Annotated in this window: 55 protein-coding genes and 1 tRNA gene (2 of these 56 only partly in view); 20 read left to right on the top strand and 36 right to left on the bottom strand. The window is 60.5% G+C overall.

Features of this window, described 5'->3' with window-relative positions; genetic code table 11:
- Positions 1–85 carry the start of an arsenate reductase/protein-tyrosine-phosphatase family protein gene (locus SH292x_RS11545; protein ID WP_442485767.1) on the bottom strand. 620 nt of this gene lie to the left of the window's left edge, so 85 of the gene's 705 nt are visible here — the first part of the coding sequence; the start codon lies at positions 83–85; its stop codon lies off the left edge, out of view.
- Positions 86–387: 302 nt separating this feature from the next.
- Between SH292x_RS11545 and SH292x_RS11540 the strand changes: the two genes are divergently transcribed.
- Positions 388–1,905, top strand: a complete 1,518-nt coding sequence (locus tag SH292x_RS11540; RefSeq protein ID WP_442485766.1) for a sialate O-acetylesterase — start codon at positions 388–390, stop codon at positions 1,903–1,905.
- A 68-nt stretch (positions 1,906–1,973) separates the two neighbouring features.
- Here SH292x_RS11540 and SH292x_RS11535 read toward each other — a convergent pair whose 3' ends face one another.
- The 5 genes from SH292x_RS11535 to SH292x_RS11515 all read right to left on the bottom strand — a co-directional run bounded on the left by SH292x_RS11535 (position 1,974) and on the right by SH292x_RS11515 (position 7,495).
- Positions 1,974–2,336, bottom strand: coding sequence for an STAS domain-containing protein (locus tag SH292x_RS11535; RefSeq protein WP_442485765.1), 363 nt, complete (start codon positions 2,334–2,336; stop codon positions 1,974–1,976).
- A 109-nt stretch (positions 2,337–2,445) separates the two neighbouring features.
- Complete coding sequence (locus tag SH292x_RS11530) at positions 2,446–3,900, bottom strand: DUF1501 domain-containing protein (protein WP_442485764.1); 1,455 nt, start codon at positions 3,898–3,900, stop codon at positions 2,446–2,448.
- A 15-nt stretch (positions 3,901–3,915) separates the two neighbouring features.
- Positions 3,916–5,868 carry a PSD1 and planctomycete cytochrome C domain-containing protein gene (locus SH292x_RS11525; RefSeq protein WP_442485763.1) on the bottom strand — a complete coding sequence of 651 codons (1,953 nt, stop codon included), beginning with the start codon at positions 5,866–5,868 and terminating at the stop codon, positions 3,916–3,918.
- Between the two features lie 167 nt (positions 5,869–6,035).
- On the bottom strand, positions 6,036–7,259 hold the full coding sequence (locus tag SH292x_RS11520) for a substrate-binding domain-containing protein (RefSeq protein WP_442485762.1): 1,224 nt from the start codon (positions 7,257–7,259) through the stop codon (positions 6,036–6,038).
- A gap of 164 nt (positions 7,260–7,423) precedes the next feature.
- Positions 7,424–7,495 (bottom strand) — tRNA-Cys (locus SH292x_RS11515).
- Positions 7,496–7,807: 312 nt separating this feature from the next.
- Here SH292x_RS11515 and SH292x_RS11510 point away from each other — a divergent pair.
- Positions 7,808–8,158 (top strand): hypothetical protein, encoded by a 351-nt coding sequence (locus tag SH292x_RS11510; RefSeq protein WP_442485761.1) that lies wholly within the window; start codon positions 7,808–7,810, stop codon positions 8,156–8,158.
- 89 nt (positions 8,159–8,247) lie between these two features.
- On the opposite strand, the gene SH292x_RS11505 is transcribed toward SH292x_RS11510, so the two are convergent.
- Positions 8,248–8,400 (bottom strand): hypothetical protein, encoded by a 153-nt coding sequence (locus tag SH292x_RS11505; protein WP_442485760.1) that lies wholly within the window; start codon positions 8,398–8,400, stop codon positions 8,248–8,250.
- Positions 8,401–8,851: 451 nt separating this feature from the next.
- Between SH292x_RS11505 and SH292x_RS11500 the strand changes: the two genes are divergently transcribed.
- Positions 8,852–9,211: a hypothetical protein gene (locus SH292x_RS11500; protein ID WP_442485759.1), complete on the top strand. Its 360-nt coding sequence runs from the start codon at positions 8,852–8,854 to the stop codon at positions 9,209–9,211.
- 429 nt (positions 9,212–9,640) lie between these two features.
- On the opposite strand, the gene SH292x_RS11495 is transcribed toward SH292x_RS11500, so the two are convergent.
- Positions 9,641–10,426 (bottom strand): superoxide dismutase, encoded by a 786-nt coding sequence (locus SH292x_RS11495; protein WP_442485758.1) that lies wholly within the window; start codon positions 10,424–10,426, stop codon positions 9,641–9,643.
- A gap of 423 nt (positions 10,427–10,849) precedes the next feature.
- Between SH292x_RS11495 and SH292x_RS11490 the strand changes: the two genes are divergently transcribed.
- Positions 10,850–11,602: an ion transporter gene (locus tag SH292x_RS11490; protein ID WP_442485757.1), complete on the top strand. Its 753-nt coding sequence runs from the start codon at positions 10,850–10,852 to the stop codon at positions 11,600–11,602.
- Positions 11,603–11,898: 296 nt separating this feature from the next.
- A complete protein-coding gene (locus SH292x_RS11485) occupies positions 11,899–13,767 on the top strand; it encodes a redoxin family protein (protein ID WP_442485756.1) in 1,869 nt (622 codons plus the stop codon).
- A gap of 121 nt (positions 13,768–13,888) precedes the next feature.
- Here the strand turns inward: SH292x_RS11485 and SH292x_RS11480 are convergent, their stop codons facing one another.
- Entirely contained in the window at positions 13,889–16,924 is a 3,036-nt protein-coding gene (locus SH292x_RS11480; protein ID WP_442485755.1) for a VWA domain-containing protein, read from the bottom strand.
- Positions 16,925–17,072: 148 nt separating this feature from the next.
- Here SH292x_RS11480 and SH292x_RS11475 point away from each other — a divergent pair, with 148 nt between their 5' ends.
- Positions 17,073–17,816 carry an SDR family oxidoreductase gene (locus SH292x_RS11475; protein WP_442485754.1) on the top strand — a complete coding sequence of 248 codons (744 nt, stop codon included), beginning with the start codon at positions 17,073–17,075 and terminating at the stop codon, positions 17,814–17,816.
- Between the two features lie 7 nt (positions 17,817–17,823).
- On the opposite strand, the gene SH292x_RS11470 is transcribed toward SH292x_RS11475, so the two are convergent.
- Positions 17,824–19,050: an App1 family protein gene (locus tag SH292x_RS11470; RefSeq protein ID WP_442485753.1), complete on the bottom strand. Its 1,227-nt coding sequence runs from the start codon at positions 19,048–19,050 to the stop codon at positions 17,824–17,826.
- A 209-nt stretch (positions 19,051–19,259) separates the two neighbouring features.
- On the opposite strand from SH292x_RS11470, the gene SH292x_RS11465 reads away from it, so the two are divergent.
- Together SH292x_RS11465 and SH292x_RS11460 are read left to right on the top strand one after the other, a co-directional pair.
- A complete protein-coding gene (locus SH292x_RS11465) occupies positions 19,260–20,153 on the top strand; it encodes an SDR family oxidoreductase (protein ID WP_442485752.1) in 894 nt (297 codons plus the stop codon).
- Positions 20,146–20,790, top strand: a complete 645-nt coding sequence (locus tag SH292x_RS11460; RefSeq protein ID WP_442485751.1) for a hypothetical protein — start codon at positions 20,146–20,148, stop codon at positions 20,788–20,790. The genes SH292x_RS11465 and SH292x_RS11460 overlap by 8 nt, the downstream gene beginning before the upstream one ends.
- On the opposite strand, the gene SH292x_RS11455 is transcribed toward SH292x_RS11460, so the two are convergent.
- From SH292x_RS11455 to SH292x_RS11425, 7 genes are all read right to left on the bottom strand, one after another.
- On the bottom strand, positions 20,787–21,575 hold the full coding sequence (locus SH292x_RS11455; RefSeq protein WP_442485750.1) for a DUF1295 domain-containing protein: 789 nt from the start codon (positions 21,573–21,575) through the stop codon (positions 20,787–20,789). The two genes, SH292x_RS11460 and SH292x_RS11455, sit on opposite strands and share 4 nt — an antisense overlap.
- A 3-nt stretch (positions 21,576–21,578) precedes the next feature.
- Positions 21,579–22,610 carry an SAM-dependent methyltransferase gene (locus SH292x_RS11450; RefSeq protein ID WP_442485749.1) on the bottom strand — a complete coding sequence of 344 codons (1,032 nt, stop codon included), beginning with the start codon at positions 22,608–22,610 and terminating at the stop codon, positions 21,579–21,581.
- 4 nt (positions 22,611–22,614) lie between these two features.
- Positions 22,615–23,886: a class I SAM-dependent methyltransferase gene (locus tag SH292x_RS11445; RefSeq protein WP_442485748.1), complete on the bottom strand. Its 1,272-nt coding sequence runs from the start codon at positions 23,884–23,886 to the stop codon at positions 22,615–22,617.
- Positions 23,823–24,596, bottom strand: a complete 774-nt coding sequence (locus SH292x_RS11440) for a DUF1365 domain-containing protein (protein ID WP_442485747.1) — start codon at positions 24,594–24,596, stop codon at positions 23,823–23,825. The genes SH292x_RS11445 and SH292x_RS11440 overlap by 64 nt, the downstream gene beginning before the upstream one ends.
- Positions 24,593–25,906 carry an NAD(P)/FAD-dependent oxidoreductase gene (locus SH292x_RS11435; RefSeq protein ID WP_442485746.1) on the bottom strand — a complete coding sequence of 438 codons (1,314 nt, stop codon included), beginning with the start codon at positions 25,904–25,906 and terminating at the stop codon, positions 24,593–24,595. The genes SH292x_RS11440 and SH292x_RS11435 overlap by 4 nt, the downstream gene beginning before the upstream one ends.
- 101 nt (positions 25,907–26,007) lie before the next feature.
- Positions 26,008–27,369, bottom strand: coding sequence for a hypothetical protein (locus SH292x_RS11430; protein WP_442485745.1), 1,362 nt, complete (start codon positions 27,367–27,369; stop codon positions 26,008–26,010).
- 52 nt (positions 27,370–27,421) lie between these two features.
- Entirely contained in the window at positions 27,422–28,861 is a 1,440-nt protein-coding gene (locus SH292x_RS11425) for an aldehyde dehydrogenase family protein (RefSeq protein WP_442485744.1), read from the bottom strand.
- A 251-nt stretch (positions 28,862–29,112) separates the two neighbouring features.
- Between SH292x_RS11425 and SH292x_RS11420 the strand changes: the two genes are divergently transcribed.
- Positions 29,113–29,682 (top strand): hypothetical protein, encoded by a 570-nt coding sequence (locus SH292x_RS11420; RefSeq protein WP_442485743.1) that lies wholly within the window; start codon positions 29,113–29,115, stop codon positions 29,680–29,682.
- A gap of 102 nt (positions 29,683–29,784) precedes the next feature.
- Complete coding sequence (locus tag SH292x_RS11415; RefSeq protein WP_442485742.1) at positions 29,785–31,251, top strand: magnesium chelatase; 1,467 nt, start codon at positions 29,785–29,787, stop codon at positions 31,249–31,251.
- Positions 31,252–31,279: 28 nt separating this feature from the next.
- Here SH292x_RS11415 and SH292x_RS11410 read toward each other — a convergent pair whose 3' ends face one another.
- The gene (locus SH292x_RS11410) at positions 31,280–31,936 is read right to left on the bottom strand and encodes a dioxygenase family protein (protein WP_442485741.1); all 657 of its coding nucleotides are present in this window, start codon (positions 31,934–31,936) and stop codon (positions 31,280–31,282) included.
- A 128-nt stretch (positions 31,937–32,064) separates the two neighbouring features.
- On the opposite strand from SH292x_RS11410, the gene SH292x_RS11405 reads away from it, so the two are divergent.
- Positions 32,065–32,667 (top strand): nitroreductase family protein, encoded by a 603-nt coding sequence (locus SH292x_RS11405; protein WP_442485740.1) that lies wholly within the window; start codon positions 32,065–32,067, stop codon positions 32,665–32,667.
- Between the two features lie 16 nt (positions 32,668–32,683).
- On the opposite strand, the gene SH292x_RS11400 is transcribed toward SH292x_RS11405, so the two are convergent.
- The 3 genes from SH292x_RS11400 to SH292x_RS11390 are packed head-to-tail and all read right to left on the bottom strand — an operon-like array spanning position 32,684 to position 34,644.
- The gene (locus tag SH292x_RS11400; RefSeq protein ID WP_442485739.1) at positions 32,684–33,733 is read right to left on the bottom strand and encodes a type II secretion system F family protein; all 1,050 of its coding nucleotides are present in this window, start codon (positions 33,731–33,733) and stop codon (positions 32,684–32,686) included.
- Between the two features lie 33 nt (positions 33,734–33,766).
- Positions 33,767–34,312 carry a thermonuclease family protein gene (locus SH292x_RS11395; protein WP_442485738.1) on the bottom strand — a complete coding sequence of 182 codons (546 nt, stop codon included), beginning with the start codon at positions 34,310–34,312 and terminating at the stop codon, positions 33,767–33,769.
- Positions 34,313–34,344: 32 nt separating this feature from the next.
- Positions 34,345–34,644, bottom strand: a complete 300-nt coding sequence (locus tag SH292x_RS11390) for a hypothetical protein (protein ID WP_442485737.1) — start codon at positions 34,642–34,644, stop codon at positions 34,345–34,347.
- Positions 34,645–34,813: 169 nt separating this feature from the next.
- Here SH292x_RS11390 and SH292x_RS11385 point away from each other — a divergent pair, with 169 nt between their 5' ends.
- Positions 34,814–34,960, top strand: a complete 147-nt coding sequence (locus SH292x_RS11385) for a hypothetical protein (RefSeq protein ID WP_442485736.1) — start codon at positions 34,814–34,816, stop codon at positions 34,958–34,960.
- Between the two features lie 271 nt (positions 34,961–35,231).
- Positions 35,232–35,855, top strand: a complete 624-nt coding sequence (locus SH292x_RS11380) for an HNH endonuclease (protein ID WP_442485735.1) — start codon at positions 35,232–35,234, stop codon at positions 35,853–35,855.
- Between the two features lie 225 nt (positions 35,856–36,080).
- Here the strand turns inward: SH292x_RS11380 and SH292x_RS11375 are convergent, their stop codons facing one another.
- A complete protein-coding gene (locus SH292x_RS11375; RefSeq protein ID WP_442485734.1) occupies positions 36,081–36,359 on the bottom strand; it encodes a ferredoxin family protein in 279 nt (92 codons plus the stop codon).
- Positions 36,360–36,779: 420 nt separating this feature from the next.
- Here SH292x_RS11375 and SH292x_RS11370 point away from each other — a divergent pair, with 420 nt between their 5' ends.
- Positions 36,780–37,352, top strand: coding sequence for an RNA polymerase sigma factor (locus tag SH292x_RS11370; RefSeq protein WP_442485733.1), 573 nt, complete (start codon positions 36,780–36,782; stop codon positions 37,350–37,352).
- An 8-nt stretch (positions 37,353–37,360) separates the two neighbouring features.
- Here the strand turns inward: SH292x_RS11370 and SH292x_RS11365 are convergent, their stop codons facing one another.
- The gene (locus SH292x_RS11365; RefSeq protein ID WP_442485732.1) at positions 37,361–37,924 is read right to left on the bottom strand and encodes a DNA-3-methyladenine glycosylase I; all 564 of its coding nucleotides are present in this window, start codon (positions 37,922–37,924) and stop codon (positions 37,361–37,363) included.
- Between the two features lie 161 nt (positions 37,925–38,085).
- Between SH292x_RS11365 and mnmG the strand changes: the two genes are divergently transcribed.
- The 4 genes from mnmG (at position 38,086) to SH292x_RS11345 (ending at position 41,106) form a co-directional block, all read left to right on the top strand.
- Positions 38,086–39,912, top strand: a complete 1,827-nt coding sequence (mnmG, locus tag SH292x_RS11360) for a tRNA uridine-5-carboxymethylaminomethyl(34) synthesis enzyme MnmG (RefSeq protein ID WP_442485731.1) — start codon at positions 38,086–38,088, stop codon at positions 39,910–39,912.
- 91 nt (positions 39,913–40,003) lie between these two features.
- Positions 40,004–40,234 (top strand): DUF433 domain-containing protein, encoded by a 231-nt coding sequence (locus tag SH292x_RS11355; protein ID WP_442485730.1) that lies wholly within the window; start codon positions 40,004–40,006, stop codon positions 40,232–40,234.
- Positions 40,197–40,598 carry a DUF5615 family PIN-like protein gene (locus SH292x_RS11350; protein WP_442485729.1) on the top strand — a complete coding sequence of 134 codons (402 nt, stop codon included), beginning with the start codon at positions 40,197–40,199 and terminating at the stop codon, positions 40,596–40,598. The genes SH292x_RS11355 and SH292x_RS11350 overlap by 38 nt, the downstream gene beginning before the upstream one ends.
- Positions 40,599–40,614: 16 nt before the next feature.
- Entirely contained in the window at positions 40,615–41,106 is a 492-nt protein-coding gene (locus SH292x_RS11345; RefSeq protein ID WP_442485728.1) for a hypothetical protein, read from the top strand.
- Here SH292x_RS11345 and SH292x_RS11340 read toward each other — a convergent pair.
- The 10 genes from SH292x_RS11340 to SH292x_RS11295 form a co-directional block, all read right to left on the bottom strand.
- Positions 41,090–42,778 (bottom strand): GH39 family glycosyl hydrolase, encoded by a 1,689-nt coding sequence (locus tag SH292x_RS11340; RefSeq protein WP_442485727.1) that lies wholly within the window; start codon positions 42,776–42,778, stop codon positions 41,090–41,092. The two genes, SH292x_RS11345 and SH292x_RS11340, sit on opposite strands and share 17 nt — an antisense overlap.
- Before the next feature lie 113 nt (positions 42,779–42,891).
- Positions 42,892–43,062, bottom strand: a complete 171-nt coding sequence (gene ccoS, locus SH292x_RS11335) for a cbb3-type cytochrome oxidase assembly protein CcoS (RefSeq protein WP_442485726.1) — start codon at positions 43,060–43,062, stop codon at positions 42,892–42,894.
- Positions 43,062–45,518, bottom strand: a complete 2,457-nt coding sequence (locus tag SH292x_RS11330) for a heavy metal translocating P-type ATPase (protein ID WP_442485725.1) — start codon at positions 45,516–45,518, stop codon at positions 43,062–43,064. Before SH292x_RS11330 ends, ccoS begins: the two co-directional genes overlap by 1 nt.
- Positions 45,515–46,300, bottom strand: coding sequence for a sulfite exporter TauE/SafE family protein (locus SH292x_RS11325; protein ID WP_442485724.1), 786 nt, complete (start codon positions 46,298–46,300; stop codon positions 45,515–45,517). Before SH292x_RS11325 ends, SH292x_RS11330 begins: the two co-directional genes overlap by 4 nt.
- Complete coding sequence (locus SH292x_RS11320; RefSeq protein ID WP_442485723.1) at positions 46,297–46,509, bottom strand: hypothetical protein; 213 nt, start codon at positions 46,507–46,509, stop codon at positions 46,297–46,299. Before SH292x_RS11320 ends, SH292x_RS11325 begins: the two co-directional genes overlap by 4 nt.
- A 1-nt stretch (position 46,510) precedes the next feature.
- Entirely contained in the window at positions 46,511–47,893 is a 1,383-nt protein-coding gene (gene ccoG / locus SH292x_RS11315; RefSeq protein ID WP_442485722.1) for a cytochrome c oxidase accessory protein CcoG, read from the bottom strand.
- Between the two features lie 10 nt (positions 47,894–47,903).
- Entirely contained in the window at positions 47,904–48,536 is a 633-nt protein-coding gene (locus SH292x_RS11310; protein ID WP_442485721.1) for a cbb3-type cytochrome c oxidase N-terminal domain-containing protein, read from the bottom strand.
- Positions 48,537–48,580: 44 nt separating this feature from the next.
- A complete protein-coding gene (locus SH292x_RS11305; protein ID WP_442485720.1) occupies positions 48,581–48,760 on the bottom strand; it encodes a cbb3-type cytochrome c oxidase subunit 3 in 180 nt (59 codons plus the stop codon).
- Positions 48,757–51,123, bottom strand: a complete 2,367-nt coding sequence (ccoN, locus tag SH292x_RS11300; RefSeq protein WP_442485719.1) for a cytochrome-c oxidase, cbb3-type subunit I — start codon at positions 51,121–51,123, stop codon at positions 48,757–48,759. The genes SH292x_RS11305 and ccoN overlap by 4 nt, the downstream gene beginning before the upstream one ends.
- 59 nt (positions 51,124–51,182) lie before the next feature.
- Positions 51,183–51,632, bottom strand: coding sequence for an Rrf2 family transcriptional regulator (locus SH292x_RS11295; protein ID WP_442485718.1), 450 nt, complete (start codon positions 51,630–51,632; stop codon positions 51,183–51,185).
- A gap of 387 nt (positions 51,633–52,019) precedes the next feature.
- Between SH292x_RS11295 and SH292x_RS11290 the strand changes: the two genes are divergently transcribed.
- Together SH292x_RS11290 and SH292x_RS11285 are read left to right on the top strand one after the other, a co-directional pair.
- Complete coding sequence (locus SH292x_RS11290) at positions 52,020–53,108, top strand: hypothetical protein (protein ID WP_442485717.1); 1,089 nt, start codon at positions 52,020–52,022, stop codon at positions 53,106–53,108.
- A 209-nt stretch (positions 53,109–53,317) separates the two neighbouring features.
- The gene (locus SH292x_RS11285; protein WP_442485716.1) at positions 53,318–53,743 is read left to right on the top strand and encodes a YbaN family protein; all 426 of its coding nucleotides are present in this window, start codon (positions 53,318–53,320) and stop codon (positions 53,741–53,743) included.
- Here SH292x_RS11285 and SH292x_RS11280 read toward each other — a convergent pair.
- The 3 genes from SH292x_RS11280 to SH292x_RS11270 all read right to left on the bottom strand — a co-directional run.
- Complete coding sequence (locus SH292x_RS11280; protein ID WP_442485715.1) at positions 53,740–54,825, bottom strand: phosphotransferase enzyme family protein; 1,086 nt, start codon at positions 54,823–54,825, stop codon at positions 53,740–53,742. The genes SH292x_RS11285 and SH292x_RS11280 overlap by 4 nt on opposite strands.
- A 7-nt stretch (positions 54,826–54,832) precedes the next feature.
- The gene (locus SH292x_RS11275; RefSeq protein ID WP_442485714.1) at positions 54,833–55,738 is read right to left on the bottom strand and encodes an NTP transferase domain-containing protein; all 906 of its coding nucleotides are present in this window, start codon (positions 55,736–55,738) and stop codon (positions 54,833–54,835) included.
- Positions 55,739–55,834: 96 nt separating this feature from the next.
- Positions 55,835–56,358: the 3' portion of an EamA family transporter gene (locus tag SH292x_RS11270; protein WP_442485713.1), read on the bottom strand. Its footprint extends 370 nt past the window's final position; only the last 524 of its 894 coding nucleotides appear in the window; the start codon falls outside the window, past its right edge; its stop codon occupies positions 55,835–55,837.

Below are 56,358 nucleotides of genomic sequence, written 5' to 3'. Positions count from 1 at the left end.
TCGCCGTCTCAAATTGTGGCATTCCCGCCCCGAAGGCGGTGGTGCAAATTAGGCCGACGACCATGGCCAACGCAATCTGGTACATGCAAACGCTTTCCAGGAACTTGTAGTGGGCGTGATTTTTCAAAGGTTCTAGCAAGTATAGCCACTTTGCGGCACGCCGCTCAACCGCCAGGCGTGGCCTAATCCACTCCACTAATTCATCGTCAAATGTTCCAATTGCGCAACGTTTATTGTGCGGCGCTCGTGCCCCCCTTATATTCGTCGGCTGACGTTCAGCTCAACTCCTAACGACGCTGTGCGTGTTTTCCCAACTTGTGTACCGACAACCGTGAGGTGTGTGCGATGATCAGGCGGCAATCATTCTGGTGGACGGGCGTAGTTTTGATGGCTCTGTGCAGCGCAGCCCAGGCCGAACTCCGCCTTCCCTCGGTGTTTACCAATCACATGGTGCTACAGCGCGACATGCCGGTCCCCGTGTGGGGCTGGGCGGACGCGGGCGACGAAGTGGCGGTCGTCTTCGATGGCCAAACCAAGAAGGCGAAGGCCGACGAAAACGGCAAGTGGCGCGTAACGCTCGACCCGCTCTCGATCGGCGAGCCTCGCTCGCTGGTCGTCGAATCGGGTAGCGAGCGCCTCGAGGTTACCGACGTGCTCGTCGGCGAAGTCTGGATTTGCTCGGGCCAGTCCAACATGGAATGGCCCATCGCCGCGTCGAGCGATGGCGATCTCGAAGTCCTCGGCAAAGGCAATCCCAACATTCGCTTCTTAACCGTCGCGATGGCCGGCGAGCAAAAGCCGCTCGACGACTTTGATGGCGCGTGGGAACTCTGCACGCCCGAAACGCTCCGCAACTTCTCGGCCGTTGGGTATCACTTCGGCAATCGGATTCAACAAGCGACCCGCGCACCCGTTGGCTTGATCGACAACGCGTGGGGTGGCTCGGCTTGCGAGGCATGGATTCCACTGGAAAAGATGGCCGACAACGAACTTTACGCCGCGACACTCAAGCACTGGGAGAACGAGGCCGCCAAGGCCGACGAACCAGCGCTCCGCGCCGAGTTCGCCAAGGTTCATGCCGAATGGAAACAGCGGATGCAAGCCGCGGTCGCCGCGGGCGAAGCGATTCCCGGTTGGCCACGGCCTGGGCATCATCTGCTCACGCAGAGTCGCCCAGCGAATCTCTACAATTCGATGGTCATGCCCATCATGCCGTACGCCGTTCGCGGGGCGATCTGGTACCAAGGCGAATCGAACGCCGGTCGTGCCGAGCAGTACCGCGACATGTTCCCGCTGATGGTCGAGACCTGGCGCGAAGCTTGGGGGCAGGGCGATTTTCCGTTTTACTGGGTTCAGCTCGCCGACTTCATGGACGAGCAGCCCAATCCCGGCGAAAGCGCATGGGCCGAACTCCGCGAGGCCCAGACCATGTCGCTGGATCGCCTGCCAAACTCGGGGGAAGCCGTGATCATCGACCGTGGCGAAGGTCGCGACATTCACCCGCGTGACAAACATACGGTCGGCGACCGCTTAGCTCGTCACGCCCTCGCCAATGAGTACGGCATCCAAGTCGCTCACACCAGCCCACGCTACAAATCGTCGGAGGTGAAGGGCAACGAGATCATCATCACCGTCGGCGACTGCGATCGGCTCTACGCGTTTGACACTGCCAACAAGATCACCGGCTTTGCGATCGCTGGCGAAGATAAGAAGTGGGTGTGGGCCGACGCCAAACTCGTAGGAGATCGTCAAATCGCCGTCTCCAGCCCCGAAGTGCCGAACCCCGTAGCGGTTCGCTACGCATGGGCCGACAACCCTGTGTGCAACCTGTTCTCCGATTCCGGCCTGCCGCTGACGCCATTCCGCACCGACGACTGGCCCGGCGTGACGACTGGCAAACGCTAGAGTGCTGAAGCGACTACCACCGCGCGTCCATCCGATGGTGGCCGCGCGGTCTTTTTATGCGCTAGGCATTAACCGAACAGCCCACGCTTCAGAAATGCCTTGCGGGCCGATGGTTCATCCTTCTCGATGTCAAGCACCTTATCGAGTCGCGAGATCTTGAACACCTCGCGAATGTCGGGCGAGATGCCGCTGAGCTTCAGCTTGACTTTAAACTCTTTGCACTTCTTGTTGATCATCACCAGCTTGCCAAGCATGGACGACGACATGAACTGCACCGGCGTGAAGTCGAGGATCACCTTCTCCTCGGTCGACTTGTCGAGTTCGGCCATCACTTCGCGTGTGACCTTTTCAAGGAGCGCTTCGTCGAGGATCCGAGGATCGATGAACTGGATGGTGAGGATGCCGTCTTTGGCGTACGACTGGATGGACATGGGTGGTTTCTTTCGGCGACCGGAACAGGCACTCCGCACATAGAGCTGCGACTGCGGTTATAGCAGCCGCATGAGCCGTTGCCAAACGAAACGCTCCAAAACCGGTGCGTTAGGCGAAAATATCGTTTACCGACTGGCCTTTGCCATCCTCGGTGACGTAAAACGGCCGCCGCTCGATCTCGAACATCGTCTTGGGGCTGATCCCCATCGCCGTCATGATCGTAGCGTGCAGATCCGTTAGCGACACGGGATTCTTTGTGACGATGCAAGGGCGTTCGTCGGCCGTTTCGCCGTACACGAAGCCTTTTTTCACGCCGCCGCCGAACATCACCACCGAACTGGCTCCGGTAAAATGGCGGTGCAGGCCATAGTGTTTCATCTCCCCTAGTACATCAGCGGCCGCCCGCGACTGGTCCTTCGCCGTGCTTCCCGGCTTGCCTTCCATGATCATGTCGCGGCTGAACTCGCTCGCCACGATCACGAGCGTGCGGTCGAGCAAACCGCGATTCTCCAGGTCGATGATCAACTGCGCGATCGGACGGTCGACTTCTTCCTTCATCCGCTTGGCGGTGGTGTGCCCGTTTTCGTGCGTGTCCCAGTGGTAGAACGGAATATACTCGGTGGTCACTTCGACGAACCGAGCCCCCGCCTCTACGAGCCGGCGCGCGAGCAAACACCCGCGACCAAATCGCCCCGTGTCGTACTGCTCAAACTCTCTGCGTGGTGCGAGCGATAAGTCGAACGCCGATTTGTGCTCCGAGTTCAACAGCCGATACGCGGAGTCGATCGAACGAATCATCGACTCCTGCTGATAGTCGCTCGCGTACTCGGCTTGCGGGCTCGCGGCGACAAGCTCCTTGAATTGCTTGTAACGATTCGTAAACCGCCCAGCGGACATCCCCTTGGGGGGACGAACGGCGAGCGTTGCGTCCTCGGGGTAGGGAAGATTGAACGGACCGAACTCCGAGCCAAAGAATCCGCCCGTGGTGAAGGCTTTCACTTCCTCCGCTTCGCCAAATCCTTCGAGCCGCTGCCCGATATTGATGAACGGCGGTATGACGGGGTTGCGCGGGCCGAGCATCCGCGCGATCCACGCCCCGATGTGCGGCGCGGCGACTGTTTGTGGTGGAACATAACCTGTGTGCCAGTGGTACTGATGACGCGAATGCAAAATGTCGCCGAGGTCCGGCAAGACCACCGACCTCATCAGGGTTGCGCGGTCCATCACCTGCGCAACGTTCTCCAGGCCCTGGCAAATCTTCAGCCCATCCACCGAAGTGTCGATCGTCGGAAAGGTGCTCATGACCTTCTCGACCGGCAAACCAATCTCGAACGGCTGGTAGCGTTTGGGGTCGAACGTCTCCGGCCCCGCCATGCCGCCGGCCATCCACAGCAGGATGCAGCTATCGGCCTTCGCCGGAGGCGCAATCACCTGGACGTTGGCGTTCGCCAGCCGTGGCTCGCCCATCATCAGTGTGGCGGTACCGGCAGCAGCGAGCGCTTGCAGGAACTCACGACGCGAACGTGGGACGGCAGGAAGCGAGTTGTACATCGACTTTTCCATGATCCACTGCCTCGACTACCGGATGATTTGGAACTCAGGCAACATCGTCACCGCCCACAACAAGTCCTCGAGTCCTTCGGCCCGCGGGCGACCTTCGAGGATCGACACGGCGATGGTCCGCTCCTTGTCCGTTGGCTTGCGTGAAAGTGCATCGACATAAATGGTCTCGACCACCTCCACGTCGCTCTTGTCTTCCCACTTCGTCGCAAGTTGCGTCGCGCCTTCGTGGAGTGTCGTGACCAGCGTGGGGCTGTTCGACAAATCGAGTGCCTGAAGCGTCGTCAACAGCGGAGGCCGCGATGTCACCACCTGTTCGCGATTCGGACGGCCAAGCGAACGCATCAACAGATCGCTCGCCACCAACACCGAACGGTAACGTTCGTTCGGCGCCCGCTGCTCGCCGTCATGTTTCGTGAGGAACTCGTTCGCCTTGTCGTGCGGTTTCGTTGGTCCGGTGCCTGTGAGCTGCCACACCGCGTCGACGAATTGCTCGGCGGTCATTCGCTTGGCGATGGGGCCGTGATAAGCGAACTCGTTACCCTGCGGTTGCTCGTCGTCCTTCGACGCTTGCGACTGATACGCCTCGCTGGTCGCGATGGTGCGGAGTGTGGACTTGAGATCGTAGCCATTGTCTACCAAGTCAACCGCCAACCAGTCGAGAAGATCTTCGTTCCAGGGCTCGGTCTGCATCGAATCGGTGGGGTGAACGATGCCACGTCCCATGAGTTGGCACCACAGACGATTGACCATGGTCCGCGTGAAACGGCCATTGTCTTTGTGCGTCATTAGCTTCGAAAGTTGCTCCAGCCGTTCGTCCCTCGGTAAGTTGGCGTCGACTTCGCCGATCTCAGGAAACAACCACGCCGCCGAGGCCTGCTTGCCAATCGGTTTGTCGCAGCGGTGAATCTCTAGCGGATGGTCCGAGTAAACGGCCGCCAATGCGTAGGTTTCTTCCAGCGTCCAGCGATCGATGAAACTGTCGTGGCACGATGCGCACTTCAGGTTGATTCCGAGGAATACCTGCGGCACGTTCTGGGCGAACTGAATCTCGTTCGTCTGACTCGCGTTCACCGAACCACGCCATTTGATGCCGTTAATAAACCCACGCGACTCATCGGTGGGATCGATCAACTCGCGGACGAATTGGTCGTACGGCTTGTTCTCCATCAGCGATCGGTACAGCCAAGCACCAATTGGCCGGCGACCGCCGTCCACGTAGCCAGTGCCGTCGTACTCGTTCCGGAGTAGGTCGTTCCAAAAGCTCATCCAGTGCTGGGCATAAGCCACGCGATCTTCGAGCAGTCGATCGACCAACTGCTCGCGTTTGTTGGGCGACGTGTCGGCGACGAACGCTTCGACCTCTTCTGCCGAGGGCAACAATCCTACTAGGTCGAGAGATACCCGGCGATAAAACGCCGCGTCGCCCAGTGGCGCAGGTCGCGGGACCCCCGTCTCTTCGAGATGTGCATCGATGATTCGATCCACTGGATTGGCCCTCCCCGCAACGACCGGCGGTAGTTCCGGCCGACGGGGTAGCAGCGGTGGCTCGTACGAATTCTCGGCGAACGTGAACCCCGGCTCCCACGGCAACCGCTCGTCGATCCAACTACGAACAAGCGATACTTGCTCCGCCGCCACACGCGGCTTGCCGGGCGGTGGCATTTGGATGTCTTCGTCGTCTGTGGTGATCAACTCCATCAGGTAGGAGTCGTCGCTGTCCCCCTCGGTCACGACGCCCGCTTCGAGCAGCAGACCGCGATTGTTGATCGAGAAGCCCCCCTCGGCCCGCGTGCCACTATGACACTCCGCGCAGTGCTGCTTCAGGACCGGGACAATCTGGTGCGCGAAGTCCACTTTCGCCGTGGGTTCCTCCGCTGTTGACCGGGGGCAGCTCAAAAGCGCCCACGTCATGCCCAGGACGAGCAAGTTTCGACGATGATCGTTCAATTCCATGATGCCTGTTGTCATGTACGTATTCAAAGCCCTCGCGCAAGGGACATACGAGGGTCCTTTATTCTATCCGACGAACGCTAATGAGCCGAACGAAAGGGGCCGCTTCGAGTGTCGAATTTTCACGAGATACTTCCGTTTTTCGGAACGGAGTCGCATCGTATCGGGGCGGGAGTTCGGGCCGACTACGGCTGCCGAACTTGTTGAACGGCGATCGAGCGTCCTTCGGAGTCGACTGCAAACTTACGTACGCTCGCGCGGTACTTAGCGGGGGTAGTCCCCAATTTTGCGCGAAAAACCTGAACCATGTAGCTCGCCGAGCTGTACCCCGCGGCGTCGGCCACGTCGGGCACGGGGTAGTCGGTTTGTTCGAGCAGTACCTTGGCCTGTTCGAGTTTCACCCGCTGGATCTCGGCGCTAACCGAGTGACCCAGCAGCTTCTGGAACCTCGTGTCGAGGTCACGGCGAGACAAATTGGACTGTTTGACAACTTCGGCAACGCTCAGCTCCGACCCCTTTGAGCGGCGGATCGCCTCGATAGCGTGGACCACACTAGGATCGTCGATGGCAAACACGTTGGTCGACTCGCGAGCCACCACACGCTGGGCGGCCACACGCAAGCGGGCTGGCTTACGGAGCCGACCGTGCATCATCTTGTCGAGCACCTTCGCGGCTTCGTAGCCCGCCGCCACGGCGTTGAGCGACACGCTACTGAGCGATGGGTGGGCGAGTTCGCAGAACAGCTCGTCGTTGTCGACTCCAATCACCGCCACTTCTTTGGGGACAACGAGCTCCGCAAACTGGCAAGCATCGAGCACCTGCCGGCCGCGAACATCGTTGCACGCCATCACGCCGACGGGTTTGGGGAGTTTCGTGAGCCACTCCGCCAAGTAGGGTCGCTCGGCTTCCCAGCGTTTGCCCATCACCTTCTTCGGAGGCTTGTACACGGCGACATCGTAGCCAGCCTTAGTGACCGACTCGACGAATGCCTTCTCGCGTTCTTCCGACCAAATCTTGTTGTCGACGCCGACGAATGCGTAGGCGGGGAAATTCCGCTCCAGTAGATGCTCCGCTGCCAGATGCGCGGCGGCGGCGCTATCGACCGACAGGTCCGCGAAATGGGAAAGTGGGTGCTTCGGGTCCGACTGGTGGGGTTCCATATCGAGGATCACCGTCGGCAGGTTCGCGGCGAGCAGGGCTTGCTCGAGCTCGGGAGTCGACAAACGCGCGATAACCGCATCACCCGACCAGCTTTCGGGCGATGGGAATTCCTGCACGAAGTCGGCCGGCGTGAGCAGGAAGCTCCATGGACCGTGGATGCTGGAGTATTTCGCCACGCCCATCGCGACCTGCCGTCCGTAACCACGAGCGGTTTCGAGCAGTAGTGCGACGTTGGGAACCTTGGACATATTGGCGGTAGACTTTGGCTGCTGGCGGAAAGAGACATCCCTGCTACCACCCATTATGACTGGGAAATGCCGCAGGGAGCAACTGGCCTTTATCGCCCCGCACCCACCCGACCGATAGAAGCAGCCGGGCACGCCCCGCCAGCGGCGGGACGGGAGAAAGCAAGAGGCGTCGGTGGGAGTCGAACCCACGATGTCGGATTTGCAATCCGATGCCTTAGCCACTTGGCTACGACGCCTTGAAAGTCCTTCGCCAGTCGGGCAAAACCCGTCGGGCGACAGAGACATGTATCGGACGGTGTAACCGTCATCTTTGACAAAAACTACGTAATCTATCTGCATTGGTCAACCCCGTGTTGTTGCGGGGTTTTGCCCAAAGCTTTAGCAGGACAGTCACTTAGCTCGCCCAGCTTCACCCGATTTCGTCTCGCTGGACGGTCGCAGGGGCTCGGCAAGATAGGGCACGCGGTGGCAACGGTCGTCAAGCTATCGCCCACCACGCCACGATGTTGGCGTAGGTGACTGCTTGTTTTCCCCTCGAGGCGCCTGCCATGTTTCCGTTCGTTCATCGGATCGTCGCCGAGCTTGCCCGGCTCGCCAACCGCCAGGGTGACGCTGCCGTTGACTTCGAACAGCAGGTCCGCACGCTCGCCGAGGCGAGTCTGCCAGGGGTGCGAGAGCGGTTGAGTGGCGATGTGAACGCGATGCTGCGTAGCGAAGCCCGGGGCTACGTGCGAGCACGTGCCAGGCGCGTGGTGCGAACCGAGGCCGAGCGGCAGTTCGCAGGTTCCACTCCGAGGTTCGACCAGTTGGTCGAGCGAGCCATCGAGCACCTCACGCAGCGAGTCACCCGCGAGCTGATGACGCAGCCCGCGACGATTCCCGTCCGGCACGTTGCCTAGGAATTCTTCCTCTCGCCAAACACAAGAAGCCCGAGTGACTTGCGTCACCCAGGCTTCTTGGATGTGTTTCACAACTCGTGCAGCAATGCTTAGCTGGCGGGAGTGGTTTCGGGAGTTGACGTGGTGTCGGCTGGGGCATCCGCGGGGGGAGCGGCTGGAGGAGCAGCTGGCTCCTTCTTCTCGCAACCAACGGTCAGGCCGGTAAGGCACAGCATCAGCATCAGCAGGCCAATCTTCTTCATCTTTCGCTTCTCCTAACAGAAGGATGGTTCCCCACATGTGGGGTTTAGTTACTGGGAGGGCTTGAATGCGCTTCGCACCACGACCGGATGGCGGGCTGTTAAGGCTCGCGAGCCGATCGAGGGCGGAACTACCAAGTCTTTCGCCAACCGCCGCGGAATCTTGGAAGGTCCCGCTGAAGGTCAGCGTGTTGTACGTGTTCCCCTCGCCGTTCGCCTCATGGTAGCACCGCGACCACCCGGTGCAAACGCCCGGGGGGGAAGTTTTTAAGCTCCACACTTTGCCTAATCCGCAGGGATTCGCAGCCCTGGTGCGGGTCGTAACGGCTGGCGGCGGAAAAGGGGATTCCCGGAAGCAATCCGCCGAACCAAGCCAGTAGCGAGATGACGTAGACTTCTCTTGGACGAAGTCATGTCGCCCATCCCCCGCCCCCCAGCTACGAGTTCGATGAATATGAGTACCACGACCCGCACGCTTGCCGCCCTGTTGGTCACTCTGGCCGCTTCTTCGGTCATGGCCCAAACGCCCAATAAGCCGCTCCCAGCGGACGCGCCGGCGGTGGATACTTCGAGCTGGTACGGCGAATCGGCTCCGCAGATCACTCCGCAGATGATCATCCAGCAAAAGGCCCAGATGCGTGCCTACCAGCGGATGGCTCGCATGGAGTCGATGGCCTGGTACGGCATGAGCGCCGCACGCCCCACCGCCAACAGCACGCCGTTCATGGGCATTCCTTCGCCCCGTTGGCAAATGCCGGGTGGCAATCCATTTGGCTGGGTTCCTCCGCAACAGGAAGTGATCGTCGTCCGCTAACGATCTTTCGTGCATCGTAGCGGGCTCAGGGTTTTGCCCCACTTGCCTAGGCGAGTAAAGTCGCGAATTGCCCGATATTTGATCGGGTGCGACTTTACTCTGCAGCGTGACAGTCAAAGTGTCGTCCGAAGTCGTGAGTGGTACGTCGCTTACGTTCATCGTCGAGTGGTGGTCGAAAAGGGTAATGTCGCAGGGGGTGCGACAAAACGGTTTTCTGCAATCGCGTCTAGGTGTTTTCATGTAGCCGGACTCGCAAGAGTTCGGGGCGTACACCGAGCGATCGCCGGCACTCCCAGCGAGTGCGGCTACAGGCGATTTGCGGTTCGAAAAGTAGTAGGCAAAAAACAAGCGGTGTGAACGTGAGTTCACACCGCTCATTAGATCAGGTGCGTGAGTACTTTCAAGTCACAATCTGAAAAAATGTTCAGATTATTTTGCCGCGAAGTTTTTCGAGACTTGGTCCCAGTTCACGATGTCCCAAAACGCCCCAATGTACTCGGGCCGGCGGTTTTGGTAGTGCAGGTAATAGGCGTGTTCCCAGACGTCCAGGCCGAGTAGGGGCTTCTTGCCTAGCGATAGCGGCGAGTCCTGGTTGGCACTGGAAATCACTTCCAGTTTATCGCCATCGGCGACGAGCCACGCCCAGCCGCTGCCAAACCGCGTGGTGGCCGCTTGGTTGAACGCTTCCTTGAACTTGTCCATCGAGCCAAAGCTCGCCTCGATCGCCTTGGCGAGGGCCGGCGAGGGCTTGGTGCCGTTGCCGACGGGAGCGAGCAGCGTCCAGAACATGGTGTGGTTGGCGTGACCACCGCCGTTGTTCTGCACCGCGGTGCGAATGTCGGCCGGCACGGCGTCGAGATCGACCAGGATGGCGTCGATCGGCATCTTAGCCAGTTGGGGGTGCCCAGCAACGGCGGCGTTCAGCTTGTCGACGTAACCTTGATGGTGCTTGGTGTAGTGGATCTCCATCGTCTTGGCGTCGATGGCGGGCTCCAAGGCATCGTAGGCGTACGGCAGTTTCGGCAGCTTGAAGGGGCCGGTCGGCGCTGCGGGTGCAGCGGCGGTCTGAGCGGCGACTTCGCCGGCGGCAAGACCGAGCACACTGGCCGACGCGGCAGCAACGGCCGAGTAGGCAATGAACTTACGGCGATCGACGCCATCGGTGCAGGGGGTGGGTGGTGTGTTGGTGTTTTCGCTGGCCTGGTTGTTCGTCATGATTTCTCCTTGGGCACCTGAATCGGGTGGGTGGGGGAAGGGGGATCGCGGAAGCGATGCTCGCTATTGTACCCCGGTAGATGACCTCGTGGGGCGATTTCGGGGTGTGAAAAACAATGCCGCGTGGTTCCGCAAGAAACAGTAGGGTGGGTAGTTCTGCTGGCGAAGTGACGTTAGGCGTTCTTGAAACCTTGCCCGCCGGCAGGTTTACCCACCTTGTTGGCTCGCGGAAAATGGTGGGTGAACCTGTCGGCACCATGGGCGCTGACAAATCTTGGTTCCCTTCGCCGACAGAACCACCCACCCTACCTTTCCAGCGTCCATAGTGGTCTTCATGCAGTGCTGGCAATCGGGTAGCTTGTCGAGGGCCGGCGGGGGTGTGCAGTATGGCCCTGTGCTGTGGACGAATGGAAGGATTCCGCGTTGAGTTCCGAGCCTCCGACTGACGAACCGCGACACAACCATTTGGGTATCCGCGAGCGGCTGCGCCTGGTGGTGGACGATCCTCGATCGCCAGCGGGGCGGGTGTTCGCGGTGCTGGTGCAGGTGATGATCGTGACCTCGCTCTTGGCGCTGGCCTTCGAGACGCTGCCGAACTTGACGCCGCAGTCGCGGCACTTCTTCCGCGTGATTGAGGTGGCGGTCGCCCTGTTCTTCACGGCCGAGTATCTGTTGCGCATTGCGGTCGCACACAAACCATTGCGGTACGTCTTCAGCTTCTATGGCATCATCGACCTGTTGGCGTTCTTGCCATTCTACCTAACGATTGAACTCGACCTGCGGAGCTTGCGAGCGTTCCGTTTGTTTCAACTCTTACGCATCCTGAAGTTCGCGAGGTACAACAAGGCGCTCCGGCGGTTCCATCGCGCGTTGATCATCGCCAAGGAAGAATTGGTGGTGTTCCTGCTATTCGCGGGCATCGTGCTGTACGTCTCGTCGGCAGGCATTTATTACTTCGAGTACCAAGCCCAGCCCGACAAGTTCACCTCGATCTTCCATAGCCTGTGGTGGGCGATCGTCACGCTGACCACCGTGGGTTATGGCGACATTTATCCCATCACGGTCGGCGGGCGAATCTTCACGTTCTTCGTGCTGCTCGCCGGCCTCGGTGTGGTGGCGGTGCCAGCCGGTCTGGTGGCCTCGGCCCTGACGGAAGCCCGGCGGATGGAAGACTGAAACCGCGGGGTGAGAGCGTGGGTAATGTCTTTCCGAGTGAGCCGGGTCGTCCCCGACCCCGGACGGCTCGCGTCTCGCAGTGCATAACCATCGAATTGGCGGAGTTTCCGGGATCGGGGACGACCCGGCTCACACGGGCCTCCCAGTGGCTGGAAACCTCGCTCTGCCTGCACTTGGTGCGCGGTTTTCGGGAGTGGGCGCTCGCAATTCGGATCACGTGCGGCGGCGGTTCGATCTACAATGAGTAGCAGTTGGCCTCGCGCAAGTTTGCTTTGGAAGGGATGGTAGTCTTACCGATGAAGCCTCTCGCCACCCAGCGTTTTTGGACGTGGATACTGCTGTTGGTCGCGCTCGCCATCTTGTCGGCGAGCCAATCGCCGGCTGCGACTCCTTCGATTGGCGAGAAAGTCTCGGGCGCTCGGTTCAAGGACATTCGCTACCTGCAGCGTTCGCTCGACGAGCTCGTGGCGAAAGAGCCGGTAGCAACTAAGGCCATCGTCCTGGTGTTTACGAATACGACCTGCCCCCTGGTGCAGAAGTACCTGCCGCGGCTGAAGGAGCTCGACAAGGAGTTTCGCGAGCGAGGCTTGGTCGTCGTATCGGTGAACACCAGCCCCACGGAATCGGTAATGGACGTGGCGACGCAGGCCGTGGAGTTCGATCTTCCGTTTGCCTGCGTTCAAGATATCGACGGAGCGACTGTCGCCGCGTGCGGCGCGAGTCGGACGCCCGAGGTGGTGGTGCTCGACAGTGAGCTGCGGCTTCGGTACCGCGGAAGGATTGACGATCAGCACCGGATTGGGGGTTCGCTCCCCAACCCGACGAAAACATACTTGCGCGATGCCATTCAAGCAGTGCTCGCGGGCGAGGAAGTCGAAGTCGCCGAAACGCCGGTGGATGGATGTGTAATCACGCCGGCAAAGAAAGAGCCCGCAGAGAGGGAGCTTACGTTTCACGCCGACATCCAGCCGCTGGTGGCCAAGCACTGCCAGGCGTGCCACCAACTGGGGACGACGGCTCCCTTCTCGCTGCTCACTTACGAAGACGTTGCTGGCAACGGCGAGATGATTGCCGAAGTGGTGGACGAGGGCCGGATGCCGCCGTGGTACGCCAGTGGCAAGCATGGCAAGTTCATGAACGAGCGGACGCTCGACCGCGAGACTCGCCAGAAGATCGTCGAGTGGGTCCGCGGCGGCATGATCGAGGGCGAAGCCGCCAGCGGCGAGGAGCAAACGGCCGGCGAGTTCACGGGGAGCGAGCCCGACCCCGAGTGGGGCAATCAGCGGTGGTTCATGGGTAAACCCGACATGATCCTCACGGTGCCCGCCGTGTACGACGTGCCGGCCGATGGGTATCTCGACTATCGCTACGCGGTGCTGCCGATGCCGTTTTTGAACGACACGTGGGTTGCCGTGGCCGAGGTGCAGCCCGACAATCCTCGGGTGGTTCATCACGCGAATCTCGGCTTTGCGACCGTGGGCGAAGACATTCGCCGGGCAAAACTGATCACGGGCTACGTGCCTGGCGTGGGACCGATGGAACTGGAGCATGGCGTGGCGTCGAAGATCCCCGCCGGGTCGGTCTTGGGACTTCAGATTCACCTGGTAACCACCGGCAAGCCCGAAAAGGCCCGCCTACGCGTTGGCCTTCGTTTTCCGCGCTACGAAGTGGAGAAAGAGCTGCGGTACGTCGAGCTCGCCAACACCCGCTTCGCGATTCCGCCCCACGATCCGCACCACCGCGTGACCCGGGAGAAGCCAGTAGATGAGGACGTGACGCTCGTGGGCTTCTTCGTGCACATGCACCTGCGCGGCAAGGCGTCGCAATTCCTGGCCCACACGCCCGATGGGAAGAGCGAGTCGATCTTGATGGTGCCGAACTACAACTTCGACTGGCAGCTGCCGTACTACGTGGAACCCGGCGCGGTAAAGTTCCCGGCGGGGACGCGGTTTGAGTGTGTGTCGCACTTCGACAACTCGGCATTCAACGCCTACAACCCCGATCCTTCCAAGGTCGTCTACGACGGACAGCAAACGGTCGACGAAATGATGTACGGATTCGTGTTCTACACCGAAGACGATGAGCACCTTGGCCTGAAGGTAAATCCCAAGACGGGAGTCGATGCCTCGAAGGGATTGCTGAAAGGCCTATTGGGCGGGAAGTAGTTCGACCCGTGGGGTAAGCAGCCTGCGTGCCAGGGGAACCGTGGCGATTGGGAGATAACTGTGGGAGGGGTCTCCGACCCCGATTTTCGGCCTCGGAGAGGCCTCCCACAAAATCTCAGGATTACTTCCCTCGTGTGGCGTCGCGTTTGGCGCGGAGCAGGCGTTCGGTGTAGCTCTCTTCGGGCGGGGCTTCGACATCCGCGCCGCCGGATAGCTTGGTGCCGCGCGCCGAGGGCTTCGCCGGTGGCGGGGTGAGCCAGTCGGTGGGAGCGGGCTGTTGGGCCGCTTCGGGCGAGAGAGGTTCGACCTCCACGCGGCGCGAGGCGTACTCGTCGCGCATGGTTTGTTTGCGGGTTTGCAGGCGGGTGAGTGTCGCGGGGGTTTCGTCCGTATTGCGACGCCCAAACACACGGGCCATCGCCGCGCTGGTGGCCGCGGACATACTCGCCAAACTCACCCGGATTCGCCGCACGCCGACATCGCCGACGAACAAGCACGCAGCGGCCACCACCAGCCAGGGCCAGATGGAGTCGATGGCCGTGGCGCGGGGCAGGTCGTGGCGGAAGGGGTCGGTCGCGGCGGTCGCGATCTGCTCCGCCGCTTTGTCGAGTGGCTGGGGGTTCGCACCGCCAGCGAGGTGTCCTGGTTCGCCACCCTCGGGAGTGAGCCCGGCGAGGGTCTCCAGTAGCGGCAAATTCGCTTCGCGATCGCGGTACTCGCGCGAGTAGCCGACGCTCACACCCGTTCGCAGCATGGGGCCATCCGATGGCGATACGGCGAGCAAGTAAGTGCCCGCGTCGCGCGAGTCGAACCGGCCGACGTAACGTCCCGGTGCCACTTGATCGATGGTGAGTGGTGTCGACTTCGAGTCGGGGCCCAAAACGCTCGCCATCATGCCGGTGGAGGAGTTGAGGAACTCGTCTTCGTTGTCGAGGGCGTCGATCACCACGGTGGTCACGCCATTTGCGGTGGTGGTGGCGAGCGAGTAGTTTCGCGAGCCATCGGTGGGTCGCATCGCCGAGCGGACCATTTTGGTGAAGAGCGGCTCGTAGCCATCCCAGGAAGTCCATGAGTTGGTCCACCGCTGTCCGGCATCGCTGGTGAATGCCACGACCTTGCCGAGGCCGTAGTTCCAACTGGCGAGGATGGTGCTGTTTTCGGGGTTTGGTGGAACGGGCGATCGCAGGATGACTTCGACCAGCGGGCTCTCTTTGACCGTGGTCATCACGAAACCGCGGATCGGCGGAATCGCTCCTTCGAGCCCGGCGACGATCTGGCTGTCGCCGACGATCTGCGGCGATTGCGGAGGCACGAGGTCGCGAACCAGAGGCCGCGAAACTCGACGAGCCTCGCGCATGAAGATGCGTGGCACGGCCTTCGGGTTGCGAACCGCGTAGAACCGCCCGCCACCCGCGGCGGCGATGTTGGTAAGCAGCGGAACCTGGGCGTCGCCCCCAATGGCGACAGCGCTCACCGTGACCTTGGCGGCGCGGGCACGTCGTACCAACTCGTCGAACGGTTGGGGGGGCGTCTGGCCGTCGGTGAGGACGATGATGTGCTTCACCGCGGCCTGGGCCTTTTCCATGTCCGCCACGACCTGGGCAAACGCGGGGTACATGTCGGTGCCGCCATCGGCGGTAAGCCTAGAGATAGCCGCGGCAACGCGGTCGCCATTGCCGATTTGCTGCAACCGACAGACCGGCACGGGCGTGGAGTCGAACGCCACGACACTTAGCATATCGCGATTGCCCAGCGAGCGTACCGCGGCGATCGCTGCGGCTTTGCTGAGCTGCATCTTCTCGCCCATCATCGACCCCGAACGGTCGATAACCAAACCGAGCGCGCCGACCGGCACCACGCGGGCGTCCTTGATTTGGCAGTCGACCGGCAGGGCCTTTTCGAGTTCGCTATTGGCCCAACCACCCGCGCCGAAGCTGTTCGGCCCGCCAATGACGACTAGGCCGCAGCCGAGCGTCTCGGTGTTTTCCACCAGCATGCGAAGCTGGGCCTCGGTGAAGGCCGACACGTCGTCGGACACGCCACCGCTAGCGAGTGGTACGTCGGCGAGGACCACGCAGTCGAAACGCTGAAGCTCGGCGAGCGACGTGAAGAGCGCGCTGGTCGTGGCGACCTCGACTTCCATGCCGCCGCGACGGAGCACTTCGACCAAGTGGTCGTGGGCACCGGGTTCTTCGGCGTTCTCGATCAACAAAACTTGGCCCGAGCCGACGATCTGCGTAAACGCCGTGGCCATGTTGTTTCGTGCGGTGCCATCGTCGACCGTTTTGCTGGGCGAGAAGTGGGCCTCGTAGGTGAAGAAGCCCGATCGGTCGAGCTTGTCGTCGAAACTGAGCACCGTTTTGCCGGGAGGCAGTTCGACGGCTTGCTCGACGATGGTCTCTTCCTGGCCGAATGCTTTTCGAACCACTCGCACGGTACCAGTCGCCGAGGCGTCGCCCGTGGGGGAGTCGACCGAGAGGACGGTGCGTAGCTCAAACGGCTCGCCATCGCGAACCACGGCGGGGAGCATGACCTTTTCGACGGCCACTTCCGCTCGCGGCGGTAGTGGCACGGGGACCACATCGATGCTGATGCCGGCGTCGGACAGGGCTTTGGCCTCGGCGACCGAGTCGCCCAGGTTTTCGTTGCCATCGGTCACCAGCACCACGCGTCCGGCGGAGTCGCCTGGGAACATACCGCGGGCATGCGACAGCGCGGCGGCGAGGTCCGTGTACTCGGGATCGACCGGGGACTGAATCCTGCCAAGCGATGGGAAAACGTCAAGCGGCGGGATCTCCATCTCGGCCTGACGACCGAACACCATCACGCCGACGCGGTCTTCGGAATCTTCTTGGCGATGGGTTTCGATCGACGCGTTGACGAAGTCGATCATCGCCTCGCGCTGCGTGTCGGGAATGCTATGCGATTGGTCGAGCAGGTAGAGAACCGTCAGGCGGTTGTTGCTGCGGACCGTGTGTGCATCGGCGAGGGCCAGCACGATTAGCGTGAACACGAGAGTTCGCACCGCCAGCGCCATAGCGGCTTGGCCGCGGCTGAGACCACTGAAGCTGGCCCGGCTCATCCACCAGAACACCGGCAATAGGGCGAAGAGCCAGAGGTACTGGGGGTGGTCGAAGTGAAGCCAAACCGTGTTCAAGTGCGCCGCTCCTCGTGATGCATGGGTCGACGGTTGTATTAGAGCAGTCGGCGGGCGAAAAGGCTACCAACACCCGCAGCCCTTGCCTCGAAATGGCGGGCTGGGTTAGAAGAAGATTTTCGAGGCTCGTTGGACACGGAGGCGGCAGATGGCGGTTATTCTGATCACCGGGGCAGGGCGGGGTATCGGCGCGGCCACCGCCAAGATGGCCGCCCGGAGTGGCTACGCGGTTGCCGTGAACTACCGAACTCGCCGCGAAGAAGCAGAAGCCGTGGTCGCCGAAATCCAAGCGGGCGGTGGCAAAGCCGTGGCGATTCAGGCCGACGTTTCCGTCGAAGGGGACGTGGTGAGGTTATTCGATGAGTGCGACAAGAAGCTGGGTGGGCTATCCGCCCTGGTGAATAACGCGGGTGTGCTGGAGACGCAGAGTCGCGTGGAAGGGCTCACGCGCGATCGGCTCGAGCGCATCTTCGCGACCAACGTGTTTGGCACCTTCGCCTGCTGCCGTCAGGCGGTCCAGCGAATGTCGACAAAACACGGCGGTAGCGGTGGGGCGATCGTGAACGTGTCGTCCGTCGCCGCGCGAACTGGCTCGCCGGGCGAGTACGTCGACTATGCGGCGTCGAAGGGGGCGATGGACACGCTGACGATTGGCCTGGCGCACGAGGTGGCACAAGAGGGCATTCGCGTGAACGGCGTCCGTCCAGGTTTCATCTACACCGAAATGCACGCCGATGGCGGCGAGCCGGATCGCGTGCAGCGAGTGAAGCAGTTCGTGCCGCTACGCCGTGGTGGTACGGCCGAGGAAGTGGCGTCGGCCATTCTGTGGCTGCTGTCAGACGCGTCGTCGTTCACCACGGGAGCGTTCATCGAGATTGCCGGCGGAAGGTAAACGCTGCCTAAGTCACGCCCTGCTTGAGCACTTTGTCCTTGAACACTTCGGCACGAATGCCGTCGAGTCGATCGGGGTGGATCCAACCCTTCTCGGCGGCCAGCAGCGCGGCGGCGTGGCTATCGCGAATGCGGTGCATCGGCACGCCGGCTTCGATCGACTTTGCCTGCCACGTGGCTACGTTGGCGTCGTAGCGACTATCGGCGTCGGGGTCGACATCGCGGATGAAGATCGCCTTAATCCGTTCGGGACCATACTCGGCTGCAGCGGTGGCGTAGAGCATGGCGTCGTCTTGCCCCGAGTCGCCGAGGAGCACGAAGGGTAACTCGGGATAGGCCGCCATGATCCGCCGGACTTTATCGAGCTTATGCCCGTGGCCCGAGGAGACGAACTTGTCGCGATCGAAACCGATGTCGCGGAGCAGGATCGGACCAAGCGGAAAGTTGTTGAACAGGAAGATGTCTTCGATCAGGTCGAACAGATTCCAGGGCGAGCTCGAAACGTAGAACACGGGGTTCTGCGGCGACTCGCCCTCGCGATTGCCCACTTGCAGGGCCTGATAAAACGCCGCCGCGCCGTCGAGCGGCACGCGTGTCCGGGCGTTGCCGAACATGGTGACGCGGATCATCTTTAAGAGATGCGTCGCGCCGGTGTGAATCACGGTGTCGTCGACGTCGCTAATAATGCCGAACTCGGCCTCGGTGGGTGGCGACATCAGCTTGGCGGTAGTCGCCGACTCGTCGGGCGAGACGCGGTGGTGGTCGACGATCTTCAAGATCGCCTGGGCCCACATGCCCTGCTCCAGATGCTGCAGGCCGTGCGGAGCTTGGAGGGCGAAGTAGCCTTCGCGATCGGTCACCACTTGATGGGTGTCGTCGCCGAGCTTGATCTCGATGCGGACGTCGGGCACCTCTTTGCTGGCGAATCGGCGGTAGGTGTTCGCGACGTTCCGCCACCGACTGTCCGACTCGCCCGGTTCGGCCGGCGGAGGATTGGTGAGCACCCGCCCGTGCAGCCAAGCGGTGGTGGCGTTGGCGTACCCGATGTACGGCAGGATTTGCGGCACGCCCTCGCGCCCGAGCCGTTTGTTGAGCCGCCGCATACGTGCGTCGAACGCATTGTCGATCGACGCCACGAGCCGAATGGCCCGGGATCCGAGCGAACGTCGTAGTTTTTTGGGCTTCTTGTCCATCTGGCGAAACAGGCGGGGCAGGGTCGCAGTGCCCCCTAGCATACCGCGCGGCGGGGGTATTTTCCTGCCCCCGGCCGGGCGAAGCGTGCCCGGTTGCTTCCGCACTGACCGCGGCGAAATCAGCAGAATGGTCGCCATCGCTACAGTTTTGGGTTGTTTTGAGCCGCCTAGCGCGATGCGGAGTAAGGCACAGGCTTTGCAACGGACGCCTTGTACTAAGTCCCCTAGATTCTCAATTCACGAGTCCGATCATGGCCAATAATTCGTCAAAGGAAGGCAAGTCGAGCACTCGCCAGCAGCGCCCACCGCAGACCCAGTCCAAACAGCCGGGGCGGCGGTCGAAAATGAAGCCCAAGCCCGAGTCGTTTAATGTTTCGATCACGGGAAGCGGACTGCTGGATGGGAAAGTGGCGCTGATCACGGGTGGAGATAGCGGCATTGGTCGCGCGGCGGCGATTGCCTTCGCCCGCGAAGGGGCCGATGTCGCGATTGTCTACCTTGAAGAAACCGAGGACGCGCGGGACACACAGCAGGAAGTGGAGAGCCGCGGGCGGCGCTGCCTGCTGATCAAGGGCGATGTCGGGCGCGAGGCTTTCTGCCTGAAGGCGGTGGAGCAAACCGTCAAGCAACTCGGCCAACTCGACATTCTGGTGAACAATGCGGCGGAGCAGCATCCGCAAGAAGAACTTGAAGCCATTAGCGCTAAACAATTGGAGCAGACGTTTCGCACCAACGTCTTCTCGATGTTCTATCTAGCGAAGGCCGCGCTGCCGCACCTCAAGAAGTCGAGCGGGGCATCGATCATCAACACCACCAGCGTCACGGCCTATCGCGGCAGTCCAGGCTTGCTCGACTACTCAGCAACCAAGGGCGCGGTGGTTAGCTTCACGCGGTCGTTATCGCAGAATCTCGTGAAAGATGGCATCCGGGTGAACGCCGTGGCCCCGGGACCGATCTGGACGCCGCTCATCCCCGCGACGTTCGACAAGAAGAAGGTCTCGAAGTTCGGCGCCGACACACCCATGGGCCGCGCGGGTCAGCCTTGGGAATGTGGCGAGTGCTACGTGTTCCTCGCCTCCGAGCAATCGTCGTACATTACCGGTCAAGTTCTACACCCCAATGGTGGAGAGATTATCAATGGTTAATGCAACTCCTCTGCACGCCTACGCGCGTGAGTCACGCTTTGCCCCCGCTGAGTCGACTCCGGAATCGGAGGCCCACTACGTGCCGCACAATCCGAACGACACGGTGCAGTCGCACGAACCACCGCATGGCGAACCCTGTGCCCAGGAAGTGGATTGCGACGCGCTCGCCACGTATCTCCGAGATCACCTGGCGGGGGGAGCAACGGCAGTGTCGACGCTTCGTGCGCTGGAAAGCAAAGACCTGCCGGCACCTCTGAAAGAAGTGATCGAGTGGGTTATTCCTGACATCGAAGAGGACAAACGAACGCTCGAGCGGATGATTCACTCGCTCGACGTCAAACAAACGTGGTGGCGCAGCGCGGGGGCGTGGTTCGCCGCGAAGTTGAGCAGTTGGAAGTTTTGGCACCGCGTTTCCGGCGATCTTGGGCACCTCGAAGTGCTCGAAATCCTTTCCATTGGAATCCTAGGCAAACGGGCACTCTGGCGTGTGCTGGCAAACCTCCAAGCCGCCACAGCTCAATTTGCCGGCACGGATTTTCACGCGCTGATCGCGCGAGCAGAGCAGCAGTACGACGCCGTTGAACACGCCCGCATGCGCACCGCGAGCGTGGCGTTTCTAATGCACCGCAAGGCCTAAGCCGATTTGGGTGGCCAAGGGATGAACGCGCTCGTTCGACGCTTATACTCCGCATAGTCGGGGCGGCGATCGGCGATGTCGTACTCAAGCAGGCGAACTCCAGAGAACTGGAGCAGTAGCACGGTCATGAGAACAGGACTAATTGCGGTCCAGGCATCGGACCACGTGGCGAGTGAGACCATCCACAGCCCCCACCATACGCAGCAGTCCCCGAAGTAATTCGGGTGCCGCGTATATCGCCAGAACCCGCGGTCGCATACTTTGCCTTTGTTGGCAGGGTTGGCTTTGAACTTCGCGAGCTGCCAGTCGCCGCCGGCCTCGAACACGAGACCAATGGTCCAAACCATCAGGCCCACGAGATGCCAAGCGGATAGCGATTTGAGGAACTCTGAGTGCCCCATGCCGATGGTCACTGGCAGGGCGACGATCCACATGATGACACCTTGCAACGCGAACACCGTGAACAGGCTCACCCAGCAGAACCGCTCGCCGTGTTTCTTGCGCATGGCGGCGTAGCGATGGTCTTCGGGCTTGCCGATGTTTCGCCACGCTAGGTAGCCCGCCAGTCGAAATCCCCAGACGGTAACGAGCACGAGTAACACCGTCGCGCGAAGCCCGTCGGCGGGAGCGGCGAAGTAGGCGATCCACGCCACCAGCACAAATCCCGCCCCCCAGCCGATGTCAACAATGCTGACGTTCTGGATCACGGTGCTCACGAGCCAGAACGTCAGCATGTACACGCTGATGGAAAATGCCGCGAGCAAGAGTAAAGCAGAGATCGACACGCACTAACTCCGCGGTGCAAACAGGTAGTGTCCGACGCCCCATTGCTGGCCATGATCGTAGGCGAAGAGCTCGGCGCACGCCATAAAAAACATCCGCCACCGTTGTAGCTGAATGTCAACGCTATCGGGATGGTCGCCGGTTGCGAGGGCATCCGCGGCGGCGGAGGAGTGGGCGTCGAGATTCGCGAGCCACGCCTCGCAGGTTCTTGCATAATGCGTGCCATCGAGCCACCAGTCGGATTCGACCTGCATGTCGTCTTCGAACTGCCGGAATAAATCGAAGCTTGGCATAACGCCGCCGGTGAAAAAATGCTGCGTCATCCAGTTCGATGACTTGCCGGCGTTCAAATCCACGTCGAAGGGGTAGGCGAACTGGCGATGGCAGAAGATGTGCACGAACAGTCGACCTTCAGCTCGCAACCATCGCCGAATACGGCCGAGCAATACTTGGTAGTTGCGGACATGTTCAAACATCTCGACGGACACAACGCGATCGAACTGGCCAGCCGGTTCGAAGTGGGCGACGTTCGCCGTGACGACTTCAAGGTTCGTGAAGCCCTGCCGCGCCGCCTTGGCCTGAATGTACTCGCGCTGCGTGGATGAATTGGACATCGCGACGATCTGGCTCGCGGGGTAGTGCTCGGCGAGCCACAACGAAAGTGATCCCCAACCGCAACCTAGCTCCAGGATCCGCTGGCCCTCAGCAATTCCCGCCCGTTCGCAGGTGAGACGAAGCATCGCGGCCTCGGATTCGGCGAGCGTGGCGTGAGAGTCGGGCCAGTAACCACAACTGTACTTGAGCCGCGGCCCCAACACCGTTTCGAAGAACGCAGCGGGCACTTCGTAGTGCTGCTGGTTGGCGTTGTCGGTCGCCACCGCCACGGCGTCGACATCCCGGAGTCGCTGGGCGAAGCGCTCGACGGATTCGTTCGACTCGCGCGACAGCTTGAGTCGCGTGCTTAGCAATCGGCGAATGCCGTACCGAATGGCACGATCGGGCAGGTACCGCCGTTCGGCGAGGGTAGTGAGTGTCATGGACTTAAACCTTCATGCATTCCATCTGAACGAGACCGATCTGCCTCTCGCGGAATCCGGCGATGCAGTACGACAAGTAGTAATCCCACATGCGAATGAACCGCTCGTCAAACCCAAGTCGACGGACTTCGTGCAGTTCGTCGAAGAACCTCTCGCGCCAGGCGGCAAGCGTGCGGGCATAGTGGGGCGTGTAGTCGTCGAGGCCAATGACTTGCAGCCGCGTTCCGTCGGCGATCGCCCGGTGCATGGCACCCAGCGAGGGAAGTGCGCCGCCGGGGAAGATGTAACGCTGAATGAAGTCGACCGAGTGGCGGTAGGCTTCGTACCGCTGGTCGGGGATGGTGATGGCTTGTAGGACCATTAAACCGCCCGGTCGCAAGCGATCGCTGCACGCACGGAAAAACGTCGGCAAGTATTCGTGGCCCACCGCTTCGATCATTTCGATACTCACGAGCTTGTCGAACTGACCGGTAAGCTCGCGATAGTCGCGATTGAGAAGCGTGACGCGATTGGTAAGGCCGCGGAGCGCGATCTGCTCCTTCGCGTAGTCTTGCTGTTGGTCGGAAATAGTGGTCGTGGTGACGTGGCAGCCATAATTCGTCGCGGCGTGGATGGCCAGACCCCCCCAGCCGGTGCCGATTTCGAGCAAGTGGTCGCCTGGCTTCAGTTGCAGCTTCTGGCACGCGAGATCGAACTTGTGCCGCTGTGCCTCGGCGAGTGAGGCGGTATCGCTCGGAAACACGGCCGACGAGTAAGCCATCGAATCGTCGAGCCACAGGCGATAGAAATCATTCGACAGGTCGTAGTGGGCGGCGATGTTCTTGCGGCTGCCGGTCATGGTGTTGCGGCGGAGCCAAGCAAAGGCTCGCTCGACCGGAAGGCGAAGTCGCCGAGCCCAGCTGCGATCGATCTCGGCACACGCGCTCGCGTCGCGGGCGAAGAGTTGAAGCAAACCGGGCAAGTCGTCCGCGCTCCACTCCCCCGCCATATAGGCCTCGGCCGCGCCAAGCCCGCCCCCAGCCACAATATGACGGTAGAAGCTCGCTTGGCGGACGTAGAGTTCGGCGTCGGGCACAAGTTCGTCGACCCGTGCGCCGAAGGGGTAGCTCGCTTCGGGCTCGACGATGGAGATGGTCCCGTCGCGCAAGTGCGATAGCCGATCGAACACCCGCTGACGGCACCAGCGGTCGATCCACGTCGCCCCCCGCGATCTCACCGGGCACGCACCGCTGGGCGGGGCGTCGAGGTGGTCTTGGGATGAGGATAGTAAGGACATCGTTTGCTCCAGAGGCGGAGGGCCTCAAAGTAAATGGCGGCTACCACACGTGCCGCGTTGATAGGACTGGTGGCGAGATGCCGCGCGAGCGACCAACTGGTGAGAGGTCGACGCTCGAGCGTCATCGTAGCATCGAAAAACGCTCCCTCTTCTCGGACCGTCGAAAGCTCAACAGCCAGCTGCTGACTGGGCGGCGTAATACGCCAGTGATAATCGTGCTCCATCGACATGAAGGGGGACACGTGCATTTGCTTGTCGTGGCGGTACTCACCCTCGGCCACTTCGTTGCCCGACCAAAGCAGGTAACAGTGCTGCTCGTTCCAAGGCGTGTTATTCACCTCGGCGACCAAGGCGACCAACGACTCGTCCGCGGCGAAGCAGTAGTAGAGATTCAGCGGGCTGAAATAGAACCCGAGCGATCGCGGCTGGGTGAGAAGCCGAATCGACGCGATTCCTAGGTCGCAGCCTGCTTGCTTCAAGACAAACTGCCGCACCGAATCGGCCAACCGGAGATCTCTCGGACCCAGATGATCCGGCCGGTACAGGGTAGCCGCACCGAAACGGCGCTCGGACAAGCCTCGCACCTGCTTGGAGAGAGCCGGAAGTTCATCGAGATCAACGTAAAGCCAGAACAGTCGATAACGAAACCGGTGCTCGACCGGCGTTTGCCGGCGATGCGAGACGGTTCCGTAGTAAAGGCAACTGTTCATGATGCGTGCGCGATGGACGACGAGGAGTGTGCGGACCCGGTGTGCGGCGGGAGCACAAGGGCTTCGAGGTCGATACCAAACTGCTCGGCAACGGCCAGGGCACTTCGCACCCCGTCCTCGTGAAAACCATACCCCCAGAAAGCACCACAATACCACGTTCGATTGTGGCCGCTAATCTCATGCCACCGTGATTGTGCTGCCGACGAGGCCAGCGAGTAGGCGGGGTGGTGGTACTCGAACGTACGATGCACCTTCGCGGGATCGATGGGACCAACCGGGTTGAGCGTTACGAAAACTGGCTGCGTCGTCTTCAAGTTCTGCAGTCGAACCAGATCGTAGGTGACCGACGCCGCCCGGCAGTCTCCAACGGGCACTCGGTAGTTCCAGCTCGCCCAAGCCAGCCGCCGGGTCGGCATCGGCGAGGGGTCGCTATGCAGCACAGCCACGTTGGGCTGATAAGGGAACGCGGTGAGAATCTCTTGCTCTGCATTCGTCGCATCGGAGAGCATCGACAGCGACTGATCGGCGTGGCTCGCGAACACCACGGCGTCGAACTCCTCGGCCGGTCCTAACGTGGGTTGAACGACGACGCCATCGAAGCGGCGACGAACCTCTGCGACTGGCGTCGATAGTCGCACGCGATCCGCAATGGGTTCGAGCAATCGAGCCACATAATTCTTCGCGCCACCCACGATGGTCCGCCATTGCGGCCGATCGCGAATCTGCAGGAGCCCATGATTCTGCATGAAGCCTAGGATGAACTTGGCGGGTAGCGCCTCAACTTCAGCCGGTGCCGCGGACCAAATTGCGGCGAGCATCGGGATCAAGTACCAATCGCGAAACTCGCAACCTAGTTGGTGCACGCGGAGGAAGTTGCCAAGCGTTTGAGCTTCGGATTGGGCTCCGCGAACGAATTGGGTTGCCGCCTTGTTGAACCGCAAGATATCGCGCACCATCCGGTGAAACGCCGGCCGGAGCAAATTGCGACGCTGAGCGAAGAGCGTATTGAGTGAGCTGCCGCAGTATTCCAGGCCCGTTTGCTCGTCGTGGACGCTGAAACTCATGTCGCTGGCGTGCGACTCGACGCCGAGCAATTCGAGCATTCGGCAGAAGTTCGGGTAGGTCCGGCGATTGAACACCATGAACCCGGTGTCGACGCTCACAGGGCCATCGGTCGTTTGGACCTCCACCGTATTGGTGTGCCCCCCCGCGTAATCGCCGGCTTCGAACAGCGTGATTTGGTGCTTTGTCGCCAGCAGCCGTGCCGCCAAATTGCCGCTGATGCCGGCTCCAATAATCGCGATGTTCAAGACTCACCCCGCACCAAACCACAGACCCGCGAGGTGCGCACTCGGGCCCTCGCTGAGGGGTTTTAGGAGGCTGCGGGTCGATCGACAAGCGGCGATAGGAACTATTTCTTCTGGATAAGTTCGTCCAGATCGAGCCGATAGAGCACCTGATTGTAGTTATGCCGGGGGGTAGGCTGGGCATGGTCGGCAAACTCTGCGGTGTAAGTTGCCTCGAACAGCAACACCGGAGAATCAGCCGTGGCCCATTCGTTATGCAGCCTCGGGTTGTAGAACGTGTAGTTCGCGTGGGTAACCACATGAACCGCGTCCTTCCAGGGCCCGAACGGCGTGTTGGCCTCGGCGTACCAGATCTCGCCGAGTGGCGAATCGCCCCCCACCTGCGTAAACACCGTCACCCACTTCTGCCGGTACTCGTTGAAAGCGATGGAACCCCGATGCGGGACGACGGGTTTCGAGCCCTCCGAGGTTGGCACGCTCTGCTGTGGCTCCAGCAGTTGCCACTGCGCGGGGTTACTCCAGGCTTCGAACGTTGCCAGGCACTGGAGCCTTGGAAACGGATCGCCAAACAGCAGCCATTCGGCACCCGACTCGTCGGTCCATCGCACGGGGTGGCCTTCGGGTGCCGGGGGGGCTTTCGGCGTGTCCTTTGACTTTGTCCAGTACGTGCGAAGCTTATCAAACTGCGCGGCGTCTTCGTTCCAGACGCAAAGACCCAATTCGTAGGCTTCGAGGTGGTTGCGGATCTTGGTGTAAGTCGCAACCAATCGGTCTTCGCCGTTGAGGTCGCGAAGGCTCGCGTAGCCATTCAGCCAAGTCGGCCCGTCGCCCGGCATGTCGGCCACTGAGCGCGGCCGACCTTCGCTGTCCTTGAAATAGTCGTAGCGGAGTTGAATCGGCGGGATGGGGTTTTTGAGCGGCCGTTTCGAGGTGGTCGCGCTGAGCATGTCGAACAGCCCGAGCGGGTAACGCGCGAGTGTGGTGTCGCCCCACATCCAATAGGCCTTGCCGCGATGCTCGGTGTACTGAACGCTATCGCAACCGACGATGCCTTGCTCGCGCCAGTCGCCGAACTCGCCGAATCGCTGCGCTTCGCCAAAGATGCCGGCCCCAGTGATCCTTCCGAGCCGTTTTGCGGGAAGCTTTCGCTCGACTTCGATGGTGATCTCGCCCCCTTCGGATGGGGTGACACGGACGCCACGGAAGCCGAAGCCATCGGCCGGGACCGAATAACCATGCCCCTCAACCGTGAGCCACGTCTCAGCGCCCATCAGCTCGGGCAAATCAAACGCCACGACGCCCGCGTTGTCGCTGGCGAATCGAACCTGATGCGTCGTGCGAAGCTCGACCAGCGGCACGGGCCAGCCGTTTGATTTGTCGACGATATTGATGCGGCAAGGTTCGAAGGCTTGGGCGAGGGCCGGTAAGCCGAGCAGTGCTGCAACCAGGAGAATTCGTAAATACATGGACCGCCCGTCAGTCTTGAGTCTAGCTGTGCGAGTAATGGCAGATTGCATTCTACTCTCCCGGCGGCATTCGCATCACTAAGAGCCGAAGTTCGGTCATGTCCCGGATGGCGTAGCGGACCCCCTCGCGGCCGAGGCCACTCTCTTTGACGCCGCCGTAGGGCATGTTGTCGACTCGCCAGGAGGGAACGTCGCCGATCACGACGCCACCGACTTCGAGCTCGTCCCACGCCTTTTGGACTTTCACCCAGTCACGCGTGAAGATACCCGCTTGCAGGCCGAACTGGCTGGCGTTCACCTGGCGGAGGGCGTCGTCGAAATTGCTAAACCGGCTCAGCATGGCGACTGGTCCGAAGGCTTCTTCGGCGCAGAGGTCGAGATGCGTGGGTACGTCTTCGAGCAACGTCGCTTCGAGCATCGCACCATCGCGTTTGCCGCCACACAACAGCCTGCCACCGGCGCGGACGCCTTCTTGAATCCAGCCATCAAGTCGCTCGGCTTCCTTTTCGGAGATCATGGGTCCGATGAACGTCGACTCGTCCTTGGGGTCGCCCATCTTGAGTTTCTTGGTTGCCGCGACGAGCTTCTCCTTGAACGTGTCGTAAACCTTCTCGTGGACGATGATCCGCTGCACTCCGATGCAGCTTTGGCCCGATTGATAGAACGCGCCGACGATGATCCGGTCGACGGCGTCCGTGAGGTTCGCGTCTTCGTCGACCACCACCGCGGCGTTGCCGCCGAGTTCGAGAATCACCGGCTTCTTGCCCGCCTTCTCTTTGAGCTTCCATCCTACGACAGGGGATCCCGTGAACGATAGTAGCTTGAGCCGCTCGTCGGTCGTGAACAGATCGGCTCCCTCGCGGTGGCATGGAAGGATCGAGAACGCGCCGGCGGGAAGATCGGTTTCGGCCAGCACTTCGCCGATGACGATGGCCCCAATGGGCGTGAGGCTCGCCGGCTTCAGTACGAAGGGGCAACCCGCCGCGATTGCTGGCGCGACTTTATGCGCCGCGAGATTCAGCGGAAAGTTAAATGGCGAGATGAACGAGCAGGGCCCGATCGGCACTGGCTTTACCATGCCGCGATAGCCCCGAGCCCGCTCGGAGATCTCGAGATTCAATACTTCGCCGGTAATGCGCACCGATTCCTCGGCCGCGATGCGAAAGGTGTCGATCAGCCGCGAGACTTCACCACGCGAATCCTTGATGGGCTTGCCCGCCTCAATGCACAGTGACATGGCGAGTTCCTCGGCCCGCTCCTTAAAACGCTCGACGCAATGCATGAGCACCGCTTGCCGGGCGTAGGGGGGCATCTCGCGCATGGGATTCGTGGCCTCGACCGCGGCACCGATGGCACGATCGATATCCGCCGGCGACGCCATCGCCACGCGAGTGGCCAGTTCGCCGGTGTATTTGTCGATGACCTCGAGGTCGGCGTTCGGAGACTCCGGCTTATTGGCGAGATAGAAAGGATAGGTCGCTTTCAGTTTCATCGTTCGCTCCTTCGTCGTGATAGCGGCAAGCGTAAACCATCATCGCCCGACAAACGACTGATGGCAATCGAGGCAGGGTCAACAGCGACGGATTGCCTGATTCACCAAGCTGCAAATTACGGGACCATTTCTCGGAAAACCGGGGGCTGAGCTTGAGGATGGCGGGCGGATCGGTGTATGTTACGAAGGTTGCGGCGTGGCTTTGCCGCGAAGTTGTAAGAATTATGAACCAATCGATAAGGATGGTAACCATGTTGGCAGTTCGTTGGATGTTGGCGTGCGTGGCGGTGGCTGGACTTTCGACATTCGGCTGCAACGGATCGAGCTCGACCCCGGCAGGTCATGAAGAAGAAGGTCACGATCACGCTGAAGGTGAGCACTCGCACGCCGATCCCAAGGACCTGCATGAGGCCGTCCACGTGCTAACCGAGATGCGCGACGAGCTGGCGGCCGGTTTCAAAGCGGCCGATGTGAAAGTGGTCGATGGCGTGATTCACGAGATGGGTCCCATGGTGAAGAAGACCAAGGAACTAGTCGATTCGTCGGCATCGGACATCGATCGCTACGCGAAGGGCGATGCTCATAAGGCGCTCGACCAGATCATGGAAGTGCTGCACGACCTGCACCCCTCGCATGCCGCAGATGCCAAGGTCGACCCCGCTAAGTACGACGGACAAGCCGACAGCCTGAACGACGCCCTGAAGAATCTCGACGACATCGCGCACGGTAAGAAGGTCGAAGCTCCGGCGACCGACGCACCTGCCACGGATGCTCCGGCAGTGCCCGCAACGGAACCAAATACGGAAGCAGCCACTGAGTAGTCTGAGTTTCAGGAACTACCGTGCTGCTTGGCGGACTCGCGGCTTGGTCTATAATTTGGCAACCTGCCCCGCCGAAGAATAGACCAAGCCGAAAGTCTTGCGATGCCCGCCGCTCCGTCGTTGCCCCAGCACTTGCCCACCACGCTCGCCCAACTGCATGAGTTCGGCTGGCGTTCGAAGACGGTGAAGCAAGAAATTAGCGACAACTTTACCTCGCGGCTTGCCGCGGGGGATGAGTTATATCCTGGCATCGTTGGCTACGACGATACGGTGCTGCCCGAGATCAACATCGCGCTACTCGCGCAGCACGACATTTTGTTTCTCGGTGAAAAGGGACAAGCAAAGAGTCGACTCATGCGACTCCTGGCAACCTTTCTCGACGACTTCGTGCCGTACCTCGACGACGCACAGATTCCGCTGCACGACGACCCGCTGAGTCCGATCACAAGGCGGGGTAAGCAAATCGTCGCCGAAATGCCCGCCGACGAAGTGTCCATCGCATGGTGGCCTCGCGAAGAGCGGTACGCCGAGCGACTCGCCCCCGGCACCAAGTTCGCCGACATTATCGGCGAAATCGACCCCTCGAAGCTCGCCGGCGGAATTAGCATGGGGGCGGAAGAGGCGCTTCATTTCGGCCTCATTCCACGCATGCATCGCGGCATCTTCGCGATGAACGAGCTTCCCGAGCTCGACGAGTTGGTGCAAGTTGGCTTGTTCAACATTCTCGAAGAACGCGACGTGCAGATTCGCGGGTATCCCGTGAAGTTCGATATTGACGTGATGATTCTGTTCAGCGCGAATCCGGCGACCTACAACCGCAGCGGCAAGGTGATTCCGCAGCTTAAGGACCGCATTGGTTCAGTGATCTACACGCACTACCCAACCGAGCGAGATCTTGGCATCTCGATCATGGATCAGGAAGTGGCACCAAATAATGAGGTTGGTGAAGCAAACACTGATGCGGAATCGACTAGCGCCGGACCAGAGGTTGTGGTCCCGTACTTCATGAAGGAGCTGATCGAAGAGATCAGCCGCGCGGCGAGAAAGAGCAAGTTCGTCGATCACGAGTCGGGCGTCAGTGCGAGATTGTCGATCGCCAATTACCGCACGATGCTCGCGAGTGCCAAGCACCGCGCCCTCGTGCTAGGCGAGTCACCCGCCGTCCCCCGCATCAGCGACCTCGGCCACCTTTATTCCAGCTCGCTGGGCAAACTTGAACTCGACATGATGGGTTCGCACCAGATGAGCGAAAGGCAGGTCCTCGACGCCGTGCTGGCCGAGGCGATTGGCACCGTGTTCAACGAGTACGTCGAAGAACATGGCCTGGCGGAAATCGCTCAGATCTTTTCCGAGGGCGTGAAGATCGAAGTGGGCGACATGCTCCCTTCGAGTCACTACGCGGAACTCTTGAAACGCGTGCCACCGGTATGGGACAAGGCGTTCGAAGTGAATGCCTCACAAAGCGACGCGGTGCGAGCAAGCTGCGTGGAGTTTGTCCTCGCCGGACTCTACGCCACCGATCGTATCAGCCGTAGCCAAACGCACGGGCGGATTGTCTACGAGTTTTGATCGGTTGGCAGTGCTGGGCCACTGGCCGTCAACTTTCGCTCGGCGTCACGCCTAACACCAAGTCGAACTTCGCCTCCAGCTCTCCGAGCTTCGACTCCTTCATCGGCGTAAATTCGCTCGTCACGAGCTTCTGGCGGTCGCCGAGGCTGCGGTAGAGGCCATCGCGGGCGTTTTGCTCGTGGCCGGCGAGGAACAGTTGCGTGGTGAGTTTGCGGCGGCCGTTTTGATTCACGGCGAAGTGGATATGCGGAGTACGACCAGGGTAGGGGACTGGCTTTACCGTGCGGAAGTAGTACTCGCCCGTGCTGCCGGTCAGAAATCGTCCGAAGCCCTGGAAGTTTTTGTCGCGGGTGCCATCGCCACCGCTGCGACTGTGCAGGTAAACGCCGTTACCATCGACCTGCCAAATCTCGACCACGGCGTTCCGCACCGGTTTGCCGACGGCATCGAGGATGCGTCCCGTGAGGTGCGTGATTTCGCCGACGCCTGGAGTCAGTGAGTCGTTCAGGATCAGTAGATCGTTGTCCGTGTCCAGCGGCAATTTGTCGGGATAGAACGGGCCCTCCATCAAGGGAGGAGTCTCTGCCAGCATCTCGGCGAACAGCCCAGGCGTCGTAAACGCGGCGGCCGCGAACGCCGAGCTGCGGAGAAAATTGCGACGCGCGACGGAGATGGAGCCGGCCATGACTTACCCTGTGGGAGTTGGTTGCCTACGATACTTGGTGTTCGCCACTTCGAACACTATAACGAAACCCCGCCGCCGGCTCCAAGTTCTTTCTGAGCCGGCATAGTTCCCCCTCGGACTTCTGACCCATGGACACCCTCACCGCCATTTCCGAACGTCGCAGCGTCAAGAAATACGACACCTCGCACGAGATGCCGCAGGAGCACGTCGACCAACTGCTCGACTTGGCGCTGTTGTCGCCGACCTCGTTCAATATCCAGAACTGGCGGTTCGTCGTGGTCTGCGATCCAGAGCAAAGGAAAAAGCTTCGCGCCGCCGCGTGGAATCAGGCACAGGTCGAGGAGGCGCAATTGCTACTGGTTCTGTGCGGCGATTTGAACGCATGGGACCGGCAACCCGAGCGCTACTGGCAGAACGCCCCAGCGGAAAGCCAAGCGATGATCGTGCCTGCAATTCGTCAGTTTTACAAAGATCAGCCCGAGGTGCAGCGTGACGAGGCGATGCGAAGCTGCGGGATTGCGGCTCAAACCTTGATGGTTGCAGCCAAGGCGATGGGATACGACTCGAACCCGATGATTGGTTTCGATGCTGCGCAAGTGGCCGAGATTATTGGCCTGCCTGACGATCACGTGATCGGTATGATGCTGGTGATTGGCAAAGCGGCTTCCGAAGCGCGACCGCGGGGCGGTCAGCTCGATAAGAGCGAAGTTGTGGTGATCGATCGATTCTAAATCGCCACCGAGGGGGCTACTTGCCCATGTCGATCGCTTGCTGGATGGTCCCGAAGTAGAAGCCAGCCAAGCGGAAGATAAACAAGATGAGTAGCGCGCCAACGCCTAGCCAAATCGCCAAACCGACAGCACCAGCGATCCACCGCATGGCCGTCTCGGCTTCGCCCTCGTACTGCTTAGTAAGGCGGGCCATCGATTCCGAAATCTGCCCGCTTTCCTCTGCGACAGCGAGAGCATCTAGAAACGGTGGGGGAAACGCTCCACTATTGGCGAACGCCAAATAAAGTGGCTGGCCGGCCGACACGTCCGCGATCATTTGTTTCTGATGCTGTGTGTAGAACTCATTGCCAGTGGACTTGAGCACCAAGGGGATCATCTGCCGAACGTCCATTTCGACGTTGAGCAGCAGGTGAAGCGTCCATGCTATCCGCGAAAGGCAAATCTTTTGGATCGCCGCTCCGATGCCGGGTAGCTTGGTGAAAAACAATTGCACCGGCTTCATCCACAACGCTCCGCGCCGCATGGCCACCACAAATCCGGTAATCGCTGCGATGAACACCCCAATAATTAGGAGGTAGGTAAAGAGCCCCGATGTCCCTTTCAAACCGAGGCCAATCGGGTCCACGGCTTTTCCATTTAAGTCTTTGACGTCCAGCGCGCCAAAAATCCAGATCAGCAGGCCCACGACGAAGAGGCCCATCGTCAGCTGAATCATCGGCCAAGCCAGCAGTAAGGCAAAACCGCGAGTGAGATCGTGCCGTACTCGGTAGTGGTGCTCGAGCTTGTTCAAGACCTCGGAAGTCTGTCCCGTCCGCTCGCCAACGCCCACCATCTCGAGGAAGAGCGGTGGAAATAGTTTGCCGGTCTTGGCGAGAGCTTCGCCGAAGGGTCGGCCTCGTTCAATGTCGTCCTGCACTTGACGAAACTGGTCGCGAACCGGGCCACGCGCGTTCTCGGTTTCTCGTTTCCACACGTTCCGCAAATCAACGCCAGCCGCGAGGCCCATTGCCAATCGGTGGCACAGGTCGGAGAGGCGTTTGCCTGAGATGCGGGGCGAAAGCAACATCGTTACCTGGGAGTTGGATGCAATGGGTTAGGTCTATTCGGATGTGGCCCCGGCAACTATTTCACCGGACCAGATGCCCCGCCGCGCATCGCGGGCCTCGTCCTGGGCCGTGGCGAGCGCCCGCTTCATTGTACCGCTATATCGATAGTCCAGCCGAGCCCGCGCGAGCCCGGCACGCACTAGCTCGGCGTTGAGCATCTGGTCGCCGTGCCAGACGAAGGCGAGCTGGCGGCCATAGGCATCGATACGTTCGATGCCGAACACCAACCGGACTTCGCCACCGGCCTGTTCCACGAACTGCCGAGCGAAGGCCGACGCTTCGGGGCCCCAGGGTTCGACGGGGTGGTCGGGCTTCACGGTTTCGGGAGCATCAATGCCCTGTAGCCGCAATCGCTGCCCCGATTCCAGCAGCAGAGTATCGCCATCAATCACGCGGGCTACGCGGTAGGTTCCCTCGGCGAGCGGCTGATTGTCGTCGGGCTGCCGGTACTCCTGCGCAATTCGTAGCAGCACAAACGCCGCGAGCACGAATACCCACCAGTAGATGCGGAAGGGATTTCGCGAGAATCGCTTCGCCATGCTGGTGGTCGAATGAGAGTAGAGGGCGAAAATCAGTTATTGCTAAAGCCCAACTCCACCGTCGCGGGGCGACACAGAGGGTTGCTCACAAAGCGATCTCGGCATTCGGTGCACAGGTCGAAGCGGGCTTGCTGGTAGACCTCATTGTCCAGCGGATCGATGTGCTCGTCCCGGCTAAGCATGTCCTCGATTTCCTCCAAGTAATCGCGGTCGTCATCGACGGCTTCGACACTCGTGTCGGCAGCAGCGAACACCTCCATTCGCACGATGTAGCGAATCTCGTGTTCCAAGTCGATTAATCGTTTGCAGCAATCACAAGTGAAATGGATCATCGCGTGTTGTTCCTCTGGTCCCTCTCGGATCGTACATGCCTTTAAGCATCCTTGCACCACCTGCATGTCTTCATGGTAATGACTGGAGCATCCGGTGGGCAAGCCAAAAGCACTGGTTGCCACTTCGAGCGGCTAGAGCAAATTGAGGGCCGAATCGTCGAATCACCGAGTGCTTCCTCCCATCGGGGACTTGGGCGCGGCGACGGGGACGCCCTACGACTGGCGAACCTACCTGGCCGGCATGCTGTCTGAAGTTTTTATGAAGAGACCCGAGAGCACGTTCTTTTGGGTGGTCGGAGCGCGGCCGGTCGGTTAGAATGGAAGGTATAAGAGGCGGACGTTAAGGACTTCCGAGTCTCTTATCCCCACCGGTTTGACGACGGATAGACGTAGGCAATGGCTAGCGAGTCCGGACCAACCCACTCTCTCTGGTGGCTCACAGCCACTGGTGCTGGCGCATTGCTCGATCTCTTTATCGCAGCGTTTACCTCGCGAAGTTCGCACCGCGTGAACTCCGCGCCTATGGTGAAGCGACGTTTGGCAATTTCCCGCCCAGGCCCCCATAGTATTCCATCCCCATGCAACCTATGTCCGACACCGCACTAAGTTCGAGTGTTTTGGTTTTGAACCGACAGTACATGGCGGTTCACGTGGTGGACGTGCGCCGCGCCTTCACGTTGTTGCTTCGCGAGTTGGCCGAAGTGGTCCACATCGAAGACGGCCAGTATGGCAACTACGACTTCGAATCGTGGCGTGAAATCAGCGAGCTGCAGTCGCAGTTTAAAGAGCCTCACCAGGACTGGATTCGTAGTGTGAACTTTGAAATCCAGGTTCCTCGTGTGCTACGTCTGTTGTACTACGATCGCGTCCCGAAGCAGCGAGTACGGCTCAATCGCCGCAACTTGTTCGCCCGCGACGCCAATCGCTGCCAGTACTGCGGACACTCGTTCCCCATGAGCGAGTTGAGCATCGACCACGTGGTGCCGAGCTGCAAGGGTGGTGAGACCACCTGGGAGAACGTCGTGTGTGCGTGCGTGAAGTGCAACGTCCGTAAGGGCGGTCGCACACCCCAGCAGGCGGGCATGAAGCTCTATCGCAAGCCGGTGCGGCCACGACGCAGCCCGCTGCTCGCGATCAAGCTTGGCAACCCCAAGTACGCGAGCTGGAAGACATTCCTTGATGCGGCGTATTGGTCGGTCGATTTGAAGTAGGCAACCTGCCAAGAAAAGGCAAAGGCCTTCTATCTCTACAGTGAGCCGGGCCGTCCCCGGCCCCGGAAATTTCGGCAATGGCTACGCTTTGCCATTGTCATACTTTCCGGGGCCGGGGACGGCCCGGCTCACACGTTGTTCGAAAAGCGACACCTGTAAAAAGGCAACGCCCGCGATGAAGCTCATCGCGGGCGTCGTCTTTTATTTCTATACCGCCTGCGCCGATCAACTATCGGCGAGAGGCTCTTTCTTTTCAGTAATCACTTCGCACTGCGGTGCCATCTCGGCGTTGAGCTGGATGTAGTCTTTCCACTCTTCGGGGACGTTATCCTCGTGGTAGATGGCTTCCACCGGGCATTCGGGTACGCACGCTTCGCAGTCGATGCACTCGTCGGGGTGGATATAGAGAATCTGCTCGGACTCGTAGAAGCACTCTACGGGGCAAACCACTACGCAGTCGGTGTACTTGCAGCCAAAGCACGGTTCGCAAACTACGTGCGTCATCTATCGGATCCTCTCTAACGGTCATGCGGAAGGCAACGGTGCCGGCCCGCGAAGGTTGAAGGGCGTGCGGACCAGACGTGGTGCCGCTGAACCCGTTCGGGGGCAACCACTTAGAGCCACAGGGGGCGTGGTTGCCGCACGTGTTCGATACTAGTAGTTCACGGCGCGGGGTGTCAAGCGTGGACGGCGGCAAAATCACCCGGTTTTTGCCGATCCGGACGCAAAGTAACCATTCGCCTTGCCTCGGCCCGCCCCGCTACCTAGAATCGAAGTAGGGGCCAGGCAGCACGGGGAGGGGTTGGACACCCTCCGCGTCCAGCGTGTTCGCTACCTGTTGACTATGCGGGTGTTGGCCATTGTGGTCGGTCTCTGCCGCTCACAACGAACCATACATCCCAGTAACTCGTGGAGTGACCTGTCGTGGCGCTCTCTGAAATCGACCGAAACCTCATCGACCGTTGCCTCGCTCACAAGCCGCACGCTTGGGAAGATTTCGTCGATCGTTTCATGGGCCTCGTGGTACATGTGGTCAACCACTCGGCACAAAGTCGCTCGATGCGGCTTTCCCAAGCCGATCGTGAAGACTTGGTCTCCGAGGTATTCCTGACGCTGGTCGACAACGATCTGGCAGTCTTGCGGCATTTCCGTGGCGAAAGCTCGCTGGCCACATACCTGACGGTAATAGCTCGCCGCATTGTCGTGCGGGCGCTAGTATCCGCGCCCAATCATGCCGCACCTCTGGGAAACGGTGATGTGCCTGAAAACCACGTCGGCCCCGAACAACGGATAGCCGATCGTGACGAAGTCGCCCAACTGCTCGACACCCTGCACGGCCCTGAAGCCGAAGTCGTGCGGATGTACCACATGGAAGGGAAGAGCTACGGCGAAATCAGCAAGGCCGTCGATATGCCCGAGAACAGCATCGGCCCGATGCTCACGCGTGCTCGTGCCAAGCTTCGCCACCGTGCGAAGGTCGACCGCGCCCCTAGCTAAGCAGCTTGCTAGGTACAAACTTCCTTGTGGCGGAAGCAAGTCGTCAGGTGGTCGTTAACCATCCCCACCGCTTGCATGAACGCGTAACAAGTGGTCGGACCAACAAACGTGAAGCCGCGCTTCTTGAGCGCCTTGCTCATCGCCTTGGATTCAGCGGTCTCGGCGGGGACTTCGGAAAGACTCTTGTAGCGATGCTGCAATGGTTCACCGTCGACAAACTGCCACAGTAGCCCGGCGAGCGACTCTCCAGAGTCTTGCACCTCCAGCACGGCCTTGGCGTTCTTAATGGTCGACTCGATTTTTCCCCGGTGACGCACGATTCCGGAGTCGAGAACCAGCGATTCGACCTTCTTCGGCGTGAACCTTGCGACTTTCACAGGGTCAAACTCAGCAAAGGCCTTACGGTAGCCGGCCCGCTTGTTGAGAATGGTGCTCCAGCTTAGCCCCGCCTGAGCCCCCTCAAGGGTCAGCATCTCGAAAAGGTGCCGATCGTCCCACGACGGGACGCCCCACTCGGTGTCGTGGTAAAGCGTTTCGGCTTCGCTACCGAGTGCCCAGTCGCATCGTTTCATCGTTCTCGCCCGTTGGGGAATTCAGGAACCGCCCGTTCGAGAGTATCCTGAAGGGGTGATTTCGGGTAGCGAGGGTTCGTGAAAGTGGAGTTCATGGGCGCAGGAAGGCTACCACGGCCCTGACGGGCCCCGCTCGGTGCTCTAATTGATTGAGAAGATTTGTGTCTGAATCTGTCTATGACTTCGACGTGGTAGTGGTGGGTGCTGGTCACGCAGGGACCGAGGCCGCGCTGGCCGCTGCGCGGATGGGAGCGAAGGTCGCACTGCTCACCACCAACTGCGACACCGTGGGCCAGATGAGCTGTAATCCCGCGATTGGTGGCGTTGGCAAGGGTCAGATCGTACGCGAGATCGACGCACTCGGCGGAGCCATGGGGCAAGCGATCGACGCCACGGGCATTCAGTTTCGCCTGCTCAACCGCCGCAAGGGCCCGGCGATGCACAGCCCCCGCGCGCAGGCGGACAAGAAGGCGTACCAAGCCGAGGTCAAGCGACTCTGCGAGCATCAAACCAACCTGAGCCTCCGCCAAGAGGTGGTTGAGGATTTGGAGATCGCGAGCCCCGACTCGAATCAGCCACTGATCACGGGCGTGCGAGTCCGTGGCGGGGCGGTTTATCGCTCCCCAACCGTCGTTCTCACGACGGGAACATTCCTTCAAGCCCTAATGCATACCGGCGAGGCCAAGACCGCCGGCGGTCGGGCAGGGGAGGGGACAACGGCAGGCATCAGCGGAGCGCTTGGGCGAATTGGCATTCGCTTGGAGCGATTCAAGACCGGTACGCCACCACGGCTCAACGGACGAACCATCGACTACGAACGCACTGAGCTGCAACCGGGCGACGACACCCCGCAGCCGTTCTCGTTCCTCAATCGCGCGCTCGATGTCGAGCAGATGCCGTGCTACATCACGTACACGAATCAGGCCGTCCACGACTTGATCAACGCGAACCTGCACCGCGCGCCGATGTACAGCGGGCAGATCAACAGCAGCGGCCCCCGCTACTGCCCGAGCATCGAAGACAAGGTGGTGCGATTTGCCGAGAAGGATCAGCATCAGCTGTTCTTGGAACCGGAAGGAAGGAATACGCTTGAGGTCTATGTCAACGGCGTGTCCACCAGCTTGCCGCGTGACGTACAGGATGAAATGTTCAAGCTCATCCCCGGCCTCGAGCGGGCCGAAATCATGCGTTACGGCTACGCCGTGGAGTACGACTACGCCCCTCCCGACCAGTTGACGCCTTGGCTTGAGACCAAGTGCTGCCGGGGACTCTTCCTGGCGGGGCAAATCAATGGCACCACGGGTTACGAAGAAGCCGGTGCCCAGGGACTCATCGCTGGTGCGAACGCTGCGCTGCAAGTCGCTGGCCGCGAGCCACTCGTCTTGACACGCGACCAAGCTTATATCGGCGTGCTGATCGATGATCTTGTGACCTGTGGCGTGGACGAACCTTACCGTATGTTTACAAGCCGCGCTGAGTATCGCCTCTTGCTTCGGCACGACAACGCTGATCGCCGCCTCACACCGCTCGCTCACCAGTTCGGCTTGGCCGATAACGTGCGAATGGATCGCCTGACCGAAAAGCTCACCGCGATGGACGAGGCGAAGCGCGTCCTTAGCACTACTTCGCACGCGGGCGGCCCGCTAGCGAAGTTTCTCCGCCGTCCTGAAGTGACTTGGGACGACGTCGCGGCCGTCGCGCCATCGCTCGCCACGATCGACACTGAAGCAGCCGAGCAGGCGTTGTGGGACATCAAGTACGAGGGCTACATCGCTCGCCAGCAAGTCGAAGTCGATCGGCAGCAGCGACTCGCCTCGAAGCGAATCCCGCTCCAGTTCGACTACCACCGCTTGGCCCAAATGCGCATGGAGGCCCGCGAGAAACTCACCCGCATCCGCCCCGTGGACCTCGCCCAGGCGAGTCGGATTAGTGGCATTACGCCGGCGGATATTGCGCTGTTGATGGCGCACATGGAGGGGCGGGCATGATATTCCATAGAGTCGAATTTGTTCGGTGTATTGTCAAATGCTACAATCTTGTAGAGGTGACGCCCCTTTCCCCACCCGCCGCAAACATCAAATGACCTCCATCGACCGAATTACCTTCGACCCGGCCGTCATGGGTGGCAAGCCGTGCATTCGCGGAATGCGCGTCACAGTGGGTACGATCTTGGGACTTCTAGCTGCTGGAAAGTCGCATCAGGAGATATTGGAAGCCTACCCCTATATTGAGCCTGAAGACATCGAACAGTGTTTGGTCTACGCGACATGGCGTGTTGAGGAATGCGACGTGCCCCTATCGAGCGTATGACCATCCGAGTTCTCATCGACATGAATTACCGCCGTGCTGGGTGGATTTCTTCCACGAAAGCGGCATCGTCAGCCAACATTGGAGCGTGATTGGTAGCCCCGGAGCCAAGGACGCAGAAATCATGGCGTGGGCGTTGGCCAACGATTACTTTGTATTCACCCATGATCTCGACTTCAGCACGCTGCTCGCGCTTTCCCACGCGACGGGGCCGAGTGTAATCCAGGTGCGGACAGAGAACGTGATGCCCGACCATCTTGGAGCAACCGTACTTGCCGCGCTGACACAGCATGAGCTGGAACTGGAGAGCGGGGCATTGTTAATTATTGACGATAGTCGGAAGAGAGTTCGAATCCTTCCCCTATGAAGACGAGACTCAGCGAATGCTTCTCCGCGTCGCCAAACTCTCCGCCCTCGTGCTCCTCTCCTGGTGCGTGATGACCACCACGCACGAACTTGGCCACCTTGTGACAGGCTGGCTTGGGGGTGGGACGCTGGTTGACGTGGAGCTTCGGCCTTGGAAACTTCCGCATAGCCGGTTTGCACCCGACCCTTATCCGCGGCTGACGCTTTGGGGTGGGCCAGTGCTCGGTGTAGCCCTGCCGGTGCTGTTGGCGTGGGCCATCGATCGGCAGTGGGCGTGGTTTGTGGCCAACTTTTGCGTGCTGGCGAACGGACTGTACATACTGCTTGCTTGGTACAGTGGCGATCGCTGGCTCGATACGCCACGGCTCATCGCAGAAGGGGAGAGCTTGCTCGTAATCGCTATATTTGCGGCCCTCGCAACTTCCGCTGGATACTATGGCATGCGAGGCTCCGTGAATTCAATTTGGAAACCACCTGCGTCGCACCAGTCCGCTACTCACCGCGAGTGAGTTCAATGAGCGACACCCCTTGCCGTGGCAGGTCGAATTCGAACTTCGCGTCGTTCACCACGAACTCGTAATTGTCATCGCCCGAGTAAGGCGTGAGCTCCGACGACTCCATGAGTCGCTTGTACTGCTGTTCGTTCGGTGCGCCGGGCGAACCCATGCGTTTCCACTCACCAAAAGGATTGCCGTGCGTTTCGTCGACGCGGTAGTGCTTGGCGGTGGCGGTATCCCAGTCGAGCCCTAGGTCGCGAATCTCCAGCTTGACCTTCGCCACGGGCCCAGGCAGATCGTCGTCGTGGTAGTGCCACACGAGCACCGTCACCCGGTCGTTGTTACGACTGGCTAGTACTCCCACGTCTGGTTGATCGCGAACGCCACTGCCCATGATCTTGTCGAGCGCCACTTGATGCGAGCTCGTCGCCGGCAGTCGCTCGGATTCCATCTGACTCATCATGCGAAACACATTGAACACGGCCAGCGGGATGCCGTTGCTGGCAAGCTGGCGAAAACCAGCGAAGTAGGGTTGATCCTCGAACTCGAACGCCCAAGTGAGCGCCCCCTCCAGCCGCACGCCATGCTTGTCCGCGAGGTCGTGCTTTCGGGCGAAGCTGGCGGCCGTGTAGCTGGAGTACATGGTGCCATTGCGGTAGCTGAACTGCGGTCCCTGGCACGCGGCGCACCCCTCGGGATCGGACTCGCCGATGACAATCGGCGTTTGCTTTAACTCGGGGAACGACGCCACGATTCCGAATCCGCGGTCAATGGTTCGCAACTGGTCGGCGATCCCCATCTGGATGTGATCGTCGACGTAGCGCGGCGAACCCTTGGCGTGGAACGACACGAAGTCGATCGGTGTCCCTACTTTGCCCGTGGCATGATTCTTGCCACGCAGGCAGTGCTCAAGGAACTTTCGCGTGAAGTCACCACCATCGCCCGCCGTGTCCGGTCCGCCAACACGCGCGTTCGGTATCGCTCGCCGGATGGCCGCGACCGTGTAGTCGTGCAATTTGTAAAACTCTTCGGGCGTGCCACCCCAGTAACCATCGGGGCAGATGTTGGCTTCGTTCCATGTTTGCCAGTACCAGCGGAGCACCTCGTCTTCGCCGTACCGCTCCTTGCAGTGCTTGGCCCATTGATAAACGAGTTCGCCCCACTTCTCGTAGCTCTTCGGCGGATAGCGCCAACCCGTCATGATTTCTTCGTAACGAAACCCGGGGCGCCACTCGTGTTGGTAAGGCTTCGGTTTGGTCGACATCGCCTCGGGCATGAAGCCGACCTGCACGTAGGGTTTCACGCCGCGTTTTACCTGGGTGTCGAAGATACGATCGACGATCGTCCAGTCGTAAACCGGCTTGCCCCACTCATCTTCGGTGTAGGCATTGGTGCTGCCCCACTTGAGCGCCGGCGTGCCATCGCCCGAGGTAAGCAGATTGTGCGTGCGAAAGTAAACATCGTCCTTCCGAAGCTCACCGAGCCGACTCGTCAGCTTGCGACCGTCCTTCATGTAGACGTAGTTCGGTTCGTCGCCGCCAAAGAATCGCCAGATGGGGCGCAGCTCGCCAGATGGTTTGGTGGAATCGACCCCGATGGTCACGTCGAACGACTCTTGAGCTAGCGAGGTGGACGAGAACAGCAGGCACGTCAGAACGGCGGGCGTGATGAGGCGGAGGAGCATGGCGACCTCGTGGCGAGCGGGGGCGAGAAGCGGGACAAGCGAACTTCTACCATATCCGAACCCCTTGCCGGCGTCTGCCCCGCGATAACCCGGGTCCTCGCACAATTCCTTCGCTACGGCTTGTGGCGATTGGAAGGCTTGCGAGGTTGATCCTCGAACAGCATGCGATAGGCCTCGCTTTGCGGATCGTCGTACTGCCCCGACCGCACGGCCCAAATGAACGCGACGATCGCGGTGGAAGCGAGTGCAAGCGCGACAGGAATCATGACGTAGATCGTCGACATTATGCACCTCGCCCGAGAGTGATGCTCATGGCGCTAGCGAGCACAGACGCCGAACTAATGGGCATGAGGATCGCGGCGACGAGGGGCGAGATGCAACCTGCCGCGGCGAGGGACACAAACAGCACGTTGTAACTTAGTGCAATCGCCAAGTTTTGCCGCACGGTGCGACGGGTGCGTCTTGCGAGCTGCACCAGCTCTACGAGAGGCATTGTACCCGGCGCGGCGATGTAAATGTCGGCCGCTGCGAGCGATGCCTCGGCACCACCTTCGACCGCAATACCAACGTCCGCCGCAGCCAGGGCCGCGGCATCGTTGACACCGTCGCCCACCATCACCGTGGACAGCTGACGAGAGCCGCTGACGATCGCCAGCTTGTTTTCAGGCGTAACCTGGGCGAAGCAATCGTCTTCCGGAATGCCAACTTGATTGGCAACCGTTCGAACCACGCCAGACGCATCGCCCGAAACGATGGACGGCTGCCACCCCAAGGCGCATAGCTCGGCGATGGCTTGCGCCGCGTCGGAGTGAAGTTGGTCGCCAAGAGCCGCGACACCAACGAGCCGGCCGTCGAGCGACACGCCCACTGTCGTCAGACCAGCCTGTTCCAGCCCGCGAATACGATCCGCATCCGAAGGCACGATTTCGACTCCGCTATCGATGAGAAACGTGGGCGAACCTACGAGCAGAACTTGCTCGTCTACGATTGCTCGAATTCCGCCCCCGTGAATTTCTTCACTCGATTGTGGGGTATCAGTACCCCTTCGAAGTGGTTGATTGCCAAACGCCTCGACCAGTGCCTTTGCGATCGGATGCGTTGAGCGCAACTCGGCCTGAGCGATCACCGGTCGCAGCCAGTCAGGGCCCGTCCACTCAACCAGCGTCGGTCGGCCGCTGGTAAGCGTGCCCGTCTTATCGAGCAGCATTCGGCCCCTACGGGCAAGGATTTCGAGCGCCCCGGCATTCTTAATTAGCACCTGTCGCCGAGCTGCGAGACCGATTGCCACTGCCATGGTGAGGGGCGTGGCCAAACCCAACGCACAGGGGCAGGCAACAATCAGCAAGGCGATCGTGTGGGTCACTGCTTCGGATAGCGACGCCGTCATCGACCACACCACAAAGGTCACCACTGCCACCACCAGCACCACCGTGACGAACCACCCCGACGCTCGATCGGCAAACTGGACAATGGGTGGCTTTTCTCGAACCCCCTCGGCTACTAAATCCATCAGCCGCGCGACGCGCGTCCCCTCGCCAACGGTCTCCACGCGAAGGCGAATCGTGCTTCCTAGGTTTTGAGTGCCGGCGAATACTTCGTCGCCGGGCTTGATGGGTTCGGCGCAGGACTCCCCAGTGAGCAGGCTCCGGTTCAGCGCGGAGTGCCCTTTGATCACAGTTCCATCCGCGGGAATCAGATCGCCTGAGAGAACTTCGACGACATCTCCCTTTTCAAGTGCGTCGAGAGTCGTTTCGACGATCCCATCGCCTCGCACCACACGGCAGGTGTTCGGTGTAAACGAACCGAGCAGGTTCACCGTCTCGTCCGCCCAGCGTTGTTGCCGCGATTGAAACCATCGACCGACGAGGAGCAGGAAGACAAGCACGCTGAGCGAGTCAAAATAGATCTCTCCAGTGCCAGTCACGACGTTCCAGATGCCCGCCACACCGCCGGCGGCGAGGGCAAGTGCGATAGGCACGTCGAGCGTCACACCCTGGGCCCGAATCGCCGACCAAGCCCCGCGGAAGAATACACTTCCCGGCCATACCAGGGCGATGGTGCCCAGGCCGGCGCTGATCCATCGAAATAAATTGGAGAACTCGGCTTCGATCCCTGCGAACTGCCCGGCGTACAGCGCGATGGCAAGCAGCATGGTGTTGCCGGCACACGCGCCCGCAACGGCCAAGCGGATGAGCTGCGTCCGCTCACCGCGTCGATGGACTTCGCTTGCCGTGGTGTCCCTCGCCGGGTGGGCGGGGTAACCTAGGCGGTCAAGCATAGTTGCGATGGCCGATAACGGTGTCTCGCACGGATCCCAAATGACCCGAATCACCGCATCACGTAGGTTGAGACGGGCCGAGCGCACGCCGGCGACGAGTTGCGGCAGGCGTTCGACCAACCACATGCACGCTGCGCAGTGAACGCCCTCGAGCCGCAGATCGGTCGACAGATATCCGCCGGCGATCCCCTGGCAATGCCTGGCTTGAAACTCTTCCGCGTCAAATGCCGCGTAGCGGTTGCCGGTGCTGCGAACCGGAGCCCGTTCTCCCCCCGTCGCCTCGCGGACTCGATAGAAGTCGTCGAGCGAGTTATCGTGAAGCAGTTCGTAGACAGTCCGACAACCGTGGCAGCAGAACTGGTGTTCGGCCACGGGATCAACCAGCCCGCGCGGCACGGGCAACCCGCAGTGTTCGCACGCTACGGCTTTCACAGTTCTTGCGTCATCGGTGACGACAGTCACGGCGCGGCCTCATGTTCGGCCGCTGGTCGGCAACAGGGTGGCAACTCGTCGGGGTTGGGTACAGAACTCGGTGAATGCAATTGAGCTGCTTCGACCGACCGTGCGAGTGCCACGGAGTCGAGCCGTAGCCTTCCGGCGATGGTGGTAAGCCCCACGACGATCAGCGCCACCGCGCAAACAGCGGGGAGTCGTTTACCGAGCACACCAAGCGCGGTTTGGACACTCGCCCCGAGTGCTACCAGAACGGGAAGCGTGCCCACCCAGAATACGGCCATGACGATCGCGCCTCGGAGCGGACTCCCTGTGCCCGCGGCCGTAAGAGCGAAGGCGTACAACCAACCGCAAGGCAGCAGCGTCGTCAACAGCCCAATTGCGAGTGCCCTATGGGTCGGTTTGAAGGTTAGCGCGAGCCTTTGGCCACGCTGGACCGTCAGCGCGAGCCATTTCGGGGGATGCACGGTGTGAATACGGTGACCAAGGTATCGCAGTAGCTCGGTCACGCCCATCGCCACCATCAACCCGCCGGCGAGCGCCATTGCGATCGGCTGAAGTCCCGCGAGAGTGGAGGTCATATCGACGATGGCGCCTATCGATCCAGCGACGGCCCCGAGCAGCATGTAGGTAACAAGCCGGCCGCCGTGGTAGGCGACCTGCAGTCGCCCACGCGATGCCCCCGGCTTGGGTTGGCCCACGGCAAACGCGACGAAAGGCCCACACATTCCTGCGCAGTGCAGCGAGCCGAGCAAACTGGCCACAAACACCGTGGCGACGAGTGGCGTCATTGTTTTGCGCCTTCTTCGGAGGCCGGCGTACTGTAGCTCGAAGCGTCTGCCGACGTATCGATGACTTGCGACGGCCCCGAATTGGCCAGGGTCATCGCCACCATCATCAACGTGACGTGCCCCAGCAAGAGCGCGACGATGATGATCGGCCAGCAAATGCTCGCCAAGAACGTCGGCTGCATGTCGGTGGGATTTGACGTGGCTGGCATGTTAGTAGGGTCCTAGCAGAAAGAATCGTTCGATGGCCAATTGATTGGACTCATTGACAATGCGAAGTTCGAGTTCGGTCTTGCCGCCGCGAAACACCTCTCGCGGTGCGGAAATCCTGACCACGTGCATCGCCGTGGCACCGGGCGCGACGGGTGCTGACGTATCGCCTTCGACGATGGTCGCGTCAGCTGGCACTTCGACATTGAATCGATAAACAGCATCCGTTTTTTCGCGATTAACCAGCTTCACACGGAGGACGTTCTCAATGGCTCCGGACTCGCTGGTTTGATAACTCCCGCCCCCGCCGCGGAACAGCGTGACATCGAACGGCACTTTGTTGGTTAAGACAGTTACGAACACCCCAATCAGCGCGGTGATCGCCACCAGGTAGATAATGGTCCGCGGCCGTACGAGTTTCGTCGGCTCGCCATCGAGCGCCTGCTGCGAACTGTAGCGAATCAGCCCTCGCGGCTGATTGGTTTTGTCCATCACCTCGTCGCAGATGTCGACACACTGCGCACAGCCGATGCATTCGAGTTGCAAACCGTTGCGAATGTCGATGCCGGTAGGGCAGACATCAACGCACAAGTGACAATCGACGCAGTTGCCCAGTTGTTTTGCTTCTCGGTCTCGCCCGCGCCCACGTGGTTCGCCACGGCGCTCGTCGTAGCCAATGATGCAGCTTGATCGATCGAGCATCACCGACTGAAACCTGCCGTACGGACAGCCAATGATGCAGAGTTGTTCCCGCCAGTAGCAAAAGTCGAACATCATCAGCCCCGTGATGAACGCCACGATGGCGAACGGGGCAGGGTGCTCAAATGGTGTGCTTGTCCAAATCCAGCGATGCAGATTATCGACACCCACGAAATAAGCGAGGAACATGTTCGAAAGGTGCAGGCAGATCACTAAGTACACCGCGTACATCGCCGCGATTCGCCACGGCGCGACGGCTTGCCTTGGCTTGAGTCCTCTGCCGGCCGTCCCCATGAACAATCGTTCGATGGGGCGAAACACGAACTCCATGTACACGGTCTGTGGGCACGCCCAGCCACACCACACCCGCCCCGCCACGGCGGTTGCGAAGAAGATGATTAGGAAGAGCGTGACGATGAAAATCGCAAGCAGCAGGGTGTCCGTGGGGAGGAACGTGAAGCCGAAGAAGGTGAACTCGCGTGCTGCTAGATCGAGTAGGATCGCCGGCTTGCCGCCGATCTCGACGAAGGGCAACAGCGCGTACACGGCCACGAGAACGTACGCCACCACACGCCGATACTGCCAGAAAACGCCCTTCGACAGCTTGGGGTAGATCCACCGCCGGCTGCCATCGTGTTCGAGCGTCGACAGGACGTGCTCTTCAGGTTGTAGAACGGGAAGTTCCATTCGTGTAGCTTTACTTAGTCTCGCCTGCGGTGGGGGCCGCATCGGCGGCGGGCCAAGGATCAATTTTCTTGGCGTTTTGCTCGGGTGCTTTGCCGCCGGGGAGGTTCTTACCGCGAAGTTGGGCGATGTAGCACGCGGCGAACAATAGCTCGTTGGGATGCAGCTTCGTTCCCCACGCCGGCATCGCGCCATCCTTCGCCCCTTCGGAAATAATCTTGGGGATGTCATCAATGACGTTCACGTGGATGTAAAAGTCGTCCGTCATGTTCGGCGCAGACGAACCACCGCTGGCATCCTGTCCGTGGCACGACGCACAGTTCGAGGCGAACACCGACTGCCCGACGGCAAGCCATTTGTCATCGTGCAGGTACTTGAGGACATTCTCGCGCGTTGGTTCCAGCGTGCCAATCTCGCCGAACTGCAGCTTCAGATTCGCTGCTTTGCCGGCGTCGAACTGGGCGTGCAGGTTGCGAGGTACGGTGGGCGAGTGGAACCACAGAATATAGAACGGCGCGAACGCGATCGTCCCCAGGAATATCCAGCTCCACCAACCGGGAATCGGATTGTCGTACTCCTGAATGCCATCGTAATTGTGGCTGGTCAGCGTTTCGTCGGGTTCGTCTTGGAGCAGAGTATCGGCCATGGAATATCGTTTCTTACGATGAAAAGTGAAGGGAGAGCCTAGCACTACCGCTTAGCGGCATGCTTCTGCGAGTCGTCGTCGAGTGGCAACTTTGACCAGCGGTCGATGTCCGACTGTTTCCGCATCGCGAGCCAGATCAGCACGCCAACGAAGATCGCGACGAACATCACCAGTCCCGTCGTCTTGATCGTGTCGATGGCGGCGTCGGTTTGTAGCCAGTTCATGGTTTGCCTCCTTGCGTCGTTACGGATGCAACCGGTTCGGTGGCGGGGGCGGCCTCTTCCGCGGCTGGCTCTGTCGTCGGTGTGACGCCGAGTCGCTGGAGGTACGCCACGAGAGCAATGATCTGGCGGTCGGCGAGGTCAACCACCTTGCCATCCGGCGTTCGATAGGGTGCCCCGTTCTGCTGCACGAACTCCGCAGCAATCGCCGCCGCTTGAGCTTTGGCGTCGTCGGCAGACTTGCCGCGGAGATTGCCCTCGTACTCTGGGTAAGGCACTCCCAGCGCTTGATGCGCGGCGATACGGAGCGGCACCGACGTGAAGTCGAGCTTCTTCTTCACCAGCCAGGGGTACGGAGGCATGATCGAACCTTGACTCTCCGTGGCCGGGTCCATCAGATGGCGGACATGCCATGCATAGCTCTGACGGCCACCCTCGCGTGCCAAGTCCGGACCAATTCGCCGCGACCCCCACTGGAACGGATGGTCGTACATCGACTCTTCCGCTTTGCTAAACGCACCGTAGCGGATGGTCTCGGCCACCATCGGACGGATCATCTGCGAGTGGCAGTTGTAGCAGCCTTCGGCGACGTAGATGTCTCGGCCGGCGAGTTCCAGCGGTGTGTAAGGCCTGACGGCGTCGGTCGCTGGAATGTTCGAACGAATCACAAACGCCGGCACCAGCTCCAGCAGCGAGGCGATGCCCACCGCCAGCACGGTCATCACGGTGAACTTGATCGGCAAGCGTTCCCACACACGGTGCCACCAGAGTGTGCTCCAGACATCAATCTTGCGACCAACATCCAGAACCGCAGTCAGCTGCGACTCGGGCGCCGTCTCTGGGGTGAAAGGCACGTTACGAAGCGCAGGGGCTTCGTACACCGGCACTTCGTACACGGCGGGACGACTCCGCCAAGTGCAGTAGATGTTCCAGCACCCGATGACCGTCGCACCGAAGTACAACAAGCCACCCACCACTCGGATCCAGTACATCGGAATGATGGCCTGCGTCGTCTCGACGAACTGCGGGTACATCAACTGGCCGGTGGGGGTGATACCCCGCCACATCAGACCTTGGGTCAAACCTGCGACGTAGATCGCCAGGGCGTAGACCAAGATGCCAGCGGTCGCCAGCCAGAAGTGAAGATTCGCGAGCTTCACGCTGTGAAGCTTGGTTTGATACAACCTGGGAGCGAGCCAGTAGATCATGCCGAAGGCCATGAAGCCGTTCCAGCCGAGCGCCCCCGCGTGCACATGGGCGATGGTCCAGTCGGTGTAGTGGCTAAGGGCATTGATGCTCTTGATTGACAGCATCGGGCCTTCAAACGTGCTCATGCCATAGAAGGTGATGCCAACGACGAAGAACTTGAGCACGGGGTCGGTCGTCACCTTGTGCCAAGCGCCGCGGAGGGTGAGCAATCCGTTGATCATGCCACCCCAACTCGGCATCCACAGCATCAGCGAGAACACCATGCCGAGCGTCTGCGCCCACTCGGCGGTCGCCGTGTAGTGCAAGTGATGCGGGCCCGCCCAAATGTAGATGAATACCAGAGACCAGAAATGCAGAATCGACAGACGGTAGGAGAAGATCGGCCGATCCGCCGCCTTGGGGAGGAAGTAGTACATGAGTCCCAGGAACGGCGTTGTAAGGAAGAACGCCACCGCGTTGTGCCCGTACCACCACTGCATCATTGCGTCCTGGGCACCGGCGTAGATCGGGTAGCTTTTGAACCAGTCGAGCGGGTTGCCAGGCGGCCCCATCGCCACCAGTGGAACCCAAATGTTGTTGAAGATGTGCAGCACGGCGACCGTGACAATCGTCGCGATGTAAAACCATAGCGCGACGTACATATGCCGTTCGCGACGCGTAACCAGCGTCATAAAGAAGTTCGTCCCAAAGAACCCGGCCCACACCACTGCGATCGCAATGTCGATGGGCCACTCAAGCTCGGCGTATTCCTTGCTTTGGGAAATGCCAAACGGCAACGTCAGCGCGGCACTCACGATAATGAGCTGCCATCCCCAGAAGTGCAGATTGCCAAGCGTATCGCTCCACATGCGCGCCTTGCAGAGCCGCTGCGTGGAATAGTAGATGGCCGCGAAGATGGCGTTGCCAGCAAATGCAAAAATCACCGCGTTGGTGTGCAGAGGTCGTAGGCGACCGAACGTGATCCACTCAATGCCGCCATTCAGCGCGGGGTAAGGCAGCTCGACCGCCAGGATCAACCCCACCGCAAATCCCACTAGCGCCCAGATGAGCGTAGCGGTGACGAATTTTCGAACAATGGCATCGTTGTAGCTAAACGACTCGAGGGGGCCGACCGATTGCCGGCCCGATGCGTGTGGCACGCTGGTCACGTCAGACATGAGAGATCCGCTAGAGTATCACTGGGGAGGTAGGCAATGTCGATCAGTTTGCTCAGCCGCTAGTTCGCGGGTTCCGTCGCAACGACAGGCGAAGCGTCTTGCACAGTTGTCTCGCCTTGCGGCAGAAGTTGCTGAATCGTTGCCTCACGGAAGCGGGCTTCGCTCGCTGCGAGGTCGGCGTCCAGCAGTTGATGCAAGGCACACAGTGCCGCACCGTCGATGGCATCGCGACCGGGGCAAGTGTCGATGCGACGTACCGGATCGACACACGCAATGATGTCCATCACGCTCAGCGTTTTGGGGTCGGCGTGCAGCGAATAGCCACCGTGCGACCCCCGCTGGGCAATCACGATCCCGGCTCGCGCGAGCGGCTGAAGCACCTTAGGCAGGTAGCTTTGCGGCACCCGCGTCGCTTCGGCCAATTGTTGGGTCGTTTGGGCTACCCCGTGCTGTTGTGCAAGACGCACAACGGCACGCAGGGCATACTCGGCTGTTTGTGAAACGGACACGCGATACCTCCCAAAGGCACATAAGGACTACTCACCAAGTGGGTATTCGTACCCACTTATCCGCTTGCCTAGGCAACCCCTGTGCCGAGATTGAGAGTTCCACATCAACTTTCGTTTCACGCTGTAAAACACGAGGCGCAACACGCTGGGGCAAAATGTCGCAGTGCCAGGCGGCGAAGGATTAGAAGTGTGCGAATCGCTTGTACTGTGCGACTCGGCACAGCCCGAACGCTCAGTCGCACACGCCGATTGCGACGATCCCGAAAGAGTACCGGCAGCGATAGCACTCCAATGGAGATTGCCGCAAATTGGGTCGAAAACGCTAAGGAGTCGCGACCTTGCCCATTGGTGCGAAGTTAGGTTGCACCCCCCCTTAGGAAACTGGCTATGGCCACCCACTCCCGCCCGCGAATTGCTACGCTCGCTCTGATGTTTGGCACGTCGATTGTTATGCCGACGGCCCTCGCCAATTCACTCGGTCCGTATTTCGACCTCGAGCGTCCTGCAGCCACGGAAGTGGCCGAGATCCAGGTGGCCGAGGCGGTCGGAATGGTGCCGGTCACGGCCCCCATCGCCCAGCAGTGTGGCTACTTCGACGATTGTGAGGAGTACACCGTAGGGCCCTGCGATGGCTACTGCGACGCCGAACCTTGCATCATCCCCGAACTACTGCTCGGCTGCTTCTGTCCGACTCCAGGCTGTTTCGACGACTGGATCAGCCCGATGACCAACCCGGTGTTCTTTGAGGATCCGCGGACGCTCACCGAAGTCCGCGGCATCTTCCTGCAACACAAAGTTCCCTCGACGGCCGGTGGTGGCGACATCCAGGTCTACGCCGTTCAGCTTCGTGCCGCCCTCACCGATCGGTTGTCGCTTATTGCAACGAAGGACGGCTACGCGGTATCGAGCAATCCGCTGATCCGCGATGGTTGGGCCGACGTGGCGCTTGGTCTTAAGTACAACTTGATTCGCGATTACGAAACCCAATCGCTCCTTTCGACGGGTCTCGTTTACGAAATGCCCGTCGGTAGCCCCCGCACTCAACAGGGCAATGGCGATGGCGATGGCGAGTTCCACCTGTTCTTGTCGGGCGGTACCACCATCTGCTGCGACTGGCATTACATCAGCGGCTTCGGCCTTCGCCTGCCGGCTGACGACAATGCGGAAGAGAGCAGCCTCTACTGGTCGAATCACGTTGACTACTACCTGGGACGTGGCTTCTACGCCCTGACCGAGTTCAACTGGTACCACTGGATTGGGAGCGGTAACAACGGCGTACCCGGTATCTCGGGTGGCGACTTGTTCAATTTTGGTTCGACCGGCGTTGCTGGCAACGACATCGTGACCGGGGCGTTTGGCGTGAAGTACAAGCCTAGCCGCCTGACCGAAATCGGTATCGCGTGGGAAAACCCGCTCACCGAGCGCCGCGACGTCTTGGAAAACCGCCTGACCGTCGACCTGATCCTGCGTTACTAACACTTCGCCACCCAGGCGACAATCCCCGTCGGGGATTGTCAGAAGATCGCCTCGGAAGAGCCCTCCGGCCCACCTGTCCGGTTGGTTCTTCCGAGGCGATAGCGTTGGTTGGGTGCAAGTTCCACCTGCACGAAGCCGAATTAATCGTTAGAATCGATACCGCGACTTGCCTGGGCAAGGTTGCAGCCTACAGTTACGGTGATCCGCCCATGTCAACACTAACCGTCCAACACGAAGGTGCCGCGATCGCGTACGTTCAAGGTGCGCGGCGGATGGTGTATTTGGGTCTGGCGGGAGTGTTTCTCACCCTGGCTTTGGCGGGTGTGATCCTTCCCGGTTTGCCAACAACGCCTTTCGTGCTTCTGGCGAGCTACTTTCTATCCCGCTCCTGGCCACGCCTGAACGAGAAGCTGATGGCGAGCAAACTGCTCGGCCCCGTGCTCCGCGACTGGCAACAGCACCGCGCGGTTTCTCTCCGCGTGAAGCTGATTGCGATCACTATGGTTTTGGCGGCGGTGTCGCTGATTGTCTACCGAGGAGAGATGTCCGAGGTGTTGCTGATGACCGTGGTCGCAGCCGCCGTGGTGGGACTAACCGTTATCTACCGTTTGCCGACTCGCAAGATGGCGAGCTAACGGCTGCCGAAGATTGCTTCGAGTCGTGGCCGCTCGTTCTCTAGCTCCGCGACTAGCTTCAATTGATTGCGGCAACGATCCAGATTGTGCGCTGGGTGGTGAATCTTGTAGTAGATGTCGCCCTGCAGGTAATCGGTGAGGAAACGAGTCGCCATGATGAGCGCCATGTAGCTTGGCCCCGAGGCCAGCGATGCGAGCTCCGTACCGCTGATAAGGTTGCCCAGGCCGTCTCTATAACCGTTCGCCGCCGCTTCTACTCGCGGGACTTCGGCTTTCACTAGCGCAAGATCGGTTTCGTCTTCGGCGGCGCGGCAAGCACTCGTTCGTACCAAGTCGCCGAAGTCCCACATCAACAGCCCAGGCATTACGGTGTCGAGGTCGATGACACACATCGCTTCGTTCGTGGTGTCGTCGAGTAAAATATTGTTGCACTTCGTATCATTGTGGGTGATTCGCAGTGGCAGGCGACCCGCGTCAATATCCCGCTGCGGCCCGAGGAGCAGAGACTCGTAGCAGCGAGTAGCTTCCATCTCCGCGCGACAGCTGTCCGCACGCCCCGCTACGTCCGCCGTGGCCGCGGCAAGGAACGCTTGGTAACGACGGGGGCCATGATGAAAACGCGGAATAGTTTCGATGAGCGACGATGCCGGTAAGTCCGAGAGCTGAGCCGCGAACCACCCAAACCCCAGCCCCGCTTGGTAAATCTCATTGAGCGACGCGTTGTTTGGTACGGGGTGGGTTTGCTCCACAAACCTGTACACCCGCCAGAATTCCCCTTGTTCGGTTTGGAGGAGCGGCTCGTCCGCACGCGAGGGCACGACTTCCAAAACTCGCCTCGCAAGGTCTGAAACGCCAGCGGCCGCTAGTTTGGAGCGGACGTGCGAAGTCACGAGTTGCACGTTCCGCATCAGACCAGGCGGATCGCGAAATATTCGGTGGTTGATTCGCTGGAGCACGTAGCGAGGCGAATCGTCGGTCGTTACCAAGTACGTGTCGTTGATATGGCCAGCAACGATCGGCTCGATCGAAGCCACGTGACCGACGATCGCAAATTGTGCAGCGACATTCGCTAACGCATCCACCGTGCACCTACCATAAAGAGCCCGGGTAGACTCCTGCGCCTACCAGTTCCGCCACGCGGGCTTGGGCAATGGGCAGGTCGTCCTGGTAGGTCATCCCACACCATTGCTCGCCGGTGGGGAGCACGCGAACGGTGAGTGCTCCGTCGGCCATCAACTGTTTGGTAACCGTGGGAAGTTCGTACTCCTTCGCGGGATCTGGCTTCGCGGCGAGGAATGTGTCGAATCGCTCGGCGAGATAGGACATCATCGAAGTCGGGTAGCCCCACAGGTTCATCGAAACCACCGTGTCGAGCGGTAGTGGCTGCACGGCCCCGTCTAGTTCAAACTGCGCCGCACTATTCGCACGACCGATATTGAATCGCTCGACGATGTTCACCAGTTGCCCGTCAGCGTCGACCTCGCAGACACCGCGATTGACCGTTCCATGATCCGACAGCGTGTTGTCGAGCGCGTACCCCACCATCGCGGCGCTCGACGAATCGCTGGGCGATAGCGTCCCGAGAAATCCGCCAATCGCAGCGAACGCCGACTGTCCGTAGAAGTCGTCCGCGTTGATCACGGCAAACGGACCCGCCACCTCGGGTTTGGCACAAAGCACTGCATGGGCTGTCCCCCAAGGCTTTACGCGTTCGGCTCCTTGGTATCCGGCGGGAACGAAGGCATTGGGTTCCTGATAAGCGAGGGCGATATCAATGCTCGTCGACGCGCGGTCGACGAATTTCTCGCAGAACGCCGACTCAAACTCCCGGCGCACTACCAATACCACTTTGCCGAATCCGGCTCGCTGGGCGTCGTGGATCGAGTACTCCATGATAGCCTCGCCCGACGGCCCGACGGGCGCGAGCTGCTTAAGGCCCCCGTAACGCCGCGCCGCCCCAGCGGCCATGATCACAAGTGTCGGTTGATTCTTCACGCGTCAAATGCCTTGGTGGTTGGTAGCCGGACTCGCGAGAGTTCGGGCACTTCTAATTGGCCTCCGAACTCTTGCGAGTTCGGCTACGGAATACTGCTACTCTGACTTTTCTTCCTCAATCCCCATCAGCACGGTCGCGATGATGGCGAGCACGATACCAGCGATGGCGATCGGACTGAGCGATGTCGCGTCCAGCGACAACGCCAAGCCCAGCAAGATCGCCAGAGCCGGGGCCCCCGCGTTGGTCAGCGGGGCCACGATCATCGCCTTACCATACCGATAAGCGTAGACCAGGAGGAGTGCCCCCAAGGCGTTGAGGGACTGAATCGCCAGCGACAAACCAAATCCATTTAGCCCCCAATTCACCGACTGCGTGGCCGGCGTCATCGCCCAGGCAACCGGAGCGAGGGCCAGGCTGGTGATCGCCATGTAAAAGAAAATGCTCTCGGCCTTCATCGTGTGGTTGGCAAGCGAGATAACGTAGCCCTGCAATCCCCAAGCCATCAGAATGCCAATTGCGTAAACTATCCACGCCGGGTGAATCGTAGTTTCTCCTTGCGGGGTGCTCCAATTGAGCATCACCCCCGCCACCAGCGCGAGCGCCACACCTACCCAGCCCA

It is taken from the genome of Aeoliella fuhlenseeensis (assembly GCF_052161615.1).
Taxonomy (GTDB): Bacteria; Planctomycetota; Planctomycetia; order Pirellulales; family Lacipirellulaceae; genus Aeoliella.
This window is presented reverse-complemented; position numbering and strand designations above follow the sequence as displayed.

Coding starts and splice junctions, on each gene's coding strand:
- SH292x_RS11540 (WP_442485766.1), top strand. CDS start 388: ATGGCTCTGTGCAGCGCAGCCCAGGCCGAACTCCGCCTTCCCTCGGTG.
- SH292x_RS11420 (WP_442485743.1), top strand. CDS start 29,113: ATGTTGGCAGTTCGTTGGATGTTGGCGTGCGTGGCGGTGGCTGGACTT.
- SH292x_RS11500 (WP_442485759.1), top strand. CDS start 8,852: ATGAGTACCACGACCCGCACGCTTGCCGCCCTGTTGGTCACTCTGGCC.
- SH292x_RS11475 (WP_442485754.1), top strand. CDS start 17,073: ATGGCGGTTATTCTGATCACCGGGGCAGGGCGGGGTATCGGCGCGGCC.
- ccoN (WP_442485719.1), bottom strand. CDS start 51,123: ATGTCTGACGTGACCAGCGTGCCACACGCATCGGGCCGGCAATCGGTC.
- SH292x_RS11520 (WP_442485762.1), bottom strand. CDS start 7,259: ATGTCCAAGGTTCCCAACGTCGCACTACTGCTCGAAACCGCTCGTGGT.
- SH292x_RS11485 (WP_442485756.1), top strand. CDS start 11,899: ATGAAGCCTCTCGCCACCCAGCGTTTTTGGACGTGGATACTGCTGTTG.
- SH292x_RS11530 (WP_442485764.1), bottom strand. CDS start 3,900: ATGGAAAAGTCGATGTACAACTCGCTTCCTGCCGTCCCACGTTCGCGT.
- SH292x_RS11505 (WP_442485760.1), bottom strand. CDS start 8,400: ATGAAGAAGATTGGCCTGCTGATGCTGATGCTGTGCCTTACCGGCCTG.
- ccoS (WP_442485726.1), bottom strand. CDS start 43,062: ATGTCGACGATCTACGTCATGATTCCTGTCGCGCTTGCACTCGCTTCC.
- SH292x_RS11465 (WP_442485752.1), top strand. CDS start 19,260: ATGGCCAATAATTCGTCAAAGGAAGGCAAGTCGAGCACTCGCCAGCAG.
- SH292x_RS11400 (WP_442485739.1), bottom strand. CDS start 33,733: ATGTTGCTTTCGCCCCGCATCTCAGGCAAACGCCTCTCCGACCTGTGC.
- SH292x_RS11305 (WP_442485720.1), bottom strand. CDS start 48,760: ATGAACTGGCTACAAACCGACGCCGCCATCGACACGATCAAGACGACG.
- SH292x_RS11395 (WP_442485738.1), bottom strand. CDS start 34,312: ATGGCGAAGCGATTCTCGCGAAATCCCTTCCGCATCTACTGGTGGGTA.
- SH292x_RS11460 (WP_442485751.1), top strand. CDS start 20,146: ATGGTTAATGCAACTCCTCTGCACGCCTACGCGCGTGAGTCACGCTTT.
- SH292x_RS11430 (WP_442485745.1), bottom strand. CDS start 27,369: ATGTATTTACGAATTCTCCTGGTTGCAGCACTGCTCGGCTTACCGGCC.
- SH292x_RS11510 (WP_442485761.1), top strand. CDS start 7,808: ATGTTTCCGTTCGTTCATCGGATCGTCGCCGAGCTTGCCCGGCTCGCC.
- SH292x_RS11425 (WP_442485744.1), bottom strand. CDS start 28,861: ATGAAACTGAAAGCGACCTATCCTTTCTATCTCGCCAATAAGCCGGAG.
- SH292x_RS11285 (WP_442485716.1), top strand. CDS start 53,318: ATGTCAACACTAACCGTCCAACACGAAGGTGCCGCGATCGCGTACGTT.
- SH292x_RS11345 (WP_442485728.1), top strand. CDS start 40,615: ATGCTTCTCCGCGTCGCCAAACTCTCCGCCCTCGTGCTCCTCTCCTGG.
- SH292x_RS11495 (WP_442485758.1), bottom strand. CDS start 10,426: ATGACGAACAACCAGGCCAGCGAAAACACCAACACACCACCCACCCCC.
- SH292x_RS11380 (WP_442485735.1), top strand. CDS start 35,232: ATGTCCGACACCGCACTAAGTTCGAGTGTTTTGGTTTTGAACCGACAG.
- SH292x_RS11375 (WP_442485734.1), bottom strand. CDS start 36,359: ATGACGCACGTAGTTTGCGAACCGTGCTTTGGCTGCAAGTACACCGAC.
- SH292x_RS11325 (WP_442485724.1), bottom strand. CDS start 46,300: ATGACGCCACTCGTCGCCACGGTGTTTGTGGCCAGTTTGCTCGGCTCG.
- SH292x_RS11390 (WP_442485737.1), bottom strand. CDS start 34,644: ATGATCCATTTCACTTGTGATTGCTGCAAACGATTAATCGACTTGGAA.
- SH292x_RS11440 (WP_442485747.1), bottom strand. CDS start 24,596: ATGAACAGTTGCCTTTACTACGGAACCGTCTCGCATCGCCGGCAAACG.
- SH292x_RS11310 (WP_442485721.1), bottom strand. CDS start 48,536: ATGGCCGATACTCTGCTCCAAGACGAACCCGACGAAACGCTGACCAGC.
- SH292x_RS11320 (WP_442485723.1), bottom strand. CDS start 46,509: ATGCCAGCCACGTCAAATCCCACCGACATGCAGCCGACGTTCTTGGCG.
- SH292x_RS11290 (WP_442485717.1), top strand. CDS start 52,020: ATGGCCACCCACTCCCGCCCGCGAATTGCTACGCTCGCTCTGATGTTT.
- SH292x_RS11445 (WP_442485748.1), bottom strand. CDS start 23,886: ATGTCCTTACTATCCTCATCCCAAGACCACCTCGACGCCCCGCCCAGC.
- SH292x_RS11410 (WP_442485741.1), bottom strand. CDS start 31,936: ATGGCCGGCTCCATCTCCGTCGCGCGTCGCAATTTTCTCCGCAGCTCG.
- SH292x_RS11525 (WP_442485763.1), bottom strand. CDS start 5,868: ATGACAACAGGCATCATGGAATTGAACGATCATCGTCGAAACTTGCTC.
- SH292x_RS11450 (WP_442485749.1), bottom strand. CDS start 22,610: ATGACACTCACTACCCTCGCCGAACGGCGGTACCTGCCCGATCGTGCC.
- ccoG (WP_442485722.1), bottom strand. CDS start 47,893: ATGGAACTTCCCGTTCTACAACCTGAAGAGCACGTCCTGTCGACGCTC.
- SH292x_RS11355 (WP_442485730.1), top strand. CDS start 40,004: ATGACCTCCATCGACCGAATTACCTTCGACCCGGCCGTCATGGGTGGC.
- SH292x_RS11365 (WP_442485732.1), bottom strand. CDS start 37,924: ATGAAACGATGCGACTGGGCACTCGGTAGCGAAGCCGAAACGCTTTAC.
- SH292x_RS11470 (WP_442485753.1), bottom strand. CDS start 19,050: ATGCTAGGGGGCACTGCGACCCTGCCCCGCCTGTTTCGCCAGATGGAC.
- SH292x_RS11415 (WP_442485742.1), top strand. CDS start 29,785: ATGCCCGCCGCTCCGTCGTTGCCCCAGCACTTGCCCACCACGCTCGCC.
- SH292x_RS11405 (WP_442485740.1), top strand. CDS start 32,065: ATGGACACCCTCACCGCCATTTCCGAACGTCGCAGCGTCAAGAAATAC.
- SH292x_RS11535 (WP_442485765.1), bottom strand. CDS start 2,336: ATGTCCATCCAGTCGTACGCCAAAGACGGCATCCTCACCATCCAGTTC.
- SH292x_RS11340 (WP_442485727.1), bottom strand. CDS start 42,778: ATGCTCCTCCGCCTCATCACGCCCGCCGTTCTGACGTGCCTGCTGTTC.